The sequence below is a fragment of the Vicinamibacterales bacterium genome, assembly GCA_041659285.1.
Lineage (GTDB): Bacteria > Acidobacteriota > Vicinamibacteria > Vicinamibacterales > UBA2999 > 12-FULL-67-14b.
The window spans coordinates 345,675-403,345 of record JBAZYO010000001.1; the positions used below are offsets into that span (position 1 = coordinate 345,675).

At 67.1% G+C, this 57,671-nt stretch carries 49 protein-coding genes and 1 other RNA gene (2 of these 50 cut by a window edge); 34 read left to right on the top strand and 16 right to left on the bottom strand.

The features are described from left to right. A protein-coding gene (locus WC815_01580) for a hypothetical protein (protein MFA5907445.1) crosses the window boundary here: on the top strand, positions 1-227 show its end. The gene continues 529 nt to the left of window position 1, outside the view; the window shows 227 of its 756 coding nt (coding positions 530-756); its start codon lies beyond the left edge, outside the window; it ends in the stop codon at positions 225-227. Positions 228-302: 75 nt separating this feature from the next. Here the strand turns inward: WC815_01580 and WC815_01585 are convergent, their stop codons facing one another. The 3 genes from WC815_01585 to WC815_01595 form a co-directional block, all read right to left on the bottom strand. Next, positions 303-1,883, bottom strand: coding sequence for a glycosyltransferase family 39 protein (locus WC815_01585; protein ID MFA5907446.1), 1,581 nt, complete (start codon positions 1,881-1,883; stop codon positions 303-305). 32 nt (positions 1,884-1,915) lie between these two features. Continuing rightward, positions 1,916-3,106, bottom strand: a complete 1,191-nt coding sequence (locus tag WC815_01590) for a hypothetical protein (protein ID MFA5907447.1) — start codon at positions 3,104-3,106, stop codon at positions 1,916-1,918. An 89-nt stretch (positions 3,107-3,195) separates the two neighbouring features. Then, complete coding sequence (locus WC815_01595) at positions 3,196-4,128, bottom strand: lysylphosphatidylglycerol synthase transmembrane domain-containing protein (protein MFA5907448.1); 933 nt, start codon at positions 4,126-4,128, stop codon at positions 3,196-3,198. Between the two features lie 46 nt (positions 4,129-4,174). On the opposite strand from WC815_01595, the gene WC815_01600 reads away from it, so the two are divergent. The 10 genes from WC815_01600 to WC815_01645 are packed head-to-tail and all read left to right on the top strand — an operon-like array spanning position 4,175 to position 15,269. Further along, positions 4,175-5,416, top strand: a complete 1,242-nt coding sequence (locus WC815_01600) for a glycosyltransferase family 4 protein (GenBank protein ID MFA5907449.1) — start codon at positions 4,175-4,177, stop codon at positions 5,414-5,416. Continuing rightward, complete coding sequence (locus WC815_01605) at positions 5,413-6,405, top strand: NAD-dependent epimerase/dehydratase family protein (GenBank protein MFA5907450.1); 993 nt, start codon at positions 5,413-5,415, stop codon at positions 6,403-6,405. The genes WC815_01600 and WC815_01605 overlap by 4 nt, the downstream gene beginning before the upstream one ends. Further along, complete coding sequence (locus WC815_01610; GenBank protein MFA5907451.1) at positions 6,402-7,652, top strand: glycosyltransferase family 4 protein; 1,251 nt, start codon at positions 6,402-6,404, stop codon at positions 7,650-7,652. Before WC815_01605 ends, WC815_01610 begins: the two co-directional genes overlap by 4 nt. Positions 7,653-7,695: 43 nt before the next feature. Then, positions 7,696-9,627, top strand: a complete 1,932-nt coding sequence (locus tag WC815_01615) for a hypothetical protein (protein ID MFA5907452.1) — start codon at positions 7,696-7,698, stop codon at positions 9,625-9,627. Beyond that, the gene (locus tag WC815_01620) at positions 9,627-10,664 is read left to right on the top strand and encodes a glycosyltransferase family 4 protein (protein ID MFA5907453.1); all 1,038 of its coding nucleotides are present in this window, start codon (positions 9,627-9,629) and stop codon (positions 10,662-10,664) included. Before WC815_01615 ends, WC815_01620 begins: the two co-directional genes overlap by 1 nt. 42 nt (positions 10,665-10,706) lie before the next feature. Next, a complete protein-coding gene (gene ttcA, locus WC815_01625; GenBank protein ID MFA5907454.1) occupies positions 10,707-11,636 on the top strand; it encodes a tRNA 2-thiocytidine(32) synthetase TtcA in 930 nt (309 codons plus the stop codon). After that, positions 11,633-12,082, top strand: coding sequence for a D-aminoacyl-tRNA deacylase (gene dtd / locus WC815_01630; GenBank protein MFA5907455.1), 450 nt, complete (start codon positions 11,633-11,635; stop codon positions 12,080-12,082). Before ttcA ends, dtd begins: the two co-directional genes overlap by 4 nt. A gap of 4 nt (positions 12,083-12,086) precedes the next feature. Then, positions 12,087-12,932, top strand: a complete 846-nt coding sequence (locus WC815_01635; GenBank protein MFA5907456.1) for a hypothetical protein — start codon at positions 12,087-12,089, stop codon at positions 12,930-12,932. After that, positions 12,932-13,756, top strand: a complete 825-nt coding sequence (gene dapF / locus WC815_01640; GenBank protein ID MFA5907457.1) for a diaminopimelate epimerase — start codon at positions 12,932-12,934, stop codon at positions 13,754-13,756. Before WC815_01635 ends, dapF begins: the two co-directional genes overlap by 1 nt. Beyond that, positions 13,740-15,269: a DASS family sodium-coupled anion symporter gene (locus WC815_01645; GenBank protein MFA5907458.1), complete on the top strand. Its 1,530-nt coding sequence runs from the start codon at positions 13,740-13,742 to the stop codon at positions 15,267-15,269. Before dapF ends, WC815_01645 begins: the two co-directional genes overlap by 17 nt. Before the next feature lie 65 nt (positions 15,270-15,334). On the opposite strand, the gene WC815_01650 is transcribed toward WC815_01645, so the two are convergent. Then, a complete protein-coding gene (locus WC815_01650; GenBank protein MFA5907459.1) occupies positions 15,335-15,904 on the bottom strand; it encodes a DUF4398 domain-containing protein in 570 nt (189 codons plus the stop codon). Between the two features lie 91 nt (positions 15,905-15,995). Between WC815_01650 and radC the strand changes: the two genes are divergently transcribed. The 10 genes from radC (at position 15,996) to WC815_01700 (ending at position 28,496) form a co-directional block, all read left to right on the top strand. Next, positions 15,996-16,664, top strand: coding sequence for a DNA repair protein RadC (gene radC / locus WC815_01655; GenBank protein ID MFA5907460.1), 669 nt, complete (start codon positions 15,996-15,998; stop codon positions 16,662-16,664). Next, positions 16,661-18,034, top strand: coding sequence for a nickel pincer cofactor biosynthesis protein LarC (gene larC, locus WC815_01660; GenBank protein MFA5907461.1), 1,374 nt, complete (start codon positions 16,661-16,663; stop codon positions 18,032-18,034). Before radC ends, larC begins: the two co-directional genes overlap by 4 nt. Beyond that, on the top strand, positions 18,031-20,001 hold the full coding sequence (metG, locus tag WC815_01665) for a methionine--tRNA ligase (protein ID MFA5907462.1): 1,971 nt from the start codon (positions 18,031-18,033) through the stop codon (positions 19,999-20,001). The genes larC and metG overlap by 4 nt, the downstream gene beginning before the upstream one ends. Before the next feature lie 40 nt (positions 20,002-20,041). Then, positions 20,042-20,821: a TatD family hydrolase gene (locus tag WC815_01670; GenBank protein MFA5907463.1), complete on the top strand. Its 780-nt coding sequence runs from the start codon at positions 20,042-20,044 to the stop codon at positions 20,819-20,821. Between the two features lie 162 nt (positions 20,822-20,983). Next, positions 20,984-21,985 carry a polyprenyl synthetase family protein gene (locus WC815_01675; protein MFA5907464.1) on the top strand — a complete coding sequence of 334 codons (1,002 nt, stop codon included), beginning with the start codon at positions 20,984-20,986 and terminating at the stop codon, positions 21,983-21,985. Between the two features lie 116 nt (positions 21,986-22,101). Then, positions 22,102-24,117, top strand: a complete 2,016-nt coding sequence (ligA, locus tag WC815_01680; protein MFA5907465.1) for an NAD-dependent DNA ligase LigA — start codon at positions 22,102-22,104, stop codon at positions 24,115-24,117. Positions 24,118-24,142: 25 nt separating this feature from the next. Further along, positions 24,143-25,651 (top strand): trypsin-like peptidase domain-containing protein, encoded by a 1,509-nt coding sequence (locus tag WC815_01685; GenBank protein MFA5907466.1) that lies wholly within the window; start codon positions 24,143-24,145, stop codon positions 25,649-25,651. Next, positions 25,648-27,057 (top strand): sigma-54 dependent transcriptional regulator, encoded by a 1,410-nt coding sequence (locus WC815_01690; protein ID MFA5907467.1) that lies wholly within the window; start codon positions 25,648-25,650, stop codon positions 27,055-27,057. The genes WC815_01685 and WC815_01690 overlap by 4 nt, the downstream gene beginning before the upstream one ends. A gap of 15 nt (positions 27,058-27,072) precedes the next feature. Continuing rightward, positions 27,073-27,522: RNase P RNA component class A (gene rnpB, locus WC815_01695), an RNA gene on the top strand. Between the two features lie 29 nt (positions 27,523-27,551). Continuing rightward, on the top strand, positions 27,552-28,496 hold the full coding sequence (locus WC815_01700; GenBank protein ID MFA5907468.1) for an SDR family oxidoreductase: 945 nt from the start codon (positions 27,552-27,554) through the stop codon (positions 28,494-28,496). Here WC815_01700 and WC815_01705 read toward each other — a convergent pair. Further along, the gene (locus WC815_01705; protein MFA5907469.1) at positions 28,409-29,662 is read right to left on the bottom strand and encodes a metallophosphoesterase; all 1,254 of its coding nucleotides are present in this window, start codon (positions 29,660-29,662) and stop codon (positions 28,409-28,411) included. The two genes, WC815_01700 and WC815_01705, sit on opposite strands and share 88 nt — an antisense overlap. A gap of 2 nt (positions 29,663-29,664) precedes the next feature. Then, positions 29,665-30,477 carry a hypothetical protein gene (locus WC815_01710; protein MFA5907470.1) on the bottom strand — a complete coding sequence of 271 codons (813 nt, stop codon included), beginning with the start codon at positions 30,475-30,477 and terminating at the stop codon, positions 29,665-29,667. Between the two features lie 439 nt (positions 30,478-30,916). Between WC815_01710 and WC815_01715 the strand changes: the two genes are divergently transcribed. The 9 genes from WC815_01715 to gcvP all read left to right on the top strand — a co-directional run bounded on the left by WC815_01715 (position 30,917) and on the right by gcvP (position 39,303). Then, complete coding sequence (locus WC815_01715) at positions 30,917-31,243, top strand: helix-hairpin-helix domain-containing protein (protein ID MFA5907471.1); 327 nt, start codon at positions 30,917-30,919, stop codon at positions 31,241-31,243. Positions 31,244-31,253: 10 nt separating this feature from the next. Next, on the top strand, positions 31,254-31,820 hold the full coding sequence (locus WC815_01720; GenBank protein MFA5907472.1) for a GspH/FimT family pseudopilin: 567 nt from the start codon (positions 31,254-31,256) through the stop codon (positions 31,818-31,820). Continuing rightward, positions 31,808-32,140: a hypothetical protein gene (locus WC815_01725; protein MFA5907473.1), complete on the top strand. Its 333-nt coding sequence runs from the start codon at positions 31,808-31,810 to the stop codon at positions 32,138-32,140. Before WC815_01720 ends, WC815_01725 begins: the two co-directional genes overlap by 13 nt. Positions 32,141-32,316: 176 nt before the next feature. Next, positions 32,317-33,747: a sigma 54-interacting transcriptional regulator gene (locus WC815_01730; protein MFA5907474.1), complete on the top strand. Its 1,431-nt coding sequence runs from the start codon at positions 32,317-32,319 to the stop codon at positions 33,745-33,747. Positions 33,748-33,879: 132 nt separating this feature from the next. Continuing rightward, positions 33,880-34,611, top strand: a complete 732-nt coding sequence (locus WC815_01735) for a hypothetical protein (protein MFA5907475.1) — start codon at positions 33,880-33,882, stop codon at positions 34,609-34,611. Between the two features lie 30 nt (positions 34,612-34,641). Continuing rightward, positions 34,642-34,836, top strand: a complete 195-nt coding sequence (locus WC815_01740; GenBank protein MFA5907476.1) for a hypothetical protein — start codon at positions 34,642-34,644, stop codon at positions 34,834-34,836. Between the two features lie 73 nt (positions 34,837-34,909). Beyond that, positions 34,910-36,034 carry a glycine cleavage system aminomethyltransferase GcvT gene (gene gcvT / locus WC815_01745; GenBank protein MFA5907477.1) on the top strand — a complete coding sequence of 375 codons (1,125 nt, stop codon included), beginning with the start codon at positions 34,910-34,912 and terminating at the stop codon, positions 36,032-36,034. Positions 36,035-36,037: 3 nt separating this feature from the next. Further along, entirely contained in the window at positions 36,038-36,415 is a 378-nt protein-coding gene (gcvH, locus tag WC815_01750) for a glycine cleavage system protein GcvH (GenBank protein MFA5907478.1), read from the top strand. Next, complete coding sequence (gcvP, locus tag WC815_01755) at positions 36,412-39,303, top strand: aminomethyl-transferring glycine dehydrogenase (GenBank protein MFA5907479.1); 2,892 nt, start codon at positions 36,412-36,414, stop codon at positions 39,301-39,303. The genes gcvH and gcvP overlap by 4 nt, the downstream gene beginning before the upstream one ends. A 30-nt stretch (positions 39,304-39,333) precedes the next feature. Here gcvP and WC815_01760 read toward each other — a convergent pair whose 3' ends face one another. Continuing rightward, entirely contained in the window at positions 39,334-40,248 is a 915-nt protein-coding gene (locus WC815_01760; GenBank protein MFA5907480.1) for an aminotransferase class IV, read from the bottom strand. 53 nt (positions 40,249-40,301) lie between these two features. On the opposite strand from WC815_01760, the gene WC815_01765 reads away from it, so the two are divergent. The 3 genes from WC815_01765 to WC815_01775 are packed head-to-tail and all read left to right on the top strand — an operon-like array spanning position 40,302 to position 42,679. Then, on the top strand, positions 40,302-41,882 hold the full coding sequence (locus WC815_01765) for an NAD(P)H-hydrate dehydratase (protein ID MFA5907481.1): 1,581 nt from the start codon (positions 40,302-40,304) through the stop codon (positions 41,880-41,882). A gap of 24 nt (positions 41,883-41,906) precedes the next feature. Further along, positions 41,907-42,350 carry a tRNA (adenosine(37)-N6)-threonylcarbamoyltransferase complex ATPase subunit type 1 TsaE gene (gene tsaE / locus WC815_01770; GenBank protein ID MFA5907482.1) on the top strand — a complete coding sequence of 148 codons (444 nt, stop codon included), beginning with the start codon at positions 41,907-41,909 and terminating at the stop codon, positions 42,348-42,350. Between the two features lie 50 nt (positions 42,351-42,400). After that, on the top strand, positions 42,401-42,679 hold the full coding sequence (locus WC815_01775) for a type II toxin-antitoxin system prevent-host-death family antitoxin (protein MFA5907483.1): 279 nt from the start codon (positions 42,401-42,403) through the stop codon (positions 42,677-42,679). On the opposite strand, the gene WC815_01780 is transcribed toward WC815_01775, so the two are convergent. The 8 genes from WC815_01780 to WC815_01815 form a co-directional block, all read right to left on the bottom strand. Beyond that, entirely contained in the window at positions 42,665-45,328 is a 2,664-nt protein-coding gene (locus tag WC815_01780) for an ADOP family duplicated permease (GenBank protein MFA5907484.1), read from the bottom strand. The genes WC815_01775 and WC815_01780 overlap by 15 nt on opposite strands. 3 nt (positions 45,329-45,331) lie before the next feature. After that, positions 45,332-45,661: a PadR family transcriptional regulator gene (locus WC815_01785; GenBank protein ID MFA5907485.1), complete on the bottom strand. Its 330-nt coding sequence runs from the start codon at positions 45,659-45,661 to the stop codon at positions 45,332-45,334. Positions 45,662-45,800: 139 nt separating this feature from the next. Beyond that, positions 45,801-45,971, bottom strand: coding sequence for a hypothetical protein (locus WC815_01790; GenBank protein ID MFA5907486.1), 171 nt, complete (start codon positions 45,969-45,971; stop codon positions 45,801-45,803). A 296-nt stretch (positions 45,972-46,267) separates the two neighbouring features. Further along, positions 46,268-46,972 carry a carboxymuconolactone decarboxylase family protein gene (locus WC815_01795; protein MFA5907487.1) on the bottom strand — a complete coding sequence of 235 codons (705 nt, stop codon included), beginning with the start codon at positions 46,970-46,972 and terminating at the stop codon, positions 46,268-46,270. Between the two features lie 63 nt (positions 46,973-47,035). After that, a complete protein-coding gene (gene guaB, locus WC815_01800) occupies positions 47,036-48,574 on the bottom strand; it encodes an IMP dehydrogenase (GenBank protein MFA5907488.1) in 1,539 nt (512 codons plus the stop codon). 44 nt (positions 48,575-48,618) lie between these two features. Next, positions 48,619-51,549: a preprotein translocase subunit SecA gene (gene secA, locus WC815_01805; protein ID MFA5907489.1), complete on the bottom strand. Its 2,931-nt coding sequence runs from the start codon at positions 51,547-51,549 to the stop codon at positions 48,619-48,621. A gap of 140 nt (positions 51,550-51,689) precedes the next feature. After that, positions 51,690-52,607, bottom strand: coding sequence for a M23 family metallopeptidase (locus WC815_01810; protein ID MFA5907490.1), 918 nt, complete (start codon positions 52,605-52,607; stop codon positions 51,690-51,692). A 181-nt stretch (positions 52,608-52,788) separates the two neighbouring features. Further along, positions 52,789-54,327 (bottom strand): YifB family Mg chelatase-like AAA ATPase, encoded by a 1,539-nt coding sequence (locus WC815_01815; protein MFA5907491.1) that lies wholly within the window; start codon positions 54,325-54,327, stop codon positions 52,789-52,791. Between the two features lie 182 nt (positions 54,328-54,509). On the opposite strand from WC815_01815, the gene WC815_01820 reads away from it, so the two are divergent. After that, positions 54,510-57,215, top strand: a complete 2,706-nt coding sequence (locus WC815_01820) for a hypothetical protein (protein ID MFA5907492.1) — start codon at positions 54,510-54,512, stop codon at positions 57,213-57,215. Between the two features lie 38 nt (positions 57,216-57,253). Here WC815_01820 and WC815_01825 read toward each other — a convergent pair whose 3' ends face one another. Continuing rightward, positions 57,254-57,671: the end of a transglycosylase SLT domain-containing protein gene (locus tag WC815_01825; GenBank protein MFA5907493.1), read on the bottom strand. It continues 1,310 nt past the right edge of the window; only the last 418 of its 1,728 coding nucleotides appear in the window; its start codon lies off the right edge, out of view; its stop codon occupies positions 57,254-57,256.

A 57,671-nucleotide genomic window follows, 5' to 3' on the forward strand; every position in this document is an offset into this window, starting at 1 on the left:
AAGTTGTGACGGCGCCCACGATCGTGTCGCAGAAGCGCAGCGTGACCGGCTACAACGCCACGGCCGATGTGACCTACATCCTCTGGCAGAATGACCGCGTGCGGCTCGGCGCCGGCGGGTTCGTGCGCGTCACCGGTGCGACGACCGACGTCCGCCTGCTGGTGAGCGACATCGAAACCAAGGTGGGCGGCGTCCAGTTCGGCTTCGGCGCTCGCATCCGCTTCTAGGACCGGCAAGGACAAACCTTCAGGTTTGTCCACCGCGGCGACACCACAAGGGACAGGCTTTCGGGCCTGTCCCTTTTATTTTGCCCGCGGCTTCCGCAGGTCCACCGCCACCAGCCTGCCTTGCAGGCCAGCTGGCAACGGCACCCTTTCGAACCCCTCCAGGTAGAACCGCAGGTCGTCTCGCCCCTGGAGCAGCCCGTCGCCCATTGAACTGAAGAAGAACTGCGCGCCGTATCGTTTGCGCAGGTTCTCGATGACATCCGGCGAGATGCTGGCCTGGTCGAAGGTCCATCCCTGGCGCCGCGCGAAGTACACCAGCATGGGCGAATTGACGCCAAACCGGTCGTAGTCCACCGTGATGATGAGCGCGTCTGGCGGCACCACCGATTGAATGAAGTTGCCGTGAGCGATGAAATACGTCGTCAGGTAGTCTGGCCGATAGAGGCCTGCAATGACGTTCGACCCGCGGAACCCCTGCACCGCGGCGGCGGTCAGCACGACGCTCATGGCGGCCACCGCCAGGCCAATCGGCAGGAATCGTTTCAGGTAGGCGCCGTCGAACAGCGGTGCGGCCCCGACGCCGAACAGCAGGGCGAGTGCCGGCATCATGGGCAGTTGGTGAAACTCGTGGTTCCACTGGCCTTCGGCGCTGACCACGATGAGCGCGAATGCCCCGAGCACCCATAACAAGACCGGCAGCGCGCGGCCCGCGCGCCACGACAGGAACAAGCCGGCCAGGGCGCCGACGGCCCCCGGCCCCGTCAGGTGCAGTCCCCAGAACCGATCCATCATGCCCAGCCAGAACTCGGAGCTCACAAGACGCTTCGCGGTGGCAAAGTGAAAGGTCGTGTAGAAGAACGTATTCGGGGCGATGTCGGCTGGATACGTGCCTGACGGCCGGAACACGGCCTGCGTCAGCCCGGTCTCGAGGAAGATGCGATCGGCATACCAGTACCACGCCGCAATCAGGGCCACGGCGACCGCGCCGCCCGCCCACAGCGCCCGGTTCCGGAACGCCCCCCAGCCAAGCCACGACAGCGCCAGCCCGCCGATGGGCGCCAGCACCACGATGGCCGGCAGCTTCACGAGCGCGGCGAGCGCCGTGAGCGTGCTGGCGATCACCGCCCGGGACGGGTGTGGCTGCTCGAAGTGCCAGTCCCACGCGATTACCGCGGCGATCATGAAGGTGACCATTGGCGTGTCGGACATGAGGGCGCGCCCGAAGAACACCAGCGATGGCGACACCGCGAACAGGAACGCCGCACCGCGGCCGGCCGCAGTGCCGAACAGGCGGCGGCCCAGGATGAAGATGAGGATCACGGAGGCGATCGAGAAGGCCATCGAGACCAACCGCCCCGAGATGTGGCTTTCGCCGAAGACCCGCCAGACGATCGCCGTGAGGTAGTGGAGCAGCGGGAACTCCATCCCCACCACGCCGTTGAGCCCGCCCCACGACACCCGGGGCAGAAACGGGTTCATGACCCCTTCAGCGAAGTGGCGCGTGATGTCGGCGTTGGTGACCTGGCGCCAGCTGTGACCTTCAACGAAGGGAACGTCGAGGCGATACAGCCGGAAGGCGATGGCGAGGAGGACGATGAGCAAAACCGCGAGGTCGAACGACGGTCGTCGTCCGGCCTCGCGATTGGTGGTGGTCACGGCGGGGTACTTTATCACCCCGCTCGCAAGGGCTACGGCAGCGCCGAGCGCGGCGGTGGGAAGACGTTCTGGTTGCTCGGCAGGATGCCGATGGAGTCAACGTGGAACGAGTAGCCGTTCCCGCCGGCGCCGCCGATCAGGTCGTAGGCGTCACGCGTGTTGCACCGCACGATCACGTCGTCCGAGATGGGGCGGCCGCCGCCGGCGTCCTTGACGCACCAGTTCGAGTCGGGTCCCTTGTTGTTGAACCGCGAGTGGCCGTAATGCACGGTCGCCGCGGCGCGCATCAAGAAGCCGATCCGCTGGTCGCGCGTCGAGCTGGAGCCCAGGTTCCAACCTTCGGCATCGTGCACGCTCTTGATGATCTGCATCGCCTCGCTGGCTGAGATCGTGCGCGCACCGCCAATGGGGCCGGTTGACGTGGGTGGCGTCGTCGGACTGGGCGTGGGCGTGGGCGGTGGCGGCGGCGCCGGCGTCCGGAACGACATTGTCGTCGAGTAATTCGACTGCTTGGTGCCGTCGGTGGCATAGACGCGCCAGTAGAACGTGGTGCTGTACGGCAGCTCGCCGAGCGTCATCGTGGTCGAGCCGTTGGTGCCGGGCGCGGCGGTGACGAGGGCGGTGAGGTTGCCCAGGTCGGCCGAGGGCGAGATCTCGAAACGGTAGACCACTCCAGTGGTGCCGGAGATGGCGCCGTTGGTGACGCGGAACTCAGGCTTGTTGGTGGTCAGCGTGCCGTTTGGCGCGATCGGCGTCGGTGGGTCGATGACCACCGGGGGCACCACGCTGAAGCTCGACACGGCCGAGTAGGGCCCGGTGTTGGCGCCGTCGGCGGCGCGCGAGCGCCAGTAGTAGGTGTAGCCGGCTCCCAACGGCTCAGGCAACCGGTACGACGTGCGTCCGCCGTCACCCGGAGTGATGCGGTCGGCCTTGTGTACGACCTGCTGGAAGGCCGTGTCGGTGCCGACTTCCAACTCGAGCCAGAGGGCGCGGACGCCACTGGTGCCCGGGTTTTCAATCAGCAGGCTAGGCGGTTCCGCGCCGAAGGTCAGCGTGGAGCCGGCGCCGGGCTCGAGCGGCTTGGGCGCCGTAATCGAGACCCCGGGGATCGGCCCGGCGACCGAGGGGGCCGTCGGATTCGCGCTCTTGGCGGCTTCGCAGCCGCCAAGGCCAAGTGTGGCAACAAGGGCAATCAGCCCTCCGAAGGGGTGGAGTCTCGGCATTACAGGATTCCCTTAAACTTGAGATATCGGACACAACTTCCCACGGCTTTACACCACCGCATTTCCCGGCGTGTTCCGAAGGAGCCGGGCTACGCCCGGCGCCGCCTCAGGAACATGACGCCGCCGACCAGCGAAAGGCCCATGACCAGGCCCGTTGACACGAGGGAGAGTGCCACCGCGGCGTCGATCGGGAGCCCGAACCGGCGAAAGAAGAATGCGAACACGGCTTCACGGACGCCGAACCCGTTGATGGAGAGCGGCGCCATCTGGACAGCCAGGCTCACCGGTATCAGCACAGCCCCCAGGAAGATTGGCAGCGGAACGGCCAACCCTTGTGCAGTCAGCAAATAGAAGGCCACAATCGTGATCTGCACCACGAGCGCACCGCCAAACGCGCCGAGCAGCGCCGAAGGCGCTGCTCTGAAGCGAATCAGGGCATCTTCGAGCCGCTGGGTCCGTTCATCGACCCACGGCCGCTTCAGCGCGCGCAGCGGCGCCAGTGCGTGGGTCGACAGTTTTGGCATCCCGATTACAGGAATCGACAGCGCCGCTCCGGCCGCGGTGATGATGAAGAGCCACCTGGCGCCGGGGATGTGGACGCCGGCCAGCGATGCGGCGAAGGCGCCCGCGGCGGCGACGAGGACCAGCGCCGTGAGACCGAGCGCACGATCGACCAGGACCACGGTGGTGGCCAGCGTCTTCGAGCCGGCCGCGCCTGCGGTGTCGGCGATGCGGACGAAGTCACCGCCGATGTTGCTGGGCAGGAAGTTGTTGAAGAACAGGCTCACCCAGATCGATTCGGTGAGCGTGCGGGAGGCGACGTCGATGTGCTGGGCGCGCAGCAGGCGATGCCAGCGCCACACCGACACGGATTGCATGAACGTGAAAGCGGCAAGCGCCAGCAGGATCCATGCGGGGTTCATTCCCCGCACGCGCTCCCAGAGCGCAGCGAGGTCAATCGAACGCAGCACGAAATACAGGAGCGCTGCGCTCACGATGAGGCGGACGAGGATCTTCAGCATCCCTCTCCATCCTAACTGCATTAGGCTCAGTTAGATATAATGACTCGTGCGCATCCTGATGCTCGCGCCCGAGCCGTTTTTCGAGCCGCGCGGGACCCCGTTCAGCGAATACCATCGCATCAAGACCCTCGGCGAGCTTGGCCATCATGTTGACCTGGTGACCTACCCGATTGGCCGCGACGTCGAGCTGCCGAACCTGCGCATCTTTCGGTCGCTGCGTCCGCCCTTTGTCAGCAAGGTCCGCATCGGACCGTCGTTCACGAAGCTCGTGCTCGACGGGCTGATGCTGTTCACCGTGCTGCGGCGCGTGATGTCGGGGCGCTACGACGCCATTCATTCACACGAAGAGATGGGGCTGGTTGGGGTATGGCTTGCCCGGTGGCTGGGCATCCCGCATCTCTACGACATGCACTCCAGCCTGCCGCAGCAGCTCAGTAACTTCAAATACAGCCAGTCTGGCGCGCTGCATCGGCTGTTCACCTGGGCTGAAGACCAGATGGTGCACAAGTCGCAGGTCGTCATTACGATTTGCCAGGAACTGCAGGACACCGTCACCGAGATGGGTGTTGGCGAACGCGCGCTGCTGATCGAGAACGTGATGGGCGGCGATGTCGACGAGCGGCCGAGCACGTCGCCCGCCGAGGTGCGGGCCACCTGGGGGATTGCCGCGCAGGCGCCACTGGCGCTCTACACCGGAACGTTCGAGGCCTACCAGGGGGTGGACCTGCTGATCGACGCCGCGGCGATCATCGCCGGCCGGCGTCCCGATGCACGCGTGCTCGTGGTGGGCGGCGAGCCGGCGCAGGTCGAGGCCGCGCGGGCCGCGGCCGCCGCGCGAGGGGCGTCGGGCGTGATGGTCTTCACCGGCCAGCAGCCGGCCAGGGAGATTCCGGGATTCGTGCAGGCGTCGGACTTGCTGGTGTCGCCGCGCATCCGCGGCACCAACACGCCGCTCAAGATCTATTCGTACTTGCGATCCGGCAAGCCGATCGTGGCGACGAACCTGCTGACCCACACGCAAGTGCTGACCCCGGCCATCGCCAGGCTCGTGGCGCCCGAAGCGCAGCCGTTCGCGGACGCCGTCATCGAGCTGATCGACCAGCCCGAGCAACGCGCGCGGCTGTCGGCGGCGGCCCGCGTCGTCGCGCAGGAAAAGTACAGCCGCGAGTCGTACGTGCGCCGGACGGCGCAAGCGTATGAACGGCTGGTGTCCAAGTCTCAGTCGGCCAATCACCCATCGCAATCGGTCGACCGGCCATCGGTCGACCACAAGATGGCCCGCCCGTGAAAGTCCTGGTCACTGGCGCCACGGGCTTCACCGGCGGCTACCTCGCCTCCTTGCTGGTTTCGCGTGGCGACGAGGTGAGCGCCCTGGTGCGGCCGAAGAGCCGCGCGAAGTTTGATCGGTCGCTGCTGGCGGCTTCCGGCGTGAAGGCCGCCGAGGGCGACCTCACCAATGCGGCATCCATGCGGCGCGCCGTCGAAGGGGTCGAGGTCGTGTATCACATCGCCGCGACCTATCGCGAAGCCGGCCAGCCGGACGCGGCCTACCGCGCGACCAACGTCGAGGGCACGCGCAACGTGCTGGAAGCCGCGCGCGGCGCCGGCGCCGGCCGCGTGGTGCACTGCAGCACCGGTGGCGTGCACGGCCACATCGCGCGCCCGCCGGCCAATGAGGATGCGCCGTTCAACCCCGGCGACGTCTACCAGGAAACCAAGCTCGAAGCGGAAACCCTGGCCCGCGAGTTTGGCCGCTCGACCGGGTTCGACGTGGTCGTGGCCCGGCCGATTGGCATTTACGGCCCCGGTGACCTGCGGTTCTTGAAGATGTTTCGCGGCCTGGCGCGCGGCCGCTTCCCGATGATCGGTGACGGGCAGGTGTTCTATCACCTCACCTACGTCGAGGATCTCGTCGAAGGGTTCCGCCTATGCGGCACCGTGCCCGCCGCCGCCGGACGCACCTACATTCTCGCGGGGCCGCGCTACACCACGCTCGAGGCGCTGGTGGGCCTGGTCGCGAAAGAGCTGAACGTCGCGCCGCCGCGCCGGCACCTGCCGGTGTGGCCGTTCTGGACCGCGGGCCTGCTGTGCGAAATGGTGTGCGTGCCGCTGCGCCTCGAACCGCCGATCTTCCGCCGGCGCGTCGATTTCTACACGAAGAGCCGTGCCTTCGACACCACGCGCGCGAAGACCGAGCTGGGCTTCGCGCCGACAGTCGATCTCGAGGAGGGCATCCATCGCACGGCGGCCTGGTATCGGAGCGAGGGATTGCTGTGACGCCCACCTTCGCCAAGGCTTCCACCTCCGCCAAGGCTTCGGCGGACAGGTCGGCGGGCAAGCGCCTGAACATCGTTCACATTTGCGACCACCTCGGCTGGGAAGGCTCGCGCATGCACGGCGTCAAGCGCCTGTTTGCGTGGATGATCCCGCGGTTCGACGCGACCAGGTTCAACGTCTCGCTGATCAGCCTGCGCAAGAAGGACCTGTCGGCCGACACGCTCGAGGAATTCGGCATCGACGTGACCTACCTGGCGCGGCACAAGTTCGACCCCGCGACGTTCACGGCACTGCTGAAGGTGTTGCGCGAGAAGAAGGCCGACCTCGTGCACCTGCACGGCTACGGCGCCACGACGTTCGGCCGCCTGTGCGCGTGGCGCCTGGGCATTCCCGCGATCCTGCACGAGCACGCCAACCACGGTGACACGCCGTGGTTCCAGAAGGTGGCCGACCGGATCCTGGCGCCGCACACCGACCTGGCGATCGCGGTGTCGGAATCGACCGGCGAGTTCACGACGCGCGCGCGGCTGATGCCGGCCGAGCGCACCAAGGTGGTGTACCTCGGCGCGCCGCTCGACGAGTTTGCACGACCGCGCAGCGCCGGCGAGATCGGCGCGGCGAAGCAGGCCCTGGGGATCGCGCCCGGCACCGTCGCCCTCGGCACGATCACGCGGTTGATGCCGTCCAAGGGCAATCAGTATCTGATCGAGGCGGCGCCCATGGTGCTCGCCAAGCACCCGGACGTGCGGTTCTTTATCGTCGGCGAAGGTGAGCTGCAGCCTGAACTCGAAGCGCAGGCGAAGGCGCTCGGCCTGGGCGACAAGCTGGTGTTTGCCGGGTTCACCCGTGACGTCGGCGCGGCGCTGTCGGCCCTCGACATGGTGGTGTTTCCGTCGTTGTGGGAAGGCACGCCGCTGACCGTGTTCGAGGCGCTGGCGATGGGCAAGCCGATCGTGGCGACCGATGCCGACGGGCTGCTGGACGTGTTGACCGATCGCAAGGACGCGCTCATCGTGCCCAAGGCCAACGCCGGCCGGCTGGCCGATGCCATCTGCGAACTGCTGGAGCATCCCGAGGTGGCGGCCAGCCTCGCCGCCGAATCGCGCAAGACCGGCGCCCGCTATGACATTGCCGCGTTCGTCCGCAAGATGGAGCGGCTGTACGTGATCTTGCACGAAACCTCGCGCCGGACGCGCCGGGCGGGTATCCTGCAGGCGGACTTGAGCTTCCTTACCACCGAACGATGACCGCCTTCAATGTGGCGTCCGGCTTTAGCCGGACCGGCGACCGATGACACTCGACCACGGCGTCGCCGCGCGTTTGCAGGGACGGAGCCTGGCCTGGCGGCTGGGCGCCAGCAGCACGGCCGCGATCGCGGTCGTCCTGCTGACGTGGGCGCTCACGGTCGATTTCGTGAAGGCATCGAACGGCGGCTTCTTCGGCGATGCCGCGACTTACTACACCCTGGGCCACAGCCTCGCCACCGATCTCGACTTCGAGTACCGGCGCGACGATCTCGCGCGCGTCTGGAAAGAATACCGGACCGGACCCGAGGGCCTGTTTCTCAAGCGCGGCCAGGACGGCCGCTTGTTCTACGCCAAGGCCTACATCTATCCGTTGATTGCGGCCCCGTTCATCCGGGCCTTCGGGACCAATGGCTTCCTGGTCTTGCACGCGATCCTGATGACCCTGTGTTTCCTGTGCGCCTATTCGTTCTTGTGCGCGCGCAGTCATCCGGTGAGTGCGCTCGTGTTCGCGTGCGCCTTCTTGTTCGTGTCGCTGGTGCCCATCTACATGGTGCAGCTGGCCCCCGACTTCTTCATCTTCGCCATCGTCCTGCTGGGTTATTACTTCTGGTGCTACAAGGAAGTGGCCGGGCCGATCGCTGAGGTCCAGCTCGGCTCGTGGCGGACCCGCTGGCTGCTGGGGCCTCGGTCGGATGTGATCGCGGCCGTCCTGCTGGGAATTGGCGCGTTCGCGAAGCCGACCAACGTCCTGCTGATTGCGCCGTTGCTGGTCTCGGCCGCGCTTCGGGGCCAGTGGTCGCGGGCGATGAAGATCGCGGGCACCTTCGGCGTGGTGGTGGTCGCGTTGTTCGCGCTCAACACCGCGGTCACCGGTGAGTGGAATTACCAGGGTGGCGAACGCAAGACCTTTTACAGTCGCGACGGCGCGGACTTCAAGGGCGGCTTCCCGTACCAGGACGAGACGAAGGACTTCGCCACGGTGGGGCTCGGTCGGGTGGGCGGTGGTTCGTTTGACGTGCTCTTCACGCGCGACGCGCTGCTGGAAGTGTTCCGGCGCAATCTCGCCTACTTCGTGATCGGCCGTCACACCGGCTTTGCCATTTACTGCTTCCCGGGCCTGATGGCCATCCTCCTGTTCCTGGCGGCGACGCGGGATCGCGCCATGTGGCAGTGGCTGACCCTCGGCGCCGGCGTCGGCACCGCGGTCGCGTTGCTGTTGTACATGCCGTTCACCTGGTCGGGCGGCGGCGGACCGGTCGGCAATCGTTATTTCCTTGGCACCTACGGCGTGTTCCTGTTCCTGGTCCCGCCCCTGCAAACGGCGGTCGGCGGCCTGGTGACATTGGCGATCAGCGGGCTCTTTGTCATGCGGATTGTGTCCAATCCGTTTTACGCCTCGACGCATCCATCGGAGCACAGCAAGTCGGGACTGTTCCGCCGGCTGCCGACGGAACTGACGATGGTGAACGACTTGCCGGTGAACGTGCAGCCGGACCGGACCCGGCAACCACTCGGCGGCACCCCGCCCGTGTTGGCCTATTTCATCGACGACAGCATTTACAACCGCGAGGGCGACGCCTTTTGGGTGAAGGGCGAATCGAGCGCCGACATCCTGCTGCGCGCGCCGATTGCGCCAGAGACCCAGGCCGCCGGCGTTCAGGAGGCGCGCTCGCTGCGCATCGAGAAGCTGACTGTCATTCTCGAGAGCGGGCCGCGGCCGAACCGCGTGACGATCGATACCGGTACCGGCCGCCGTACCGTCGACATGGCCGCCAGCTCACAACAGGTGCTCGAAGTGGACATGCCCCGCGGCGTGCCCTACAAATATCACCCCGATTTCCCGACGAACTACGTCTATAGCGTCTCGATTGCATCGGCGTCCGGCTTCGTGCCGATGTTCGAATCCGGCTCGGGCGACAGCCGCTTCCTGGGCGTGATGGTCCGGCTCATTCCGACTTACGGGGACGCCCGGTAATGGCTACGATTGCGGTGGTCACGTCGAGCCCGCCGTTCGCCGAGGGAGGTCATCTCGTGATGGCGCGCGAGCTGGTGCGCGCGCTGCAGGAGGAAGGCCATCACGCCGGCCTGGTGGTGACGCCGCAAAACCGGTTCGGCCGCCAGGGCAGCGCCTATCTTGCGGCGTGGTGCACCGATGTCCAGCTGGCGCACGAGGAGCGCCCGGTCGATCAGGTGATCAGCCTGCGGTTCCCCGGCTATGCCGTGCGGCACCCCAATCACGTCCTGTGGCTCAACCACCGGATGCGCGAGTACTACGACCTGTGGGAGCAGTTCAGTTCGCGCCTGTCGTGGAAGGGCAAGATCAAGGAGCGGACGCGGCGGGCGATCATCCATCGCGTCGACCATCACTTGCTCGGCAAGATGAAGCGGCGGTTCGTGATCTCCGGCACGGTGCAGTCGCGCTTGCGCCGCTTCGGCGGCATCTCGTCCGACGTGCTGTACCCGCCGCCGCCGAAGCGTGACTACCGCCATGACCTCTACGGTGACTACCTGTTCGGCGTCTCGCGCCTGTCGCCGCTCAAGCGCTTCGACCTGGTCCTGCACGCGCTCGCCGAACCGATGGCGGCCAGCATCAAGTGCGTGATCGCCGGCGAGGGCGCCGAGATCGAGGCGCTCATGCGGCTGCGCAGCCACCTCGAACTGGAGCATCGCGTCCAGTTCGTCGGCCGGCTCGATGAAGCGGGCCTGATCCACCACCTGGCGCGATGCCGCGCGGTGATCTTTCCGCCCTATAACGAGGACTACGGGTTCGTGACCGTGGAGGCCTACATGTGCGGCAAGCCGGTGATCACCTGCACCGACAGCGGCGGCCCCGCGGAACTGGTGCGCGATGGCGAGACCGGCTACGTCACGCCACCCACGCCCGAGGCGCTGGCGCTGGCCATGCGGCGGGTCATGGATGACCGCAACCTCGCCGCCCGGATGGGCGAGGCGGGCCACGCCGTCGCGAAACAGATGACGTGGTCAGGGGCCATTCAGAAGCTGCTGCTCTGACCCAAGCCCCAAACCCCAAGCCTGTTAAGATCGACCACGTTCATGAGCTACCGGTCTCCACTCGAAACGCGCCTCGCCAAGAAGGCCACCAAGGCGATCACCGACTTCAACCTGGTTGAAGACGGCGACCGCATCATGGTCGGGCTCTCGGGCGGCAAGGACAGCTGGGCGCTCATCCAGATCCTGGACGTGTTGCGGGTGCGCGCGCCGATCACGTTTTCGATTGTCGCCGTGAACGTCGATTCGGGCTACGAGGGCTACCAGCACAAGCAGGTGGCCGAAGCCTGCCGCGAGCGCGGCTGGGAGTTCCACAGCGAGCACACCAACATCGGCGCCGTGATGGACGACAAGCTCGACAACGACGACACGCCGTGCTCGATGTGCTCGCGATTGCGCCGCGGCGTGCTCCATCGGCTGGCGGCGCAAACCGGCGCCACCAAGATTGCGCTCGGCCATCACCTGGACGACTTCGTCGAAACCGCGCTGCTGAACCTGTTCTTTGCCGGGGCGCTGAAGGCGATGCCGGTAAGGATGGCCTCCGACCGCGGCCCGCACGTGGTGATTCGCCCGCTGGTCTATGTGACCGAAGCCGAGGCGGGCGCGTACTGCAAGGAAAGCCAGCTGCCCATCATCGGCTGCTGTTGTCCGGCGTGCGGCGACCTGAGCCTGCAGCGCCAGCGCGTCAAGCGGCTGATCGCGGAACTCGAGCGCGAACACCCCGCCGTCAAGAATTCGATGATCAAGGCGCTGGCCAACGTCATGCCGCGCTACCTGCTCGATCGCCGCCTCAACCCGGCCGCCGAGATCCGGAAGGCCATCGCCACCGAGCTCGAGGAGTTCGACGACGTGCCCGCGGACGTGCCGCTGATTCCGCTGATGCTGTCGCGGCCCGCCTTCGCCAGGACTACGGTGGGCACGCCCTCCCCAAGCTCCACGCCACAGGCCCTCAGTCTCGAACCTGTCAAACCGTGAGGGCCGTCGTCCAGCGAGTGACCTCCGCGTCAGTCACCGTCGGTGAACGGGTGACCGGCGAGATCGGGCCGGGCCTGCTCGTGCTGCTGGGCGTGGAGCAGGGCGATGGACCGGCGGATCTGCACTACGTCGCGTCCAAGGTCCGGGACCTCCGCATTTTTTCTGACGACGCCGGCAAGATGAACAAGTCGGTGCTCGACATCCAGGGCGGCGTGCTGGTGGTGTCGCAGTTCACGCTGTCGGGCGACGCCCGCAACGGCCGGCGTCCGTCGTTTGCGTCGGCGGCGCCGCCGCAGATTGCCCGCGCGCTCTACGAAGATGTCGTGCGAGAATTGAAAACCAGTGGGCTGCGCGTGGAGACCGGCGAGTTCCAGGCCATGATGCAGGTGTCGCTGATCAACGACGGCCCCGTGACCATTCTTCTCGATAGCAGGAAGTCTTTCTGACCCGATGACACGCACATTCGCCGCCACCCTTACGGCGCTGGCCCTGTTCACGACCTCCGCCGCCGCGCAACAGCGTCCGCTGCAGACCGAAGATCCGGAAACCATCGGCGCCGGCCGCATCATGTTCGAGGCCGGCATCGACTACGAGCGCGACGTCTACCTGCCCGTCTCGGGCCTGCGCGGCAACATGTTCACCGTGCCGCCGATGGGAATCAGCATCGGTGTCAGCTCGATCGCCGAGATCCAGATCGACGCCGGGCTGTACCAAAAACTCGACATCACCGAGCAGGTGCCGAACGCGCCGTTCTCGGCCTTGCTCGCCCTTGATGGCGACAGCACGTCCGACGTCGAAGACATCAACATCGGCGCCAAGATCCGGTTCCTGGCGGAAGGCGCCGGCCGGCCGTCGATGGCGGTGCGGTTCTCGACGCGCCTGCCCAACGCCAGCAACGAGTCTGGGCTCGGCAAGGACATGCAGGATTTCACGGTCGGCGTGCTGGTGGGCAAGACCATCCAGTCGATCCGGGTCGTCACCAACTTCGGCCTGTTGATCCTGGGCAACCCGACGCGCCAGGCGGCGCAGGACGATCTGCTCGTCTACAGCCTGTCGGTGGCGCGCGCCATCAGCCAGAATGCGGAGGTGGTCGGCGAGTTCGCCGGCCGCGCCAACTTCGCCAACATCGTCACGCCCGGCGCCGAAGACCGCGGCCTGCTGCGGTTCGGCACGCGTTACACCAAGAGCGGCGTCCGCCTGGACGCCGGCATCGTGCTGGGCCTGACCTCGCGCGACCCCGAGGTTGGCTTCACCGGTGGCCTGACCTGGGTCTTCAACGCGTTCCGGGTGCCCTGATGCTGGCAATCGCCAAAGCACACGCCTACGGCAACGATTTTCTGTTCGTGCCGGCGGAGCAGGTTGAAGGCCTCCGGCTCGACGAGCTGACGCGCCGCCTCTGCCATCGCCATTCCGGTCTCGGCGGCGACGGCGTGATCTACTACACGATTGCGCCGGACGGCACCGCGCGCATGCGGTTGATCAACACCGACGGCAGCCCGTCGGAGCTGTCGGGCAACGGCCTGCGCTGCCTGGCGGCGCTGGTCCTCTACCAACGGGAGGCGGCGGGGCTCCCGCCCCTCACGGAAGTGCGGGTCGACACCGATGCGGGCTGGAAGGCGCTGTCGCTCATCAGCCGGTCCGGCGGCCGTTACACGTTCCGCGCGGCCATGGGCCAGCCGCAGCGCGTGGCTGAAGAGACCCTCGAGGTCGCCGGCGAAACGCTCAAGGTGACGACGCTGGCGATTGGGAATCCGCAGTGCGTCGCCCTGGTGAAGGAACTGCCGGACCTGGTGCGGTTTCACCGGATGGGACCGGCGCTGGCCACGCATCCGCGTTTCACCGAGGGCACCAACGTCGAGTTCGCGGTGATCGAAGCGCCCGACCGCGTGCGCATCCTGATTTGGGAACGCGGGGTCGGCCCCACGCACGCCTCGGGCACTGGCGCGTGCGCGTCGGCGATTGCCGCCATCTCGCACGGCGGCGCCGCCCGTGACATCCAGGTGATTGCCCCCGGCGGCACGCAGCGCGTCGAGTGGACCGACGCCGGCATCTTCCTGACCGGCTGGGCCGAGGTGGTGATCGACGGGCACTGGGTGCCTTCGTATGCAGACCTTTCATGAGGCCGTCGGCGCCGTAGAATCCTATTCGCCGGCCGAAGAACAGTTCAATCGCCGTCGCCGCACCGCTGGGTTGTTCCTGGCGCCCGCGGTGTTCCTGGTCCTGCTGTTCGCGCCGCTCGGTGACATTCCGGTGGCGGCGCATCGCATGGCCGCGATCATGGGCCTCGTCGTCACGCTCTGGCTGACCGAGGCGCTGCCGCTCGCGGTCACGGCCATGCTGGGCCCCTGCGTCGCCGTGATGCTCGGCGTGACCAGCGGCCGCGCGGCGCTGGCGCCGTTCGCCGACCCCATCATCTTCCTCTTCATCGGCGGCTTCATGCTGGCGCAGGCGATGTTCGTGCACGGGGTCGATCGCCGCATCGCCTATGGCGCGCTGGCGATCAAGGGCGTCGGCGGCAGCGCCTTTCGCATCCTCCTCGTCTACGGCGCGGTGTGCACCGCGATGTCGATGTGGATCAGCAACACCGCCACCACGGCGATGATGTTCCCGATCGGCCTGTCGATCATTGCCCACCTGCACCGCACCGCCACCGACCAGCAGGCCGCGGTCCGGCGCTTTGCGCTGGGCATGATGCTGATGACGTCGTTCGGGCCGTCGATTGGCGGCATGGGCACGCCGGTGGGGACGCCGCCGAACCTGATCGGCATCGGCATGCTGGAGAAGATCGTCGGCGCGAAGATCTCGTTCTTCGCCTGGATGGCGATCGGCGTCCCCATCGTCACGGTGCTGTTCGGGTACCTCGTGCTGCAGTTCTATTGGACCTCGGCGCGGGGGTTGCGGGTGACCACCGACAGCACCGACCTGGTCTACGAGGAGCTGGCGCGGCTGGGCCCGATGACGACCGGGCAGCGGAATGTGCTGGTGGCGTTTGCGGTGACGGTGGCGCTGTGGATCGCGCCCGGCCTGTTCGCGATCGTGGGCGTGGACCAGACGCCGTTTGCCCGCGCCTATGCGGCGTCGATGCCGGAAGGCGTGGCCGCCATGGTCGGCGCGTTCCTGCTGTTCATCCTGCCGGTGGACTGGCGCGAGCGGCGATTCACGCTGACGTGGGACGAGGCGGTGAAAATCGACTGGGGCATCACGCTGCTCTACGGTGGCGGGCTGGCGCTTGGGGAGTTGACGTTTTCCACCGGCCTGGCGCAGGCCATGGGCGAGGGCATCACGAGCTGGCTGCCGGCGCAGTCGGCGTTCGCGCTGACCGTGCTCTTCACGGCTTCGGCCATCATCGTGTCTGAAGCGGCGTCAAACACGGCGTCGGCGAACATGATCATCCCGATCGCGATCGCGGTGTCGCAGGCGGCCGGGGTGCGGCCGATTGAACCGGTGCTGGGCGCTACGCTGGGCGCCAGCATGGGCTTCATGATGCCGGTATCAACGGCGCCGAATGCGATCGTCTACGGTTCGGGGTTCGTGCCGATTGGCCAGATGATGCGCCACGGCGTGATGCTCGACATTGTCGCGTTCGTCGTGATCATCGCGACGGTGATGACGCTCGGTCCGATCCTGTTCTGATCGCAGAAATCGCAGCGGGATTGGCCGCCGGTCGTGGCGAAAACCGCGATCCCAGGGCAGGCGCCCTAGTGCTTGCGGCGGACCGGCGCTGGCGGCTGGGGCGCGTCGATTTGCGCCAAAGCGGCCTGAAGTTCCTCGGCCACACCGGCCAGGGCCTTGCCCACGGCCGGGTAGTCTTCCTTCCCCAGCGCTGAGCGCGCTTCTTGCAATTTCTTTCCCGCCGCGTCGATAGCGGCCTGCGGCGCCTTGAGCGCGCGGGCCGGCGGCGCTGCCGCCTTCAGCCGGGCTTCGGCCGTGGCGAGCAACGTCGCGACCCGGGTGATGTCGCGTTCCGCGTCGCCGCGGGCGTTGGCGCGGCCTTCCACGGCGAGCTTCGCGGCATTCTGGGCGCGCTCGAAGCTGTCGATGGCGTGGCTCAAGGCCTGGCGATAGTCGCCACCGGCCACGGCCTCGTCGGACCGCTTGAGGGCGTCGACGGCGGCGGTGAGTTCGGTGGCGGCAAATCGATCGGCGCCGGCGGCGCGTGCCGCTTCGATGGCGCCCTGGGCCTGGTTCATTTCCTTGCTTGGGGGGTCGGCGCAACCGGCGGAGAGGATGAGGATGACAAGCGCCAGGCGGCGGGCCACACGAACCATGTCTCACGAGTATACGACAGCGACGCCGCGGAACCCGCGTGGGCCGGCGGCAGAACGCGCGTCAATCAGCTACCATGAAGGGTCCGGAACCATGCGGGATGTGGCCGTCATGGACCGTCCGCGCGAGAAGCTGGCGCGGAGCGGCGCCGAGGCGCTCGGCGACAACGAGTTGCTGGCCCTGGTGCTGGGAGCGGGCACCCGCGACCGGGGCGCGCTGACCGTGGCGCAGGACGTGATCGCCGCGGCGGGCGGCCTGCCGGGCCTGGTCCGGCTTGGCCTGGATGATCTGGATCGGGTGTCGGGCATCGGGGAGTCCCGCGCCGCGCGCGTGCTGGCGGCCGTGGAACTGGGCCGCCGCACCCTGACGAGGGACGCGCCGGAGCGGCCGCGAATCCTGTCGCCGGTGGCCGCCGCGGAGTACCTGATGCCGCGGTTTTCCGGGTTTCACGTGGAGCGGTGCGGCGTGATGCTGCTGGACCAGAAGCAGCGGCTGATCCGGGCCACGGTGATCTCAACGGGGACGCTCGACAGCGTGGCGGCGCACCCGCGCGAGGTGTTCCGGGCCGCGGCGGTGGCGTCGGCGTGGAGCGTGGTGGTGTTCCATAACCACCCGTCGGGGGATCCGATGCCGAGCGCGATTGATCGCCTGGTGACGCGGCGCCTCGAGATGGCCGGCGAGGTGATGGGGATCGAGCTGGGCGATCACATCATCCTGGGAGACGGGACGTACTTCAGCTTCAAGGAAGAATCGAAACGGTGACCATCCTCTACTTCGACTGCTTTGCCGGCGCGGCCGGAGACATGATCCTCGGCGCGTTGCTCGACGCGGGGCTGCCGTTCGACGAGCTGAAGCGCGCGCTGGGCAGTCTCGCCGTCGATGGCTGGGAGGTCTCGGTGGACCGGGTGATCAAGACCGGCGTGACGGCGACCAAATTCCGCGTCCACCCGCTTTCGCTCGCGCAGCATTCATCGGCGAGCTTCAGCGAGGTCACGCCGAAGCGGCCTTCGGCCGCGAAGGCGGACGAGCATGCCAATGTGGCGTCCGGCTTCAGCCGGACCGACGGGCACGCTCACGACCACGGCCATCACCACCCGCCTTCGCCCGCGGGCCACACACACGGGGGCTCCGGCGCGGCAAGCCATGCCCACGGGCACCACTCGTTGAAGGAGATCGAGGCGGCGATCGGGCGGTCGGCATTGTCGGCGGCGGGGAAGGCCAGGGCCACTGCCATGTTTCATCGCCTGGCCGAGGCCGAGGCCGCCATCCATGGCATGTCCGTGGACGAGGTCCATCTCCACGAAGTGGGCGCCATCGACTCGATCATCGACATTGTCGGCGCGGTGTTCGCGCTCGAGTGGTTTGCCGCGGACCGCATCGTCGTGTCGCCCTTGAACGTCGGGGGGGGCATGGTGAAGTCGGCGCATGGCGTGTTCCCGGTGCCGGCACCGGCGACGGTGGCGCTGCTGAAGGACGCGCCGGTGTACTCGAGCGGCATCCAGGCGGAACTGCTCACGCCGACCGGCGCCCTCATCCTGACGGAATACGCGTCGTCGTTCGGGCCGGTCCCGGCCATGCGCGTGTCTCGCGTCGGCTACGGCGCCGGCGATCGCGAACTGGCCGAAACACCGAACGTCGTACGGGTCCTGGTTGGCGAGGGTGCGGCTCTCGAGCCCCAGGCCCCACGCCCCAGACCCCACGTCGTTGTCGTCCTCGAATGCGAGATCGACGACATGAACCCGCAAATCTTCGGCCCGCTGATGGACACGCTTTATGCCGCCGGCGCGCTGGAGGTGTTCTATTCGTCGGTGCAGATGAAGAAGAACCGCCCCGGCACGCTGATGACGATCGTGGGGAAGCCGGAGCACCGCGAGGCGCTGACCGAGATCGTGTTCCGCGAGTCCACGACCATCGGCGTGCGCTACCAGGAGATGTCCCGTGATTGTCTGGACCGCGAGATGGTCACGGTGGCCACGGCGGTCGGGCCCGTGCGCTTCAAGGTGGCGCGCCGCAACGGCCAGATCGTCAACGCGCAGCCCGAGTTCGACGACCTCGCGAAACTTGCGGCCGAGACGAGCATCCCAATCAAGGAGATTCAGGCGTTGGCACACAAGGCATGGTTGGAGCGATGAAGTTTTTCCTCACCACCGCAATCGACTTCGTCAACAGCCGGCCCCACCTGGGCACGGCCTACGAAAAGGTCACCGCCGACATCATCGCCCGCTATCGCCGTCTCGCGGGGTTCGACACCCACTTCCTGATGGGCAATGACGAGCACTCGCAGAACGTCTTCCGCAAGGCCGTGGAGCAGGGGAAGGATCCGCTCACCTACTGTGACGAGATGGAGGTGGTGTTTCGTGACGTGTGGAAGCGCCTCGACATCTCGTTCGACGACTTCATCCGCACCTCGGACCCCAAGCGCCACAAACCCGCGGTGCGGAAGATGGCGCAGGCGTGCCTCGACAACGGCGATATCTACGAAGGCTCGTACGAGGGCTTCTACTGTGTGGGCTGCGAGGCGTTCAAGCAGGAGAAGGACCTCGTTGACGGCAACTGTCCGCTCCACAACACCAAGCCCGACTGGATTCGCGAGAAGAACTGGTTCTTCCGTCTGTCCAAGTACCAGCAGCCGCTGCTGAAGCATTACACCGAGCATCCGGAGTTCATCGAGCCGGAAATCCGGCGCAACGAAATCCTGCGGTTGGTCGAGGGCGGGCTGGATGACATCTCGATGTCCCGCGCCGGCCAGTCGTGGGGCATCCCGCTGCCGTTTGATCCGGCGAGCGTCGTCTACGTGTGGTTCGACGCGTTGATCAATTACGCCGCCGCGGTGGGCTACGGCTGGGACGACGAGCGGTTCCGGCAGTGGTGGCCGGCGAACCTGCACATTGTCGGCAAGGACATCACGCGCTTCCACTGCGTGATCTGGCCGGCCATGTTGATGAGCGCCGGCCTGCCGCTGCCTGGCCAGGTGTTCGGCCACGGCTGGGTGTATTTCAAGGGCGAGCGCATGAGCAAGACGATGGGGAACATCGTCGATCCGCTGGATGCGGCGGAGCGCTTCGGGCCCGATCCGCTGAGGCTGTACCTCGCCAAGGAGATTCCCTACGGCGGCGACGGCGACTTCACGTGGGAGCGGTTCGAAGAGAAATACAACGCCGACCTGGCGAACAACCTCGGCAATCTGGTCAACCGCGTGGCCTCGATGAGCGAGCGTTACCAGAAGGGCGTCATTCGGCCGGCGGGCGGCGGATCGCTGGCGGCGATGGCCGCTGAGAACGTGGCGGCCTACAGGGCGGCGATGAACGTGCACGCCCTGCACGAGGGCGCGGCGGCGGCGTTCCGCCTGATCAGCGGCGCTAACAACTACATTGCCGAAACGCAACCGTGGGCCCTCGCCAAGGACCCCGCGAATGCGGATCGCCTGAACGGCGTGCTCGCCGACATTGCGGAGTCCGTTCGCATTGCGGCCGTCATGCTGTCGCCGATCATGCCCGCCTCGGCGACCGAGATCCTGCGGCGTTTGGGCGACACCGCGCCGGCCGCCGGCCGGCGGTTGGACGCCGACACCGCATGGCGGACGTCGGGCGAGAAACAGATTCTGAACGCCGGGGCCCTGTGGCCCCGCATTGAAGCCGACAAGGGAGTTGTGACCGTGACTGACGAGACGCCAAAGCCGACCGAGACCGCTGCCGTGCCACCACCAACTGTTGCGCCCGCCGCCGCCGCGGTCGCTGCGCCTGCTCCCGCTCCCGCCGTAGCTGAGGCGCCTGCGATCATCACGATTGATGATTTCATGAAGATTCAGCTGAAGGTCGCCAAGGTGCTCGAGGCTGAACGGATGCCGAAGTCGCAGAAGCTGCTCAAGCTGAAGGTTGACGCCGGTGAGGCGGAGCCGCGGACCATTCTCGCCGGCATCGCCGAGTCGTACGAGCCCGAAGCCATGGTCGGCAAGACGATTGTGATCGTGGCCAATCTGGCGCCGCGCAAGATGATGGGCCTGGAATCCAACGGCATGGTGCTCGCGGCGAGTCCCGAGGGCGGCGCTGCGTTCGTGCTGAACGCCGAGCCCGCCACGCCGGGCACGCGAGTCAGATAGCCCAGGAATTCAAGAAGGGCGCCTGACCCCAATCATCCCTATGACTGATTCACACTGTCATATCGCCGGCGAGGAGTTCATCGCCGACCTCGACGCCGTGGTTGAACGGGCGCGGGCGGCGGGCGTGCGGCGCGCGCTCGTCATTCTTGCCGCGGAAGACGACGCCGAGATCGCGCGGGTGGCGACGGTGTCGGCGGCGTGGCCGGAGTGCCGGTTTGCGGTAGGCATCCATCCGCACCACGCGCATTTGTTTGCCGCGAATCCGCAGGACGCGGCCGCCGCCGTGGCGGCCCGGCTCGACGCGCTGCCGCTGGCGCGCGCCGTGGGTGAGATCGGGCTCGACTACCACTACGACTTCTCGCCCCGCGACGTGCAGCAGGCCGTGTTCCGGGCCCAACTCCAACTCGCGCGCGGCCGCGACCTGCCCGTGGTCATCCACACCAGGGAAGCGGAAGACGACACGCTCCGGATCCTTGCCGAGGAGGGCGGTCCCCGGCTGCGCGGCGTCTTTCACTGCTTCACGGGCGACGCCGCCGCCGCCGGCCGCGCCCTGGCGACCGGTTTCTACCTGTCGATCCCCGGCGTGGTCAGCTTCCCGAAGGCCGAGCCGTTGCGGGAGGCGCTGCCGGGCGTGCCCGCCGACCGGTTGCTGGTGGAAACCGACAGCCCGTACCTGGCGCCGGTGCCGCATCGCGGCAAACGCAACGAGCCCGCGCACGTGGCGACCGTCGTCGCCCGGGTCGCGGCGGCGCGCGGAGTGCCGCCGGAAATGGTCGGCGCCGAAACCGATCACAACTTCGATGTGCTGTTCCGGCCCTAGGCCGCAGATGACGCAGCTGACACAGACGCACTCCTGGCCGGGCCCCGCGCGCGGCACCCGCGCGTGGGTGGCCTGACATCGCCGCAAAGTCCAGAGCTGCAAGCATTAACAGGCGGTCGCTTTCGTTGACACCGCCGCCTTCGTATGGTGAGATTAACGGACGTGTCTAACGCCGCACCACGGACCCAAGCGGACCTGCTTCAGCTGTTCGAACCCGTACGCGACGACCTCGAGGCCGTCGAACGGGAGTTCGCCCGGCAGGTACAGTCACAGATCCAGGTCATTCCCGAGATCGGCAACTACCTTCAGAAGAGCGGCGGCAAGCGCGTCCGCCCGGCCGTGCTGCTCATGGCGTCGCGCCTGTGCGGCTACACCGGCCCGCGCGCCATCCTGAACGCCGCGGTGGTCGAGTTCATCCATACCGCCACGCTCGTGCACGACGACATCATCGACGATGCCGACGTCAGGCGGGGGCGTAAGGCCGTGCATTCGCAGTGGGGCAATGACGTCACCGTGCTGGCCGGTGACTTCCTCTACATCAAGTCGATGGCGATGGCGCTCACCCAGGACACGCTCGACGTGGTCCGGTTGCTGTGCGACGTCACGCTGCGGATGATCGAAGGTGAGCTCTATCAGCTCACCAAGAACGGCGTGGTCGATCTGACCGAGAACGAACACTTCGACATCATTCACCGCAAGACCGCCTACTTGTTCGGCGGCTGCGCGCAGATCGGCGGCATCCTCGGCGAAGTTGGCGCCGAGAAGGAGCAGGCGCTGCGCGAGTATGGCTTCGGCCTGGGGACGATGTTCCAGCTGGTGGACGACCTGCTCGACTTCACGGGCGCGGCCGAGATCATCGGCAAGCCGGTTGGCGGCGACCTGCGCGAGGGCAAGATCACGCTGCCGATCATCCACCTCCTGGAGCACGGCGGCGCCGAGGCCGACGACCTGGTCCGCAACGCCGTGCGCGCCCGCGACGTGAGCGTCGAAGATTGGGCCCGCATCAAGGCCCTGCTCGCCGAGCATCGTTCGCTCGACTACGCCTACGATCGCGCGGTCGAGTTTGGCGAGACCGCCAAGCGACAATTGCGCCAGTTCGCGCCCAGCCGCGAACGCGAAGCGCTGATGGCGCTCGCCGACTACGTCTTGCTACGAGACCGGTAAGCCGGCCACAGAGACACCGAGTCACAGAGAAATTCCTAATCTTTGGGAGCACTAAGAACCGTGGCACTTAAGAAGAACTTGTCTTCTCTGTGTCGCTGTGTCTCTGTGGCAGACCTGTGACGCCTGCTCGCAGAATCGAAAAGCTCCGCCAGGAGATTCGCAGGCACGAAGAGCTCTACTACATGCATGCGGCGCCGGAGATCTCCGACGCCGAGTTCGACGCCCTGATGAACGAGCTCAAGGCCCTCGAAGCGGCGCACCCCGACCTGCTCACCCCTGACTCTCCGACGCAGCGCGTCGGCGGACGCCCCTCCGAAGGCTTCACCACGGTCGAGCACCTGCAGCCCATGCTCAGCCTCGACAACGCCTACAACGAAGAGGACCTGCGCGCCTTCGACGAGCGCGTGCGCAAGGGCCTGGCGATCGAGGCGTCGCCGTCATATGTGGCGGAGCTCAAGATCGACGGCCTCAGCATCGCGCTGACCTACCAGGACGGCCGGCTGGTGCGCGGGGCGACGCGCGGCGACGGCTCGCGCGGCGAAGAGGTGACCACCAACGTGCGCACCGTGCGCGCGATCCCGCTGTCGCTCAAGCACGGGCCCGGCGGGCTCGTCGAAATTCGCGGCGAGGTCTACCTGCCGAAGAAGGCCTTCGAGCGGATGAACCAGGAGCAGGAAGCGGCCGGCGAACCGCTCTACGCCAATCCGCGAAACACCGCGGCCGGGGCCATGCGTAACCTGGACCCGTCACTGGTGGCGAAGCGCGGCCTCGCGGCGTGGATGTATCAGGTGGTGAATTCAGGCCAGGCCACGGACGCGCCGTTACATGCGGTGGTGCTCCAGAACCTCAAGGCCTGGGGGCTGCCGGTGGAGCCGCACTGGAAGGAATGCGACGGCATCGAGGCCGTGCTGGCCTTCTGCGAGGAGTGGCGCGAGAAACGCGCGAACCTGGCCTTTGAAACCGACGGCGTGGTGATCAAGCTGAACGACGGCGGCCTGCGTGAGCGCCTCGGCTCGACGTCGAAGTTCCCGCGCTGGGCCACCGCCTTCAAGTTCCCGGCGGAGCGGAAGGTGGCGATGCTGCATGCCATCGAGGTCAACATCGGCCGCACCGGCGCCGCCACGCCGTACGCCGTGCTCGAACCGACGGTGGTGGCCGGGTCCACGATTTCCATGGCCACGCTGCACAACCCCGACGACATCATCCGCAAGGACATCCGTCCGGGCGAACCGGTGATCATCGAGAAGGCGGGCGACGTGATCCCGCGGGTGGTCGGGCCTGCCGACCCCGCCGCGGCCGATCGGCCGGCGCCGTGGGTGATGCCGACCGCGTGCCCGGTGTGCGGTAGCCCCCTGCACAAGCCGGACGACGAGGCCGTGTGGCGGTGCGAGAACAGCTCCTGCCCGGCGAAGCTCCGGCGCGGCCTCGAGCACTTCGCGTCGCGCGGCGCCATGAACATCGAAGGCATGGGGGAGTCGCTGATCGCCCAGCTGACGGAATCCGGCCTGGTGAAGAGCATCGCCGACATCTACCTCCTCACCGCCGAGGCACTCGAAGGTCTCGACCGGATGGGCCAGAAGTCGGCCGCCAATGTGATGCGGGAGATCGAAAAGTCGAAGGGCAACGAGGTGTGGCGGCTGCTCTACGGGCTGGGCATCCGCCACGTCGGCGAACGCGGCGCGCAAGTGCTGGCCGATCACTTCGGATCGATTGCCGACATCGAGCGCGCCTCGCTGGAGGAACTGCAGCAGGTGCGGGAGATTGGCCCGGTGCTGGCCGAGGCGGTGCGGACCTGGTGTGACGAGCCGCGCAACCGCGAGCTGCTCGAGCGCCTGCGCGCCGCCGGCCTGACGACGACGGGCGAGCGCAGGGTGGCGCCGGCCGGTCCGCAGCCGCTGGCGGGCCGGACGTTTGTGATTACCGGCGAGATTACCGGGATGACGCGCGACGAAGCGCAGGCCAAACTCGAGGCGCTCGGGGCCAAGGTCACCGGCTCGGTCAGCAAGAAGACCAGCGGCCTGATTGTCGGAGCCGAACCGGGTGCGAGCAAGCTCGAGAAGGCGACCAAGCTGGGCATCGTCACGCTGGACGAAGCAGGGTTCCTGGCCCTCCTGGACTCGTCGGCCTCCTGACCTCCTCCCTTATAATGAGGCCATCATGACGCGGCATTTTGCGTGGACCACCGCGATCCTCACCGGCATCATCGGCGTGCTGCTTGGCATGGTCGTGACCACGCCGCGCGGGTCGGTGACGGCCCCCGGCCAGGCCGTTGGCGCGGTCGCGGCGGCGCCGGCGGCGGCCATCACGCCGGCGGCCGAGGCGGCCCCCGTGGCGTCCGCCACGTCCATCAACTTCGCCGACATCGCCGCGCGGATTAATCCGGCCGTCGTCAACATCGACGCGACCGCCCGCAGCCGGCGCGCCCGCCGGCTGTTGGAAGCCGGGGCGCCGCGCAGCGAGGATCCCTTCGACCTGGGCCGGCGCGGCAGCGACGTCCCTCGCCGCGGCACCGGCACCGGGTTCCTGATCGACGCGGCCGGGCACATCCTCACCAACCATCACGTGATTGAGGGCGCGGAGCGCCTCACCGTGAAGCTGGCCGACGGCCGCAGCCTGCGCGCCGAGGTGGTGGGGTCGGACCCCGACACCGACATCGCCCTGATCAAGGTGGCGGGGACCACGCCGTTTCCCCACGCCACGCTGGGGGATTCCACCGCGTTGCGGGTCGGCGAGTGGGTGTGCGCCATCGGCAACCCGCTGGCCTACGAACACACCGTGACCGTGGGCGTGGTCAGCTTCATCGGCCGCAAGCTGTTCGACGCCAGCCTCGACAACTACATCCAGACCGACGCGGCGATCAGCTTCGGCAACAGCGGCGGGCCGCTGATCAACGCGCGCGGGCAGGTGATTGGGATCAACGCCGCGATCAGCCGGCAGGCCAGCAACATCGGCTTCGCCGTGCCGAGCAACCAGGCGCGGGACATCCTCCCGCAGTTGAAGGCGCTCGGCCGGGTTGAGCGGGGCTACATCGGCGTTACCCTGCGCGACGTCGATCCGGACGTGCAGGCGTCACTGAAGCTGTCGCGCGGGGATGGCGCGCTCGTGCAGGACGTCACCGCCGGTTCGCCCGGCGCCCGCGCCGGCCTGCAGCCGTACGACGTGATCGTGTCGGTGGACGGCGACCCGGTGCGCACCCACGACACGCTGATCCGGGAGATTGCCGCGCGCCTGCCCGGCACCAGCGCGCGGCTGCAATATGTGCGCGACGGCCGCGCGCGCGACGTCTCGGTCAAGCTGGCCGAGCGTCCGCAGCGGGCGACCGATCGCCCGGTGTCACCGGCCGAGCGCTCGGTGCAGCGCACCGGGCCGGGCGAGCTGGGGTTGAGCCTGGTCGAGATCGACGACAGCAACGCGCACCGCTTCGACATCCCGTCGGGCATGACCGGGCTGCTGGTGCAGCGGGTCGAGCCGCTGTCGGTGGCCTACGATGCCGGCATCACGCGCGGTGCCATCATCCTGGAAGTCAACCGCCAGCCGGTGAAATCGATCGCCGGCTTCCGCCGCGTGGTCGGCGCGTCGGAGCCCGGCGACGTGCTCGCGGTGTTCCTGTACGACCCCGACGCCGACGCCCGCGCCATCCGCACCGTTCGCACGGAGCAACGGTGAAGCCACGCATCCTCGTGATTGATGACGAGTCGGCGATTCGCGACTCGCTGAAGATGATCCTCGAGTACGAGGGCTATGAGGTGATGCAGGCGGCGACCGGCGAAGAGGGCGTCAAGCTGGTGGAACGCGAGGCGCCGGACCTGGTCTTCCTCGACATCAAGATGCCGGGCATGGACGGGCTCGAGGTGCTGCAGAAGCTCGAGCACATGGTCGAGACCACGCCGATCGTCGTGATCTCCGGCCACGGCGACATGGCCACGGCGGTCAAAGCGACCAAACTCGGCGCGTTCGATTACATCGACAAGCCGCTGGCCCAGGACCGCGTGCTGGTCACGGTGCGCAACGCCGTCGACACCCGGCGCATCAAGACCGAGAACAAGAGCTATCGCCGCGACGCCGAGAAGAAGCACCAGATCGTGGGCGACTCGCCGTCGCTGGCGGTGGTGCGCAATGCCATCCAGAAGGCCGCGCCGACCAACGCCACGGTGTTGATTTGGGGCGAGAGCGGTGTCGGCAAGGAACTGGTGGCGCGCGCCATCCATCGCGACAGCCTGCGGCGCGACGGCGCGTTCGTGCAGGTCAACTGCGCCGCCATTCCCGACGAGCTGATCGAGTCGGAGCTGTTCGGGCACGAGAAGGGCTCGTTCACCGGCGCCACCGACCGCCAGATCGGCAAGTTCGAGCAGGCCGACAAGGGCACCATCTTCCTCGACGAAGTCGGCGACATGAGCCTGAAGACGCAGGCCAAGGTGCTGCGCGTGCTGCAGGAGCAGGAGCTCGAGCGGCTGGGCAGCAACCGCATCATCAAGGTGGACGTGCGCGTGATTGCCGCCACCAACAAGAACCTCGAGGAAGAGATCGATCGCCACACCTTTCGCGAGGACCTCTTCTATCGCCTGAACGTGGTGCCGATCCACGTGCCGGCGTTGCGCGACCGGCGCGACGACATCCCGGCGCTGGTGCGCCACTTCGCCGACCTGTTCGCGCGCGACAACAACTTCCACCGCAAGACCTTCACCGCCGCCGCCATGGAGCGGTTGAGGCAGCAGCACTGGCGCGGCAACATCCGCGAGCTGCGCAACTTCGTCGAGCGCCTCGTGATCATGACCAGCGGCGAGGCCATTGACGCCCGCGACATCCCGGAAGGCGGCGCCATTCGCGGCGACGCGCCGATGCTGGCCGGTGGTGAGGTCGTGGCGGCGCCGGAGGCCCCGGCCTGGATGCAGGCCACCACCCTCCAGGAATTCAAGTCCGGTTCGGAACGTGCGTACCTGGTGGCCAAGCTGAGAGAGAATGGATGGAACATCTCGAAGACGGCCGAGGTGATCGATACGCCGCGCAGTAATCTGTATAAGAAGTTGGAGCAATACCAGATTTCGCAGGAACGGGACGGACAAGGCAGTTAGGCGTTTGCATACGCCGCAGTGAGCCGGGTAATCGCTGCCGCCGGTAACCCCGCCGGAGCTCGCGATCGAAAGGTCGAGAGCGAAGGCGGGAAGTGCCGGCGGGAGAGGAAAGTCCGAACTCCACAGGGCAGTGCGCCGGGTAATTCCCGGGCGGGGCGACCCGACGGACAGTGGCACAGAAAATATACCGCTCCGCCGGAGCCCGAGGCCGCAAGGCCGAGGGCAAAGGCGAGTAAGGGTGAAATGGTGGGGTAAGAGCCCACCGCGCTCCTGGTAACAGGAGTGGCAGGCCAAACCCCGCACGGAGCAAGACCAAATAGGGAAGCGCTTGATGGCGGCCCGCCTAAAGCTTCCGGGTAGGTTGCTCGATCCCGTCAGCAATGCCGGGACTAGAGGAATGATTACCCTCATGGCGCTCGCAAGGGCGTCATGGGACAGAATTCGGCTTACAGGCTCACTGCGGCACTTTTCAGGGAAGGGAACACCGCGACCGTATGGCCCATTATCTCGTTACGGGTGGAGCAGGCTTCATCGGCTCGCACTTGTCAGCGGCACTGCTCTCATCCGGGCACCGGGTTCGGGTCGTCGACAACCTGGTCACCGGCTACCGCCACAATCTGCAGGAGGGCGTCGAGTTCACCAACGCCGATCTCGCCGATCCGGCGGCGGCCGCCGCGGCGGTCGCGGGCGTTGACTTCGTGCTCCATCAGGCCGCCATTCCCTCGGTGCCGCGATCGGTGAAGAACCCGGCCGAATCGCATCGGGCGAACGTGGATGGCATGCTCAATGTCCTGATCGCCGCGCGGGATGCCGGCGTCAAGCGGGTGGTCTTCGCCGGGTCGTCCTCCGTCTACGGCGATCAAGCCGTCCTGCCGAAGCGCGAGGACATGCCCACCAAACCCATGACCCCCTACGCGCTGCAAAAGCTGGTCAGCGAGCAGTACGGGCAGATGTTCACGCGGCTCTACGGCCTCGAGGTGGTCACCACGCGCTACTTCAACGTGTTCGGGCCGCGGCAGGACCCGGGTTCGCCGTACTCCGGCGTGATCTCGCTGTTCATCAAGGCGCTGCTCGAAGGCACGCGGCCGGTGATCTACGGGGACGGCGGCCAGACGCGCGACTTCACGTTCGTGACCAACGTCGTTGATGGCGTGTTGCGCGCCGCCGCGACGCCTGGCGTCGGCGGGGAAGTGTTCAACGTCGCGACCGGGGGCCGGGTGTCGTTGAACGAGCTGCTCGCGACCTTGAAGAAAATCCTGGGGTCGAACGTCGAGCCGATTTACGAGGACCAGCGCATGGGCGACGTGCGCGACTCACAGGCCGACATTGCCAAGGCCGAGCGCCTCCTCGGCTACCGCCCGACGGTGACGCTCGAAGACGGGCTGCGCCAGACCGTGGCCTGGTTCGAAGCCAGTAGCGGCACGCGGCCGTCGGTGTAGATCGCCGTCAGCGTCTCGCCGTCGATCTCCAGCGCCGAGGCGCGGCCGTTGTAGGCGCTCGCCAGCATCCCCGTATCGATGAGCACCGCGCGGCCACCGAAGCGGACCGTGATCCGGCGGTCGGGCGTGGGGGTGTGGCCGGTGACGAACCGCTGGGCGCCATAGCGCTCCAGGAGGGGGGCGAACGGCCCGCCGGTGGGGTCGTCCGGCAGCGTCGCGAGGCCGCGGTACCAGAGCGCGCCTTCGGCGGCGACGGATGTCCAGGCGTCGATCTTCAGGATCTCCTGCGCCTCGATCAGTAACGACACGTTCAGCTTGGATCGATCCGGCTCCTTGCCCACCGCTTGCGCCGCCGCGATCAGCGCGTTGGCGACGCCAATCTCATGCGACGCAACCTGCAGCACCTCCTGGAGCGTGAAGAAGGGCAGCGCGAGTTTCAGGTCCACCAGGCGCTCGACGAACCGATCCATCCGCCGGATCTCGTCGCGCACGCGGACGTTGACCTCGTCGGCCGTCGCCGGCGCCGTCGCCGCGGCAAAGCCAGCGTGCATGAAGATCGATCCGGCGTATTGCAGGAGCATGGGCTTGTCGCGGAGCCAGGCGCCGTACTTGCCGCGCGGCCCCATCGCGTCGTGGTACTCGACCCACCCGGCGGGATGCGTCGTCAGCCACGCCTCGCGGGTTTGCGCATACACCGCCGGAACGGGTTCGCCCTTCGCGGCCCTGGCGGCGCCGAGCGCCGCGTACTGCGTCCACGCCTCTTCCCGGCGGGCGTCTGACTTGGCGTCGGCGAACGTGGCGAAGATCTCGCGGGTGACGTCGCGGGTGTCGCCGATGAGGTTCATTACCTCGTGATTGCCCAGCAGCGCGAGGGCGCGGCCGCCGGCGCTCTTGGCCTGCGGCGCGAGCGCCATCAGCAGGTCGAGCACCGCGCGGGTGTGCTCGCCCCGGTCCATGTAATCGCCGGTCTGGATGAGTTGTGCGCGCCCCCCGGACCACCGTCCGTCGGCGCCGATGAGGCCGGCGGTGGTGAGGATGCTCTTGAGGCTGTCGATGGCGCCGTGAATGTCACCGATGGCGACAATGCGCGGCGCGCCCTGCGCGGTGAGCGGCGGGGCGGGCCAGCACAGCAGTGCCCCCGCGAGGAGGGCGGCGAGAATCCGCATCCCTAATCGTAGAACACAGACTCGCCGCGCTTGGCGACCATTTGCTTGATCTGCTCGGCCATTCTGTCGCGCCGCAGCAGGATGGCCTTCTTTTCCTTATCGCCGACCCAGTTGTCGAGCGCCTGGTCGAGGTCCTCGAGCGTCAGCGCCGCCATCTTGGTCCACAACTGGCGATCGACGCGGCCGAGTGGCGCCATGCCCTTGAGGTCCTTCTTGTCGGTGAAGGCGCGCGAGTGGTCGATCAGGAACAGGTGCCAGTCGTCGTCGTAAATCAGGTTGCCCTGGTTACGATCGATGTTCGCGATCAGCTGGTCGAACATCTTCATGCGCGTGAGCTGCAGGCTCCACTTGGGTTCCGGTCCCTGCGGCGGCTTGGTGACGCTCCAGCCCTTGACGTTCTCGATCCACAACCCGGCGGCGCCGGTCCGGCCGTCGATCCTGCGTTCGACGATGGGCGGGACCATGTGGAGGTCGAGCCTGCGGTCGAACTTGTAGGCGGCGATCTCCGCCTTGTAGCTTTCCATGAAGCCCTTGCTGTAGCCGGGCGTGAGCGGCTTCCACACGAAGCGCGCGGCGGGTCCGCCGGGCGCGAGCACGGCGCGAAACGGTTTGGTGACGCCGATCGGCACCACCTCCATCTTGACGACCTCGCCGTCGAGCAGGAACTTCTCGATCACGTCTTCGTGCCCGGTCCACACCAGCGAGCACTGGACGATCCGCTCGGTGACCGGGTTCTGCGCCGAGGCCGTTGTGCTGAGCACGGCCGCGACCGCCAGTGCCATCACGCCGCCTGGGAGTAACACGAGTCTACGCATGCATCACCTGTGTGCCAGCCGGCGGTCGTTGGGAGGCCCGGTACGTTCGCGGCCCACACCGGCTGAATCGCACGGATTGTAACAGGCCTGCGGGAACCACGGTTGCAAACGAGGCAACGCCGGTTGTCGCGCGCGCGTCACGGAAACGGGCCGGAATTATCGAGTCGCGGCCGTGTCGATGATCCCGGGTTGGCATCGCGCAGTGCCCTGATGCCTCTGCCGGAATCCCCGGAATTCCACAACACCTGCGCCGTGAACCACTTGCGGCGAACGGTCCCGCCAGGTGCGCGGCTTGCTCCAGCAAGGGCCGACTGCGCGGGCCTTTTCGCTGTCAGCCGCCTGACCGCCAAGTTGTCGTCGAAACCGCTCGCTCAGTCATTGAAACGCAAATCACCAAATCACCAAATCACCAGATCACCAAATGAAGAGGAGACCCATCATGCGAACACCCCTTTCGACCGCCCTCGCGCTGTGCACGCTGCTCATGGCCGCATCCCCCGTCATCGCCGCACCGTCGCAGAACCCGGCGCCGGTGGCCGAGAAGGCCGCCCTCAACCTCAACGCGGCCACGCTCGACCAACTGGAGACGCTGCCGGGCATTGGCCGCAAGGTGGCCGAGCGCATTCTCGAATATCGCGCCAAGAGCGGCGGCTTCAAGAAGGTCGAGGAACTGATGAACGTGAAGGGCATCGGCGAGAAGAGTTTCCTGAAGATCAAGCCGCTCATCACCGTGCCGAAACCCGACAAGGCGAGCGGTGTGGACTAGCAGCCGCGGTGTGGCACTGGTCGATGTGCTGGCCGCCACCGGCCTGAGCCTGGTGATGGCTGCCGTGGCGGTGCCGGTGGTCGGTGGCACGCTCGATCGCGAGCACGTGATCGTGGGTGCCGAGTATCTGGCCGCGCACGTGCAGCGCGCCCGGCTCGAATCGCTCAAGCGCGCCACCTCGGTGGCGGTCCGCTTGACGGTGGTCAACGATCGCACGGCCGTCCAGCTGTTCGTTGACGGCAACGGCAACGGCGTCCTGCAGAAGGACATCGACCGCCGGGTCGATCCGGCGCTGACGGCTCTCGTCTGGCTGAACGATCACGCGCGCAACGTGTCGCTCCGGATCAACCAGGGCATCGACGCTGTGGGTGGCGGCGCGGCTCTGGCGCCCGGTGATGACCCGCTGCGGATTGGTAACACCGCGTTGGTGTCGTTCAGTCCGTCAGGGAGCTCGACCAGCGGCACGGTATACCTTGCCGCTCACCGCGGACCGCAGATGGCGATTCGAGTCTACGGCGCAACGGGCCGCGTCCGCGTGTTGATGTTCGATGCGCAGGCGCGGGAATGGCGGCCGTAGCCGTCGAGGTCATCGAACGGCGCCGCGAGCGCCGCATCGCGGGCGGAGGGCCGCGCTTCGGCGCCGGCGCGGTCCTCCGGCCCGGTCAAACCGTCGTGCTCGTCAACATCAGCAGCCGCGGCGCCCTCGTGGAATCGGAGTCGCGACTAAGGCCCGGCGCGCGCACCGAGCTCCAGCTCTGCGGCGGCGGCACGCGCGCGAGCGTGACGGGCCGCATCGAACGGTGCCAGGTGGTGCGTCTCGATCCGGTTCGGTATCACGGCGTGATCGTGTTCGAAGAGCGCGTCGACATCGGCGCGTCCATCGAGGGTAGCGAGTAGCGCGTCCCCGGGACGCGCAGCGCGGGGGACATCGTGATGGGGAACCGCATACCCGGACAGAGGCCAGGGAGTGACGAATGCCGGACAAGACGCGCCGAAATCTGACGACTCTTTGCCGAGACGACTTGGCATCGGCTTTGGTAGCCGTTCCATCACTCGTCACGGGGAGGGTCGCCATGAGGGCCGGGGTCAAAGTCACGACAGCAACAGCAACAGGCGCCATCGGCAGGCAGGCACGGTCGGCCGATCGGCGCAGCGGCATCCTCTCGCTCGTCCGGCATGTCGCCGCGGATCTCATCACGACCACGGAGCGGCGGAATTTGCCGCGGTTTCTAACCGCGCGGCTCAGCCAGCTCGCCGGCGTCCGCAGCATCCGGCTGAAGGAACTCTCGGCATCGATGCCGACCCGGTCGCTCCAGCCAGTGCGGGCGCGGGATTACGTGGCCTATGTCGTGCCGGTGAAGGAACCCGGCCGGCAGGTGATGCTCGAAGCCGCCTTCAGCCCGCACGGCGGCCCCGACGCGTGGACCTGCCAACTGATTGAGACCGCTGCGCACCTGGCCTCGGTGCTGATGGAGGCCGAGCGCCTGGCCAACACCCCGCCGCCGCTGACTGCCGCCGAGCGTGACGGGGCCGCGCCGCTGATTGGATCCAGCGAGGTGATGCGCGCGCTTCGGGATCGCGTGGAACGGGTCGCCAGCACGGACTTCACCGTCCTCATCGAAGGCGAGAGCGGAGTGGGTAAGGAACTGGTGGCCCGTCAAATCCACGAACTCGGCCGCCGCCGGCAGGGGCCGTTCGTGGCCATCAATTGCGCGGCGCTCGTGGAAACGCTGATCGAGGCGGAGTTGTTCGGCATCGAGGAACGCACCGCCACCGGCGTTCGTGGCCGCCGCGGCAAGTTCGAGCATGCTGACGGCGGCACCCTGTTCCTGGACGAGGTCTCCGACCTGTCGATGGCGGCGCAGGCGAAGTTGTTGCGGGCCATTCAAGACTTCACGGTGGAACGCGTTGGCGGCAACGGCGTGCGGCACATCAACACGCGGATTGTGGCGGCGACCAACCGGCCGCTGTCGGGGCTGGTCGAGCGCGGCCTGTTCAGGACGGACCTGTTCTATCGCTTGAGCGGCGTCGAGATCGCCGTGCCGCCGCTGCGCCGGCGGAAGGGCGACATCCTGGAGCTGACGCAGTACTTCCTCGCGCGCCACGAGGGCCGGGGCCGCCTGAGCATGACAGCCGCCGCCGTTGACGCGCTGATCGCGTACGACTGGCCCGGCAACGTCCGCGAGCTGGAGCGCATGCTCGAAGGCGCCATCGCCACCGCGGAGTCGCGGCAGATCAGCCTGGACGACCTGCCGGTCAGCCTGCGCGGCACCTACGGTGACGTGCTGGTGCCGGCGTTCCGGCTCGGCGACACCATGCGGGCCTGGGGCAGCCGCTACGCGCGCCTCGTGCTCGAGAAGAACGCGGGCAACAAGCGGCAGGCGTGCCGCATGCTCGACATCAGCTATCACACGCTCAACGCGTATCTCAGGTATCGCCCGGCGCCCGCCTTGCTGTCGTCAGAACCGGCGGGGCCGGCGGGCGACGTGGCGGCGCCGCGCTGATGGGGCCGGCGGAAGCCGGACGCCACATGTTCACTGGTTCGCCGGAAGCCTCCGGCAAGTGGAAGGCGGCGAGGCGGGGCGGAGGTGCCGTGCGGTCATGCGCCGATCTTCGGGACGTGGTCGGAGGAAGTCATGGGTCGAAGACTGTTGTTGGGAGTTGCTCTGCTCGCCGGGATCGTCACGCCCGGCGCGTGGCTCGAGGCGGCGCCGCGCAAGGCGGCCGTTGAGACGAAGTTCACGCTCGGCTGGGTGGGTGACGAGCCCACGCTGCGCGTCGAAGGGCGCGGCGTGAAGTTCTTCAAGCGGGTCGGACGCGACAAGGTGGCCATTCGCGTCGAAGTGCCGGGGGACGTCGTGGAGCTCGAGGCCGAGATGAACGGCGCCGTCCGGATTGGCCGCCAGGGCCGGTTCCTGCGGTTGCAGATGAAGGACCACTTCGAGGCGAGCATCGCCAAGGTGCAGAAGCTCACGGTGGGTTCCCGGGCGCTCGACGGCCTGGAGGGCCTGGTCGCCTCGCTCCAGGCCGACGGTCGGCAGGAAGCGCGCTCCGTGATGACTTCGTACGCACTCCTGCATGCGGTGCGAGGCAGCGCCGGGCCCATCGCCGCCGTGGCCGCCACCGTGAAGGCGGCGGCAACGGGCCGCAGCGTACGCGCCGCCTCGACCGCTCGGGAGGAAACTCCCTTCGCTTGCTGGGCCGAATACGCCGTCAACATGGTCGACTACGTCGTCGAGTTCAATTCCTGCGTCGACAGTTACTGGTGGATTCCAGGCTGGCCCGCGGTGTGCGCGTTCCAATTCACCGTGCAAGCCGAGCTCGCCTGGTTCTGGGTTCTGAGTTGCTCGGGAGGGATGCCGGTTTAGACTCAACGCAACTGACGAAGGAGGCGTTTCATGCTGCTCTGGATCCTCGGTGAGGTTGTCGTCGGTCTGTTGGTTTCAGGAATCGTGGCAGGTCTGGTGGTGGGTGCGGCCCGGCAGTCGGTCGATGGCGCGGGTGCGTGGGTCGCCGTCATCATCACCGTCGCCTCCATTCTCGCCAGCGTCATCGTGGGCGAGCGGATGCGCCGGCGCCGGCTGAGCCCGTGAGTCGCCTTGACCGTGACGGAGCGGCATAGTACCTTTCGGGGGTTCACTCCAATCGGGTGACCCCCCTCATTAAATGACTGATTCCGCTCACGCTCCTCTCAAAAGAACCCCGCTTCACGGCTCGCACGTCGCGCTCGGCGCCCGCATGGTCCCCTTCGGTGGCTGGGACATGCCGGTGGAGTATTCGGGCATCACCGCGGAGCACATGGCCGTGCGGACCGCCGCCGGCCTGTTCGACGTCTCCCACATGGGCGAGGTCGAAATCGCCGGCAAGGGCGCCCTCGAGGCCGTCCAGCACATCACCAGCAACGACGCGTCGAAGCTGCAGGTGGGGCAGATCCAGTATTCGGGCCTGACGTCGCCCGAAGGCACCTTCGTGGACGACCTGCTGGTCTACCGCTTCGGGCCGTCGCACTACCTGCTGGTGATCAACGCCGGCAACATCGACAAGGACTGGGCGTGGATTTCGGCCAAGGCCCACGAGGCCGTGCCCGGCGTGGCCACGGTGAACTCGAGCAGCCGCTACGCGCTGATCGCCATCCAGGGCCCCAAGGCGCAGGAGATCCTGCAGACCCAGACGGAAATCGACCTGCAGGCCATCAAGTATTACTGGTTTGCGCACGGCGAGGTCGCCGCCGTCCGCGGCACGGTGTCGCGCACCGGTTACACCGGCGAAGACGGCTTCGAAATCATGATCCCGCCCGCGATGGCGCCCACCGTGTGGGATGCGCTGCTGCAGGCCGGGAAGCCGCACGGGTTGATCCCGGCCGGCCTCGGCGCCCGCGACACGCTGCGCCTCGAGGCCTCGATGCGCCTGCACGGCAACGACATCGACCAAACCACCACCGTGGTTGAAGCGGACCTCGGGTGGATTGTCGGCTGGAACAAGCCGGAGTTCCTCGGCCGCGACGTGCTGCACGCGCAGAAGGCGAACGGCACGGCGAAGACGCTGGTCGGCTTCGAGATGACGGAGCGGGCCATCGCCCGTCACGGTCACTCGGTGTTCCACAACGGCCAGCCAGTCGGTGTCGTCACCAGCGGCACCCAGACGCCATTCCTCAAGAAGGCGATCGGCATGGCCTACGTGCCGCCCGCGCTCAAGGCTCCCGGCACTGAATTCGAGATCGACATCCGCGGCCGCCGCGCCAAGGCGGTAGTTGTTCCCATGCCCTTTTACAAACGTCCCAAGAAGAGCTGACCCATGTCCTATCCAGCCGACCTCAAGTACACGAAAGAGCACGAGTGGATTCGCATCGAAGGTGACACCGGCGCCGTCGGCATCACCGACTTCGCCCAGCAGCAGCTCGGCGACGTCGTCTACGTCGAACTGCCGGAGGTCGGCTCGACCCTCACCGCCGGCCAGGTGTTCGGGACCATCGAATCGGTGAAGGCGGTGTCGGAACTGTTCGCGCCGGTCACCGGCGAAGTGGTGGCCACCAACGGCGAGCTCAAGGATCGCCCCGACTTCGTGAACAGCAAGCCCCACGACACCTGGATGGTGAAGGTGAAGCTGGCCAACCCCGGTGAGGCGGCGGCGCTGATGGATTCGGCCGCGTACGAAAAGCTCATTCAAAAATGAAGCAGGTTCCTTTTCTCGAGCCCCTCGACACGTTCGCCCCCCGTCACATCGGCCCGCGCGGTAACGACGTGGCGGCGATGCTCGAGGCCGTCGGCGCCTCGTCATTGGATCAGCTCATCGACGAAGCCATCCCCGCCAGCATCCGCCTCACGGCGCCGCTGAACCTGCCGCCGGCGGAAAGCGAATCCACCTACCTCGCGCGCCTCAAGGGCATTGCGAAGAAGAACAAGGTGTTCCGCAGCTTCATCGGCCTCGGCTATTCCGATACGCTCACGCCCAGCGTGATTCGCCGGTGCCTGTTCGAGAACCCGGGCTGGTACACGCCCTACACGCCGTACCAGGCGGAAATCGCGCAAGGCCGCCTCGAGTCGCTCCTCAACTTCCAGACCATGGTCACCGACCTGACCGGGATGGCGGTGGCGAACGCCTCGCTGCTCGACGAAGGCACGGCGGCGGGCGAGGCCATGACGCTGCTGCACCGCGTGCAGGGCAAGAAGCTCGGCGCCGCCAACGGCACGTTCCTGGTGTCGGACCGCTGCTTCCCGCAGACCATCGCCGTGCTGCGCAGCCGCGCGGAACCGCTCGGCATCGCGCTCAAGATCGGCCCGGCCAACCAGATGAACCTGGACGAGCCGGCAGTGTTCGGCGCGCTCGTGCAGTACCCGGACGAGGCGGGACGCCTCGAAGACCTGAAGCCGTTCATCGACCGGGCCCACGCCGCGGGCGTGCGTGTCGCGGTGGCGACGGACCTGCTGGCGCTGGCGCTGGCGACCTCGCCGGGTGAAATGGGCGCCGACGTGGTGTTCGGTAACTCGCAACGCTTCGGCGTGCCGCTGGGATTCGGCGGGCCGCACGCGGCGTTCTTCGCCACCAGCCAGGAATACGTGCGCCACATGGCGGGCCGCGTGATCGGCGTGTCGGTTGACGCGCACGGTCATCGCGCCTACCGCATGGCGCTGCAGACGCGCGAGCAGCACATTCGCCGCGAGAAGGCGACCTCGAACATCTGCACCGCGCAGGCGCTGCTCGCCAACATGGCGGCGATGTACGCCGTGTATCACGGTCCCGAGGGGATCAAGGCGATTGCCTCGCGCGTGCACACCTTCGCGCGCTCGCTCGAGGGCGCGCTGGCGTCGCTCGGCTACCAGCAGTCGAACCTTCACTACTTCGACACGCTCCGGGTCAAGACCGATGCGGCGAAGGTGAAGGCGATCCGCATCGCGGCGGAACAGTACCAGCTCAACTTCCGCTACGTCGGCGACGCCGAAGTGGGCATCTCGCTCGATGAAACGGTGACGACCACGGACCTGGCCGCCATTCTCGAGGTGTTCGCGTCGGCGGCCGGCAAGCAGGGCGCGGCGGCGGTCGCCGACCTGAGCGCGGCGCAGACGCCGTCGTGGCCCGAGGCGCTGCAGCGCCAGAGCGCCTACCTCACGCACCCGGTGTTCAACACGCATCGCTCGGAATCCGAGATGATGCGCTACATCCGCAGCCTCGAGCGCAAGGACGTCGGCCTCGACACCTCGATGATCCCGCTCGGCTCCTGCACGATGAAGCTCAACGCGGCCACCGAGATGTATCCGGTGTCGTGGGAGGAGTTCTCGCGCATCCATCCGTTCGCGCCCGAGGATCAGACCGAGGGCTACCGGCAGATTTGCGACGAACTGGCGGCGGCGCTGTGCGTGATCACCGGCTTCGCGGCGGTGTCGCTGCAGCCCAATTCGGGCGCGCAGGGCGAGTTCGCCGGCTTGGCGGTGATGCGCGCGTATCACCAGTCGCGCGGTGATGGCGCTCGCGATGTGATCCTGATCCCCTCGTCCGCGCACGGCACCAATCCGGCCAGCGCGGTGATGGCCGGCTTCAAGGTGGTGGTGGTCGCCACCGACGCCAACGGCAACGTCGATGTGGCGGATCTGAAGAAGAAGGCCGAGGAGCACGCCGCGGATCTCGCCGGCCTGATGATCACCTATCCCTCGACGCACGGGGTGTTCGAGGATTCAATTCGCGACATCTGCGCCGCCATTCACCAGTTCGGCGGCCAGGTCTACATGGACGGCGCCAACATGAACGCGCAGGTGGGGCTGACCAGCCCCGCCACGATCGGCGCCGACGTGTGCCACCTCAACCTCCACAAGACCTTCGCCATTCCGCATGGCGGCGGCGGTCCGGGGATGGGGCCGATCGGCGTCGCCAAACACCTCGCGCCGTTCCTGCCGGGACATCCGCTCGCCAAGGTGGGCGGCGCGAACGCGATTCCGCCGGTCTCCGCCGCCCCGTGGGGCAGCGCCAGCATCCTGCTGATCTCGTATGCCTACATCCGCATGCTGGGCGCGGCCGGGGTGACGGATGCGACCCGCTTCGCCATCCTTAACGCCAACTACATCAAGTCGCGGCTCGAGCCGCACTACGACGTGCTCTACACCCGTGACAACGGCCGCGTCGCGCACGAGATGATCTTCGACCTGCGGGCGTTCAAGGCCAAGGGCGTGGAGGAAGGCGACGTCGCCAAGCGCCTGATGGACTACGGCTTCCACGCGCCGACGGTGTCGTTCCCCGTGCCGGGCACGCTGATGATCGAGCCGACGGAGAGCGAACCGAAGGCCGAGCTCGATCGCTTCTGCGACGCGCTGATCGCGATCCGCACGGAGATCGAGGACGTGATCACCGGCAAGGCGGACGCGAAAGACAACGTGTTGAAGCACGCGCCGCACACCGCGGCGGCGGTGACAGCCGACGCCTGGCCGCATGCCTACTCGCGCGAGACGGCGGCGTATCCGCTGCCGTGGGTGAAGGCCGGCAAGTTCTGGCCCAGCGTGGGCCGCATCGACAACCCCTACGGCGACAGAAACCTGATGTGCATCTGTCCGCCGATCGAGTCCTACCAGTAGTGCCAGGAGGGCGGCACTTCAGTGCCGCCCTCACTTCGCGACGGCCGTCAGGCGTTCCGCTTGCCGGCGATACTCCGCCAGCAACTGCCTGGTGATGGGCCCAACCCGCCCGTCACCAATCGTCTTGTCGTCCACCTGGACGATGGGCACGATCTCTTTGGTCGTGCTGGTGAAGAAGGCCTCATCGGCGCCGAACAGATCCGCGTCTGTCAGCGGCCTCTCCTCGCAGCCGATGCCGATGCCGGCGCCCACCTCGATCGTGAACGCGCGCGTGATGCCGGCCAGCAGGCCGGCGTCGAGCGGCGGCGTCTTCACCGCGCCCTTCGACACGATGAACAGGTTCGACTGCGCGCACTCGGCCAGCTCGCCACGATAGTTCCTGAAGATGGCCTCCGCCGCGCCGGCGCGGATCGCCTGCTGCATCCCCAGCGCGTTGTTCAGGAGGTTGTTGCTCTTGATCAGCGGCGACACCGATTCGGGGTGGTTGCGGATCACGTCGGTCACCATCACCACCTTGACGCCCTTCTCGTAGTGCGCGGCCGGTGCGGGCGGCAGCGGCTTCGCGATGATCACGAGGGACGGGGTCGGGCATGCCGCGGGGTCGTAGGTAATCTCGCCCACGCCGCGGGTCAGCAGGATGCGGACATAGGCGTCGTTGCTTGCCGCGCCGGAGCCTTGCGCGGAGGCGGGCCCCAATCCCGCTGCCGTCATGGTGTCCAGCGATCGTCGCTCGATCTCGGCATCTGAAAACGGGACATCCAGCCCGATGCGCGCCGCCGACGCGCGCAGGCGCGCCTGGTGGCGGTCGAACAGGAACGGCACGCCGTGATAGGTGCGGAAGACCTCGTAGACGCCCTCCCCATAGAGAAAGCCGTGGTCGTAGACCGGTATGACTGCGTGGGCGGCGTCGGTGATCACGCCGTTGACATTGACGTATGCGCTCATCTTCGACGAGCGTACCTCAAGCGCCGGGTTGGTGCTACATTGACAAGAATCCCATGAGAATCCTCAACGCCGACCAGATGCGGGAAGCCGATCGCCGGACGATCCAGGACATCGGCCTCGCCTCGCTGGTTCTCATGGAAAACGCCGGCCGGCAGGTCGTCGCGGCCATCGAATCCCTCTATCCCGACCTTGCCGACCGCAGCGTCGCCATCGTCTGCGGCAAGGGCAATAACGGCGGCGACGGGTTCGTGGCGGCCCGCGCGCTGCACCAGCGAGGCGTCGACGTCTCGGTGTTCGTGATCGGCAAGGTCGCCGAGATCAAGGGTGATGCCCGGATCAACCTCGACATCCTCGGGCGCATCGGGCAGGACGTGGTGGAAGTGGCCGACGAGACCGCGTGGGAACTGCATGGCAGCGAGATCACCGGCCACGACCTCATCATCGACGCCATGTTCGGCACCGGCCTGAAGACGCCGCTGACCGGGTTCTACGAAACGGTGGTCGCCGACCTCAACGAGGGCGGGGTGCCGATTGTCTCCATCGACATGCCGTCGGGGATGTCGGCCGACACCTGCGACCTGATTGGCGACGCGATTGACGCCACCGTCACCGTGACCCTGGGCGCGCCGAAGCTGCCGCTGGTGCTGCCGCCGGCGGAGGCCAAGTCCGGCGAAGTCGTGATTGCCGACATCGGCATCCCCGCCGGCGTGTTCGAGCTGCTCGAAGGCCCGCGCATCGAGCTGCTGACGCGCGAGCAGATGCGGCCGCTGGTGCCGCCCCGCGCGGTGGACTCGCACAAGGGGGACTTCGGGCGCGTCGTCGTGGTGGCCGGATCGATGGGGAAGGCCGGGGCCGCCGTGTTGTGCGCGCAGGGCGCGATGCGGTCCGGTGCCGGGCTGGTCACCGTGGCGTCGCCGCGCTCCTGCCAGCCGACCATCGCCGCGCATGCGGTCGAGTACATGACCGAGGGCCTCGACGAGACGCCCGACGGCACCGTGCACTTCTCGGCGGCCGATACGGTGCTGGGCATCGACGCGGACGTGATTGTCGCCGGTCCCGGGCTTGGCCGGGGCGAGGGCGTCACCACGTTCGTGCGCGAGCTGTTGGACAAGTACGACGGCCCGCTCGTGCTCGACGCCGACGCGCTCAACGCGTTCGCGGACGAGCCGTCGCTGCTGGTTGGGCGCGAGGGCCGCGATCTGATCATTACCCCGCATCCGGGCGAGATGGCGCGGCTGGTGGGTTGTTCCGTCGAGGATCTCCAGGCCGATCGCATCGGCATCGCCACCGACTTCGCCAAGCGCCACAAGCTTTACGTCGTCCTCAAGGGCTACCGCACCCTGGTGGTCACGCCGGATGAGAAGGTGTTCGTGAACCCGACAGGATGTCCCGGCATGGCCACCGGCGGCACCGGCGACGTGCTGGCCGGCATGCTGGCGGCATGGCTGGCGCAGTTGCTCGACGCGGAGGCGGCGTGCCGGCTGGCGGTGTACCTCCACGGCTCGGCCGGCGAACTGGCGGACGCCGACAGCGGGGAAGTGTCGATGACCGCCAGTGACCTCGTCGATCACATCGGCGACGCCGTGCTCGAGCTTACGGCCCGTCGCCGCGTGGCCAATAAGGCCACAGAGTGAAGACAGCCGCAGATTAGGCGCAGATTGGACGCAGATTCGTTTTCTTACGGGGTCTATGAATCCGGCTCGGAGGACGAGACCCGCCGGATTGCAGCGACATTGGCGGCGTCCCTGCAGCCAGGGGCCGTGTTGCTGCTGTCCGGTGATCTCGGCGCCGGCAAGACAGCCTTCGTTCGCGGACTCGCGGAAGGCCTCGGCATCGATCCCGCGGACGTCACCAGCCCCACGTTCACCCTCGTTCACGAGTACCGCCAGGGCCGGCTGCCGTTGGTGCATGTCGACCTGTATCGGCTGGACAAGGTGGATCTCGACGAACTGGGGATGGACACCGAGCTGGCCGAGCGCGGCGTCCTGGCGATTGAATGGGCCGAACGCCTCATGCGATGTCCGCCATGCGCCGTGACCGTGGCGATCGCTGCCACCGGCGAGAGTCTCCGCACGATCACGATCACCCCCCAGGCGCCGTAGCACGCGGGTCATAGTGGGCTGGTTAACAACTGGTTAATACTGGAGCCACCATGACCAAGGTCACCGCGTCAGAAGCCAAGACCCGTTTCGGCGAGCTGCTGGAGCGCGTCGCGAAGGGCGAGGAGGTCGTGATTACCCGGCACGACAAGCCGGTGGCCCGCCTGGTGCCGGAGGGCGCCCAGCGCGTCGACGACGTCTGTCGCGCGGTGGCCGGCTTGCAGGAGTTGCAGCAACGGATCCGCAAGCGGTCGCGGGCCAGGTTATCGAACCGCGATGTCCGGTCGGCGATCGATGAAGGGCGGCGTCGACCTCACTCAGTCGGCTCGTAATGCGATTGCCGGGTCCACCGAGGCGGCCTTCCGTGCCGGCATGATGCCCGCGAGCGTGCCCAATACTCCAAAGAGAATCGTCACGGTACCGAAGGTCAGGGCATCGCCTGCGGAGATGCCGAACAGTAACGATTGCATGGCGCGAGCGGCGACGTAGGCCGACGGAATGCCGACGCCGACGCCGATCACCGTGAGGACCAGTCCTTCGCGCATGACGGCGTTGGCCACCTGCGCCGGGACGGCTCCTATTGCCAGCCGGATGCCGATTTCGCGGCGGCGCCTCGCCACCGAATAGGCGAGGACGCCGTGCACGCCGAGCACCGACAGCAGGACCGCCAGGCCGCCGACCATGCTGGCGATGGCCGCGCTCATGCGCTCGCGGGCGGGCGCGCGCGCAAACAACTCGTCGAGCGTGGCGATATCGAAGGCATACTCGCGCCCATGTTGGAGGACGATCCGCCTCACCGCCGCAGCGATCGGGCCGGTATCGCCGCTGGTGGCGAAGATCAGGTTGGGGCCATTGAACGACGCGGATTGGAACGCTGGTGAGTAGATCACGTGCGGCGCCGTGTTCTTCAGGTCGCCGAGGGTCGCGTTGCTGACCACGCCGACGATCAGGATGTCCTGCATGTCGCGCAAGGTGCCAAACCTGACGCGTCGATCGACGACGTCGCCGTCAGCGGTGAGCGCGCGGGCGAGGCTGTCGCTGACGATCGCGACGCGCCGACTCTTCCTGGTGTCGGCCGCCGTGAACGGCCGGCCTGCCAGCAGGCGCATGCCGACCAAGTCAAAGAAGTTCGAGGACACGTTGTCGAGGGCAGTTCGGATGCCGGTGAACTGTTCGCCGACGAAGCCGACGTCACTGGCAACGTTGGACAAACGGCGGGGAAAAGCGCGGGCGAAGCCGACCGCCGCCACTCCAGGGATGGCGGTCAGCTTCTCGACCAGCGCCGGATAGTGCGACTCGGCGTCGAGTCCCCGCAAGCCGCCTGGTGAAGACATGAGTCGGGCGTTCAGCATGCCGGCGGTCCGCACGCCAGGATCGGCATGTTGGATGGCGTAGAGGGATTGAGCCAGCAGCGACGCGCCGACGAGCAGGATGACCGACAGCGCCACTTGCGCCACGAGCAGGCCGCGCGTCCAGCGGCTGGTGGCGCCCGTCACCGTGCGATCCCACGCGAACCGGACGCTGGCGTGTCTGCGCATCGCGAACCAGGTCGGCAACGCGGTGAGCAAGAGGCCCACGAGCAGGCCGGCGCCGGCCGTCACCAACAGCACGCGCAGGTTGGGCGCGAAGGACAGCTCCCAGCCCGCATATCCGGGATTGAGCAGCACGGAGACCGGTGCCACGAGCGCGAAGGCCAGCGGCACGGCGAGCAGCGTGCCGCCGAAGGCCAGCAGCAGGCTTTCCACCAGCATCTGCTGGGCGATCCGGCCATGGCTGCCGCCGAGCGCCAGGCGCACGCCCAGTTCGGTGCTTCTCGCGCTGAGGCGGGTCAGGAGCAGCCCGCCGAGGTTGATGCACGCGAGAACGAGCAACAGCGCGGTCAGGCCAAAGATCAGGCGGACGGGCCGGGCGTAATTGTCGCGTGCCGTTGAGAGTCCGCGGCCCATGGATTCGAGCCTGACCGTGGCGCCCAGCAGGTTCGAGCCCTCGTTCGCCTCGCGCGTGGCGTCGCGTGCCGCTTGCAGCAGCCCAGGCCACATCGTGTTCAGTTGGGCTGAGGCCTGTTCATGCGTGACACCGGGCTTCAGCCGCCCCAGCACTTCCTGAGCGACCGGCCTGCGCCCGGGTAGCGCCGGGATGATAGTGTCCGGCGGCGCGAAAATGTCGATGCCGGTATCGACGTGGATGCCGCGAAATCCCTGGGGCATGACCCCGACCACGGTCACTTCGGCGGCCTCCACCCGTAGCGGTTTCCCCAGCACGCCATGGTCGCGGTTGAAGGCGAGGCGCCACAGCCGGTCGCTGATCACCACCACCATCCGCCCCCGCGACATGATGGGCGCATCGGCATCGACCAGCTGCCGACCGAGCGAAGGCATGACGCCAAACGCGTCGAAGCAGCGGCCGGTGACGAAGGCAACCACGGCCTGCACCGGCACACCGCCGGCCTGCGCGGCGACGATGCCGCCTCCGTTGTAGCCGCAGGCGGCCTGAAATGGCCCCTCGCGATTGAGTTCGATCGCCGTCGGCATCGGGATGTAACGCTTGTCGCCGCGCTCGTTGTAGCTCGACAGGCTGAACAGGGCGTCTGGATCGGGAATGGGCAGCCGCTGAATCAGCAGGGTGTCGAGCACGCTGAACATGGCGGTGTTGACGCCAATCCCGAACGCCAGCGTGAGAATGGCGGCGGCGGAGAAACCCGGGGCGCGGCGGATGTGACGCCAGCCGTACCTGACGTCCTGGGACAGCGATTCAATGAAGCGGCCGCCCCGTTCATCACGCACCCGTTCCTTGATCGGCTCGATGCCGCCCAGCTCGATCATCGCGGCCCTCCGCGCTTCCCACTCCGGGAGCCCGGCGGCGATCTTCTCGTCGATGAGCAGTCCCAGCGCCGCGCCGAGTTCGTCGTCGAGGTCGCGCTCAATCGCGTCGCGATGGACCAGGTTGCGCCAGAGGCTGCGGAGGCGGGGCAGCAGCGGCATGACCTACGCCTCCAGGGCCAGGGCCATGGCCTGCGCAATGCGGTTCCATTGCGCCGTGGCTTCGCCCAGTTGGCGGCGGCCGGCCTTGGTCAGCGTGTAGAACTTCGCCCGGCGGTTGTTCTCGGAGGCCTGCCAGGTCGAGGTGAGGAACCCTTGCTCCTCGAGCCGGTGCAGGGCAGGGAAGAGGGACCCGGGCTGAGCCCGGAAAGCGCCGCACGTGATCTGCTCAACGCGTCGCGATACCCCGAGGCCGTGCAGCTCGCCGGAGGCGAGCGCCTTCAGGATCAGGAGGTCGAGTGTGCCTTGGAGGATGTTGGAACGCGACGAAGACATGGCGGCTGCTCCTATCGGGATTCGACATGAGAGTGCGTCAGCTCGTATCGGATGTCAATAGGAGAGGGGCTTAGACCGGCGGACGTCTGATGCGAACAGCCCTCCCGTGACCGGGGGGATCATCGTACGGAAGCGGGTGCTACCGAAGGCTGATCGGCCGGATGCCAGGCGCCGACAGCGCCCGCGCGCCGCCAGAGGCCTCGACCGCCTCGCTGGGCGGCGGGGCGTCGGCCTGGAAGAGCAGCATGAGCAGGAGCGTCAGCACCAGGGAGATGCCAGCGGCGGCGGCCAATCGGCTCACGAACGTCATGCCCAAGCCATTTTGCATATTGCATGCCGCTTATCGGCAGCGGCGTGACGGGGGATAGGGCGGCGTGGGCGTCTAGAGCGCCGGAGGATTCGACACGGTCGGCGTGTAAGTATTTCGAACGCCCTCGACGATCAGGATGGCGACGCCGGCCAGGATGCCGATGCCCCACCCAGGTGCGAGAAGTGGTAACGCGCGGCCACCACCATCGTGGCCAGCAGGAACAGTCCATTACCAAATTAGCAGCAGCCGGCACGGACTTGGGGCCGCCATCCGGCTGAGGTTCTTCAGGTTGCAGATCACTCTGGCAGCGGCCGGAGCACTGGCGCGCCGCTCTGGCTGGCAGGCGTGCGGGCCGTATTAAGCACCATCGCCAGCATCGTGTAGTAGCCGCTGATGCCGATGGCATCGACCACGGCCGGCTCCCCGAACTTCGCCACGGCTCTCGCATAGGTGGCGTCGCTCACGCCCTTGTCGCGGTGCAGTTCCTGGCAGAAGTCATACAGCACCGCCTCATCGTCCTGCATCGAGGCAGGCCGCCGGCCCTCCGCGATCGCCAACGCAGTGTCGGGACTCAGCCCGGCCTTCAAGGCAATCGGGTGGTGGGCGTTCCATTCGTACTGCTGCGTCCACGCCCGCGCTGTCATCAGGATCACGAACTCGCTGAGCCGCGGCGGCAGCGCGCTCTTGTAGCGCAGGTAGTCGCCCATCGCGCGCGTGCGGGTCATCAGTTCGGGGCTGCGCAGCAGCGGATGAAACGGGCCGGTCACTTCCGCGCCGCGAGCGGTCTTGAAGTCGGCGACCGCCTGCTTCTGTGCCGCAGTCATCTGATCAACTGGAACCGGCGGCAGCCGGTCCGGCGGGGCCGCCGACTCCTGCGGCCCGAGTGCCTCGACCACGGCCTTGGTCGCATTGGAACTGAGGACGACCAGTTGGTCGGATTGCGCGAACGTTGGAGAGCTGAGGAGGAGGCCGATGAGGGCGATGAGCGCACGGTTCCGCATGAGTGTCCTCCCCACCAGCGACCTGTCCGCCGAAGCGCGTGAACGCGAAGGTGGAAGCGAGTCCTATTCGACTCTGTAGTTCGGCGATTCCTTGGTAATCGTCACGTCGTGCACGTGGCTCTCGCGGAAGCCGGCGTTGGTGATGCGGATGATCTCCGCGTCCCGCTGCAGGTCGGCAATGGTCGCGGCGCCGCAATAGCCCATGCCGGCGCGCAGGCCGCCGATCAGCTGGTGCACCACCATCGACATGCTGCCCTTGTGCTGCACGCGGCCCTCGATGCCCTCGGGCACGAGCTTCTCCATGCTCGGCTTGCCGGCCTGGCTGGTGCCGCTTTCGAGCTCGAAGTCGTCCTGGAAGTAGCGGTCGCGGCTGCCCTTGCGCATGGCGCCAATCGACCCCATGCCGCGGTATTCCTTGAACGTGCGGCCCTGGAACAGGATCAGCTCGCCCGGGCTCTCGTCGGTGCCGGCGAACAGGTTGCCGGCCATCACGCAACTCGCGCCCACGGCCAGGGCCTTCACCACGTCGCCCGAGGTCCGGATGCCGCCGTCGGCAATCACCGGGATGTCGTGCCTGGCGGCCGCGGCCGCGCACTCGGCGATCGACGAGATCATCGGCATGCCGATGCCGGCGACGATGCGGGTGGTGCAGATCGAGCCGGCGCCGATGCCGACCTTCACGGCGTTCACGCCAATCCTGATCAGCGCCTCGGTGGCTTCCGCGGTAGCGACGTTGCCGGCAATCAGATCGAGGTCCGGGAACGCCTTGCGGATCTGCTGGACGATGTCCATCACGCCCTGCGAGTGGCCGTGGGCGGTGTCCACCACGAGCACGTCGACGTGGGCGTTGACCAGCGCGGTGGCGCGCTCGAGCGTGTCGCGGGCAATGCCGACCGCCGCGCCGGTGCGCAGCCGGCCCAGCGAGTCCTTGCACGCGTTGGGGTACTTGATCGCCTTCTGGATGTCCTTGACGGTGATCAGGCCCTTCAGCTTGAAGTGCTTGTCCACGACCAGGAGCTTCTCGACCTTGGCCTTGTGCAGGATCGCGCGGGCCTGGTCGAGCGTGGTGCCGACCGGCACGGTGATCAGCTTGTCCTTGGTCATCACCTCCGACACCGGCCGCGCGGTGTTGGTCTCGAAGCGGAGGTCGCGGTTGGTCAGGATGCCGACCAGCCGGCCTTCACGGCTGCCGCCTTCGGTAATCGGCACGCCGGAGATGCGGTACTTCTGCATCAGCTCGAGCGCTTCCCGGATCAGGGCGGTCGGACCCACGGTGATCGGGTTGACGATCATCCCACTCTCGGACCGCTTGACGCGGTCCACTTCGATCGCCTGGTCTTCGATGGAGAGGTTCTTGTGGATGATGCCCATGCCGCCCTGTTGCGCCATGGCGATGGCCATCTCCGACTCGGTGACGGTGTCCATCGCCGCGCTCAGCAGCGGCACGTTCAGATTGATGTTCCTGGTGAGGCGCGTGGTGACCTCGACCTGCGCCGGCAGCACCGTGGAGTGCCGGGGTACCAGCAGGATGTCGTCGAACGTGAGCGCGGTCCGCAGACCAGCCTCCAGGGAATTGCGAGTGACTTCTTTGATCTGCGTCATCTGTGTAATCTGCGGCCCTGGTGTTTGCTCTGCGTCATCTGCGGCTACGCTCCGTGGCACTTCTTGAACTTCTTGCCGCTGCCGCACCAGCACGGGTCGTTGCGGCCCACCTTCGGCTCGTCGCGCTTCACCGTCTTGATCGGCGCATCGTCGCCGCCGACGCGCGCGGGCGCGCGTTCCTGCGTCAGGTCGTCGGGCGCGCCGGCCGGCGCCGCGGCCTTCTGCGTGAACACCGACGGGCGTTCCTGCGCCGGGTTGTTGTAGTTCAGGGCCGGCTTGCGCGGGGCCGGCCGCGCCGGGACCGCGAGGGTCGGTTCGCCGCCTTCGCGCTCCACCACCGGCTTGAGCCACCACAAGTAGCGGACGATCTCTTCCTCGATGCGCCGCCGCATGTCCTGGAACAGCGCGAAGCTTTCTTTCTTGTACTCGACCAGCGGGTCGCGCTGGCCGTAGCCGCGCAGGCCGATGCCTTCCTTGAGGTGGTCGAGCGAGTAGAGGTGGTCCTTCCACTGCTGATCGACGATCTGCAGCATCAGGTCGCGCTCGACCCGCGTCAGGATCTCACGGGGGACGATGTTCTCCTTGTCCACGTAGCGCGCCACCACCTTGGCCCACAGCGCGTCGTGCACTTCGTCGCCGCTCATCTCGCCGTACTTGAGCGGGGCGAAGTCGTCGTCGCCAAGCGCGAACAGCTGCGACAGGTCACGCTGGAGGGCGGGGATGTCCCATTCGTCGGTGTCCTTCTCGGCGCCGATGAACTCTTCGAATTTCTCGTCGAACAGCTCCTCGGCGGTGGCCATCACGTAGCCGCGGATCTCGCTGACTTCGTCTTCACTGAGGTGAATCTTGCCCTCGAGAATCTCGCGGCGCAGCGTGTAGACGCTCTCGCGCTGCTTGTTCATCACGTCGTCGTATTCGAGCAGGTGCTTGCGGACGGCGAAGTTCTGCGCCTCGACCTGCTTCTGGGCGCGCTCGATGGCGCGGCTGACCATGCCGTGTTCGATCGGCACGCCTTCTTCCATGCCCAGGCGCTGCATCAGGCCGGAGATGCGGTCCGACCCGAAAATGCGCATCAGGTCGTCTTCGAGCGAGAGGTAGAAGCGGGATGAACCCGGGTCGCCCTGGCGGCCGGCGCGGCCGCGCAACTGGTTGTCGATGCGGCGGGCTTCATGGCGCTCGGTGCCGATGATGTGGAGGCCGCCGAGGTTGACGACCTGTTTGTGTTCCTCTTCGCACTGCAGCTTGAAGTGCGTGAAGATGCGGTCCCAGTCGGCGGTCTTGACGCGGTAGAAGCTGTCAACGTGGAAGAAGTTGACGAACTCGTCGTCGTCCACGTACTTCTCTTCGCCCTTGACGACCTTTTCGGCGACGCCCTCGTTGAGGCTCTGCTGGCGCGCCATGTACTCGGGGTTGCCGCCGAGCAGGATGTCGGTGCCGCGGCCCGCCATGTTGGTGGCGATGGTGACGGCGTCCTTGCGGCCGGCCTGCGCCACGATCTCCGCTTCCTGCGCGTGGTACTTGGCGTTGAGCACGATGTGCTTCGTGCCCTTCTTCTTGAGCATGCTCGAGAGTCGTTCCGACTTCTCGATCGAAACCGTGCCGACCAGCGCCGGGCGGCCTTCTTCCTGGCGCTTGATGATGTCGTCGACGATGGCGCTCCACTTTTCGCCTTCGGTGCGATAGACCAGGTCGGGTTCTTCGATGCGCTGCATCGACCGGTTGGTCGGGATCACCATCACGTCGAGCTTGTAAATCTTGGCGAACTCGGGGGCCTCGGTCTCGGCCGTGCCGGTCATGCCGGAGAGCTTCTTGTACTTGCGGAAGTAGTTCTGGAAGGTGATGGTGGCGAGCGTCTGGTTCTCGCGCTCGATCTTCACGCCTTCCTTCGCCTCAACCGCCTGGTGCAGGCCATCGCTCCAGCGCCGGCCCGGCATCAGGCGGCCGGTGAACTCGTCGACGATCACGACGCCGCCGTCCTTGATCATGTACTGCACGTCGAGCTTGTAGTGGACGTGGGCGCGCAGCGCCTGCTGCACGTGGTGGAGCAGCGGCATGTTGGCCGGGTCGTAGAGGCCGCCGGGCTGCATGCGATGCGAGAGCAGCTGCTCGGCCTTGGCCATGCCGCTCTCGGTCAGCGTCGCCGTCTTGTTCTTCTCGTCGACGATGTAGTCGCCCGAGGCTTCGAGGCGCTCGCGATCCTCGCCCTTGGTCTGGCCCTGGTGCACTTCGCCGCGCGTCAGCTTCGGAATGATGCGATCGACTTCGTAGTAGAGGTCCGTGGACTCTTCCGCGGGACCCGAGATGATCAGCGGGGTGCGCGCCTCGTCGATCAGGATGCTGTCCACTTCGTCCACGATCGCGAAGTGATGGCCCCGCTGCACCATGGCCGAGAGGTCGAACTTCATGTTGTCGCGGAGGTAGTCGAAGCCGAACTCGTTGTTGGTGCCGTAGGTGATGTCGCAGCCGTAGGCGACCTGGCGCTGCTGGTCGTTGAGGTCGTGCTGAATGACGCCGACCGTCATGCCCAGGAAGCGGTAGAGGCGGCCCATCCACTCGGAGTCGCGGCGGGCGAGGTAGTCGTTGACCGTGACGACGTGGACGCCCTGGCCTTCGAGGGCGTTGAGGTAGGCCGGCAGGGTCGCGACCAGCGTCTTGCCTTCGCCGGTCTTCATCTCGGCAATCGTGCCGTTGTGCAGCACGATGCCGCCGATCAACTGCACGTCGTAGTGACGCATCTGCAGCACGCGGCGGCCGCCTTCGCGGACCACGGCAAACGCCTCGGCGAGCAGGTCTTCGATGGTCTCGCCCTTGGCCAGACGGGCGCGGAATTCCGCGGTCTTGGCCTTGAGCTGTTCGTCGCTCAGGGTCTTGATGCGGGCTTCGAATTCGTTGACCTCGGCCACGCGCGGGCGCAGCTTCTTCAGGTCACGATCGTTTTGACTGCCGAGGACTTTAGTAAGGAGCTGACCAAACATGATGGGAAAAAGGCAGGATGCCTATCTCCCGATTATACCTTGGGACTCGCGGCGTGCCGTCGCTCGTTGGGGGTCGGCGCTTCCGCGCCTCCTGGGGCTCGCTGCGCTCGTAGGGCTCGGGCCGCACGGCCCTCGTGGGGTCAGTTGCCGTTGCGGCGGGGGTTGAGCAAGAGCTGGAGCGGGTTGAGAATGCGGCCGTTGGCGCGCACCTCGTAGTGCAGGTGCGAACCGGTCGTGCGGCCGGTGGCACCGACCAGGCCGATCAGGTCGCCGCGCTTGACGTCCTGGCCGGCGTGAACCTTGAAGGCCGACATGTGGCCGTAGCGCGTTTCGATGCCGTAGCCGTGATCGATCACGACCAGGTTGCCGTAGTTGCCGGACATGGCGGCCGTGGTGACCTTGCCGTCGGCGGTGGCGTAGATCGGGTCACCCTTGTCGGCGGAGATGTCGAGGCCGGGGTGGAAGTCTTTCTCGCCGGTCAACGGGTCGGCGCGGTTGCCCATGCTCGACGACAGCCAGCCGTGCGTCGGCCAGATGGACGGCGTGGCCGCGGCCAGCGAGTTGCGCTTGTCCACATCGGAGCGCACGGTCTGCAGGCGGCTCTCGAGGCCCTGCAGCAGGTCCTTGAGCAAGCCGAAGGTGTTTTCGGGAGAGCCGAGCCCGGGCGTGACGGTAGTCAGCGCGGCACCGGCCGTGGGGCCGCCCATCGCGCGGTTCTTGACCACGGTCGGCAGCTTATCCATCGAGGCCTGCAGCGAGGGATCGAGCGCCGCCTTCGCGCCGAGGTCCGACATGGTCGTCTGCAGGGCGAGGATCTGGCCGGCGAGCGTTTCGGTGGCGGCGCGGTAGTTGGCGTTCTCGAGTTCGAGCGTGTCGTGCGACGCGTACAACTGTGCAACGTCGTAACGCGCCTTCGATGCGGCGCCCAGGCCGATCAGGATCGGCATACCCACGGCAAGGCAGACCACCGTGAGGGCGGCCTTCACGCTGATGGTGAAACGGCGCACCACCCCGGTGGTGCGATCAGCGAGCACGATCGTGTAGCGTTTGGAGAGCATCAAGTACCTGTGTTGATTCGGGTTCCGGGCCTTTTCGGCACGAATTTGTAAGGCTAACATGCCCCTCCATGATCCCGAAGCGGAAACTGCCGGAGTGCGCAGATGTTCGCCTGTTGTTCGCCTGGGCCCGCTTTGGAGACCCAGAATTACAGAAGGTCAGGAGATCAGAAGAAACGGCGGCCTACTTCTCCACGAACCGGTACTGCAGCGCCTCTGCCAGATGCTCGGTGGCGATGTGTTCGGCCGAGGCCAGGTCCGCGATGGTTCGCGCGACGCGGATGATGCGGTGGAAGCCGCGCGCCGACAGGTTCAGGCGTTCGGCTGAGCGCTCGAGGAGCTTGCGACCCGCGAGGTTGAGCGACGCGTGCTTCTTCAACTCCGTCCCCGCCAGGTTGGCGTTGACGCGGGCGCGGGTGCCGCGCGCGAGTTGTCGCTCACGCGCGGCCAGAACGCGGGCGCGTACCGCGGCGGAGGATTCGCCCGCTGGCCCGTCGGTCAGCGCCGTGATCGGCACCGCCTCCACTTCCACAATCAGATCGAGCCGATCCCGCAGCGGACCTGACAGCCGGTTGCGATAGCGCGCTGTCTGCTGCGGCGTGCACTTGCACGCCCGTTTCGGGTCGCCGTGATAGCCACACGGACACGGGTTCATCGCCGCCACCAGCACGAAGCGCGCGGGAAACATCACCGACCGCAGCGCGCGCGACACCGTGATGCGGCCTTCTTCGATCGGCTGGCGCAACGCCTCGAGCACGCGGCGATCGAACTCCGGCATCTCGTCGAGGAACAGCACGCCGTGATGGGCGAGGCTCACCTCGCCAGGACGAGGCGTGGCGCCGCCGCCGACCAGGGCGACGTCGGAGATGGTGTGATGCGGCGCGCGAAATGGCCGCTCCGTGAGCAGCCCGACGCCAGGACGCAGTTGCCCGGCCACCGAGTGGATCGTCGTGGCCTCAATGGCCTCATCGAACGAGAGCGGTGGCAGTATCCCCGGCAGTCTCCTGGCCAGCATGGTCTTGCCGGCGCCCGGCGGGCCGATCATCAGCAGGTTGTGGCCGCCGGCGGCGGCCACCTCGAGGGCGCGCCGCGCAAAGGCCTGCCCATGCAGGTCGGCCAGATCGGGGTCTAGGGTGCCTAGGGTGCCTAAGGTGCCTGGGGGGCTGGAGGTGCCTGGGGGGCTGGAGGTTGAATCGACGGGCCAGTCGTCTGGCGATTGGTTGAGCCGGGATACGGCTTCCACCAAAGAACGGACGGGCAGCAGCCTGAGTCCGGTAACGACGGCCGCTTCAGCCAGGTTGTCGTGGGGGAGCAGCAGGGCCCGGGCGCCGTGTCGACGGGCCTCGACGGCAATTGCCAGCATGCCGCGCGCCGGCTGGATCGCACCGTCCAGCGATAGCTCGCCGACGTGCACGATGCCGGCCAGGCTTGACGGCTGCACCTTTCCGGTTGCCGCCAGCATGCCGAGGGCGATGGGCAAGTCGAAGGCGGGCCCGGCCTTGCGGACGTCGCCCGGGGCGAGGTTGATGGTGATGCGGTGGGCCGGGAACTCATAACCCGAGTTGCGAATTGCCGCCCGCACCCGGTCGCGGCTCTCGCGGACGCTCGCGTCCGGGAGGCCGACGAGCTGGAAGTGGGGGAGGCCGAAGCTGACGTCGATCTCGACGTGCACCCGGCAGGCCTCGATTCCGATGACGGTCGCGCTTTCGACGGTGGCCAGCATGCGCACCACAGTGCAATCGCACTGCCGGAGGCCGCCATTGCGATTCAGGCGGAAACGGAGGGATCGCGTCAGGACCGGGCGCAGGCGTCGCAGAATCCGCCACGCCGGCGCCGCCGGGATACCGCAGTTTTTGCGCCCGCCGGCTGTTCCTTCACCAGGGCCGGCGCTATATACTCTCGGGCATGCTCGACGCACTCTTTGGCGGCAACAGCGGCAACAAGAAACAGCAGCAGGACGAGCTGCAAGCCCTGGTCAATCAGGCGCGTGAAGAGCGCGCCGCGCTGAGTGCCATGCTCACGCAAATGGCCGGTGGCACCTCCAAGCTCGCGCAAACCAGCAAGGCGCTGGACCAGGTGGGGCAGAAGGCCGACCTGACCCTGAAGAAGCTCGAGGAGCTGGGGACCAGGGTGACCGGCTACGACGAGCGCGCCAAGGGCCTCGAGCAGATCGAGAAGCGTATTGGCGGCGTGCTCGACCAGGTCACCGAAGCGCACCGAATCTCGGAGAAGATCACCGCGCCCGATGGTGAGCTGCAAAAGCATCGCCTCGCGGTCAACCAACTCGCGTCACAGGCGCTCGAGAACCAGGCCACGATTGAAACGCTCCGCAAGGAACGGTCGTCGTTCGAGGACCTGCGCGGGCAGCTCAAGGTCTCCACCGCCGAGGTCGTCCGGTCGGTGGAAAGCGTGGCCACGCTCAAGGGCGAGCTCGACACCGTCCGCTCCGTCGGCGCCCAGTTGACGCAGGAATTCGCCCGCATCCGCGAGGCCTCGCGCGAGGCCAAAGACGACTCGGTCTCGGCCACCGAGGCGGTGAAGGAAATCGAGAAGAAGCTCGGGCCGCTCGTGCAGCTGCAGGAGTTGAGCAAGAACACCGAAGAGCGCCTCAACTCCCTGAACTCGCTCGCCGAGCACGTCTCGCAGAAGGCCAAGGCCCTCGAGGCGCAGAAGCACGCCGTGGAGCGCGCCGTGGTCGAAGCCAACCGTCTCAACGAGATGGTGTGGGCCATGGACGTCCAGATTGCCAAGCTGAACGAAGGTGCCAAGCAGGTGGCGCGGGCCGAAGATACCGTGGCCCGCATGGAGAAGCTGGCCCAGGAAACGTCGGCACAGCTGTCGGCGGCGACCACCGCGCGCGAAGAGTTCTCGCGCGAGTTCGGCCGCCTCGACAAGGAGAGCCGCGGCCTGTCGGAGTACCTCAAGACCACCGTCGAGCGGCTGTCGGTGGACAAGAAGGAATTCGACGCTTTCGACCACCGGCTGCGCGCCCTGTCGGCCGCCGTCGGCGAGTCGGAAACGCGCATGGACGGCGTGCTCGCCAAAGACAAGTCGCTGTCGGCCATGAACCAGCGCGCCGACGAGTTGAGCAAGGACTTCCAGACCCTGATGGCGCAGGCCGACGAGATGGCCCGCAAGCAGGGCGCCCTCGAAGCGCTCGGCGAGCGGCTCGCGCAGGTGGACGAACTGGGCCGCCGCACCATGGCGCAGCACGACAGCCTGCTGCAGTCGCGGCAGGACCTCGACGTGCTGCGATCGGAGATCGCGGACTTCCACAAGTCGTACGCCGAAGCCTCGGTGCTGCGCGACAAGCTGTCGGTGGATCGCGCCTCGCTCGAGGCGTTCGGCGAGCGCGCCACCACGCTGCTCAGCCGCACGCCGGAGCTCGAGTCGAAGATGGACGCCGTGCTCAGCAAGATGGCCACCGTGGACGAAGGCACCAAGTCGGCGACCCGGCTCGGCGAGCTGGCGGCCGAGCTCGACGCCCAGCTGACGCGCGTCGGCGCCCGGCTGCAGTTCATCGAGAAGCTCGAAAGCCGCATCAACAACCTCCACGTCGTCACCTCCGACGTGGATCGCAAGCTGGCCGAACAGCTCGCGCGCCGCAACGAAGTGGAGAGCCTCAAGGGCCTGTGCGACACGCTCGGCACGCAGGTGGTCGATGCGCAGCAGAAACTCGACGGCGTTGCCGCGCTGCAGGCGCGCCTGCTGCCGCTCACCGCGCAGGTGGCCACCCTCGGTCAGTCCATCGAACGTTCGCAGCAGCTCGTCCAGACCGTGAAGCAGGAAGAAGCGACGGTGCACGAGCAGAAGGCGCGGCTCACCGAGCTGGTCGAGCAGAGCAAGAACCTGGCCTCGGAAACCGCCGAGCGCCTCAAGCAGGTGCAGACGGTCGGCGACGAGCTGGGCCGCGCCGCCGGCATCAAGGAAGAGCTGTTCACCGAGCTGGCCCGGGTGCAGGCCCGCCAGCGCGACGCGGTGACGCAGACCGAGGCGGCCGAGGATCAGCTGAAGCGCGCCGAGACCATGGTCAAGCAGCTCGAGCAGCGCCGCACGCAACTGGCGTTCTCCGAGAAGAAGATCACCACCTTCGAGCAGCGGCTTACCGACCTCACGCGCGCTACCGAAGGCGTCGAGCAGAAGATCAAGCTGATCGGCGAGAAAGAATCACTGGTCCAGGCCGTGAAGGCCGAAGTGGAGAGCGTCCACAAGATCAGCAGCCGCAGCAAGGCCGACCTGCAGTTCGTGACCGATCATCGCGCCGAGGTCACCGACCTGCGCGGCAAGGTCGAAGACCTGCTCGGCCGGGTCAGCGACACCGACGCCAAGATCGCCGACATCGAGTCGCGCCGCAAGATGGTGGAGGAGGTGCAGACGCGCGCCAACGCCATCACCAACCTGCTCGACGACATCAACGTCAACCTGGAGATGCTCGGCGAGCAGCGCGCCGTGATCGATCACGTGGGCGAGAAGCTGGCCCGGCTCGACTTCATGGTGCAGGAAGCGCAGAACACGCTCCGGGCCTTGCAGCGCGAGCGCGAAGTGGCCGAGCGCATCGAACAGGGCATCAAGTCGCTGCGCGCGCGCAGCGGCGAAACCAAGAGCGCGTAGAAGGGGAACGGCGGCACTGAAGTGCCGCCCTACTGGCACTACTGCTGGGTGTTGGCGACGGCGCCCGGCGAGCGGACGACCAGGCGGTCGCCGACATTCAGCTTGGTGCCGCGCATCTTGTTCCAGTTCCGGAGTTGCGCCACGGTGGCGCCGGTCTTGCGGGCAATCGCCGACAGCGTATCGCCGGCCCGCACGCGGTAGGTCCGGGCCGTCGGCTCGTCCGCCACCGCGAGGGTCTCCGCCAGCACATCCTCGACCGCCGCTTCGGCCGCCTTTTCCAGATCGCCTGACGCCACCCGCGCCAGCAGGCTGGACGAAGGCATGCGCGGAATCACCAGCTTGGCGCCGGTGGCGACGCGCGAAGTCACGCGCAGGTAATTCGCTTCCGCCAGGTCGGTGCGGTTCACGCGCAGCTTCTTGGCAATCAACGCCAGCGTCTCGCCCTTCTTCACCGTA

Excerpts from the sequence above, each read along its gene's own strand:
- WC815_01590 (MFA5907447.1), bottom strand. The coding sequence starts at position 3,106 with ATGCCGAGACTCCACCCCTTCGGAGGGCTGATTGCCCTTGTTGCCACA.
- WC815_01595 (MFA5907448.1), bottom strand. The coding sequence starts at position 4,128 with ATGCTGAAGATCCTCGTCCGCCTCATCGTGAGCGCAGCGCTCCTGTAT.
- WC815_01615 (MFA5907452.1), top strand. The coding sequence starts at position 7,696 with ATGACACTCGACCACGGCGTCGCCGCGCGTTTGCAGGGACGGAGCCTG.
- WC815_01620 (MFA5907453.1), top strand. The coding sequence starts at position 9,627 with ATGGCTACGATTGCGGTGGTCACGTCGAGCCCGCCGTTCGCCGAGGGA.
- ttcA (MFA5907454.1), top strand. The coding sequence starts at position 10,707 with ATGAGCTACCGGTCTCCACTCGAAACGCGCCTCGCCAAGAAGGCCACC.
- WC815_01635 (MFA5907456.1), top strand. The coding sequence starts at position 12,087 with ATGACACGCACATTCGCCGCCACCCTTACGGCGCTGGCCCTGTTCACG.
- dapF (MFA5907457.1), top strand. The coding sequence starts at position 12,932 with ATGCTGGCAATCGCCAAAGCACACGCCTACGGCAACGATTTTCTGTTC.
- WC815_01645 (MFA5907458.1), top strand. The coding sequence starts at position 13,740 with ATGCAGACCTTTCATGAGGCCGTCGGCGCCGTAGAATCCTATTCGCCG.
- WC815_01650 (MFA5907459.1), bottom strand. The coding sequence starts at position 15,904 with ATGGTTCGTGTGGCCCGCCGCCTGGCGCTTGTCATCCTCATCCTCTCC.
- radC (MFA5907460.1), top strand. The coding sequence starts at position 15,996 with ATGCGGGATGTGGCCGTCATGGACCGTCCGCGCGAGAAGCTGGCGCGG.
- metG (MFA5907462.1), top strand. The coding sequence starts at position 18,031 with ATGAAGTTTTTCCTCACCACCGCAATCGACTTCGTCAACAGCCGGCCC.
- WC815_01670 (MFA5907463.1), top strand. The coding sequence starts at position 20,042 with ATGACTGATTCACACTGTCATATCGCCGGCGAGGAGTTCATCGCCGAC.
- WC815_01685 (MFA5907466.1), top strand. The coding sequence starts at position 24,143 with ATGACGCGGCATTTTGCGTGGACCACCGCGATCCTCACCGGCATCATC.
- WC815_01700 (MFA5907468.1), top strand. The coding sequence starts at position 27,552 with ATGGCCCATTATCTCGTTACGGGTGGAGCAGGCTTCATCGGCTCGCAC.
- WC815_01705 (MFA5907469.1), bottom strand. The coding sequence starts at position 29,662 with ATGCGGATTCTCGCCGCCCTCCTCGCGGGGGCACTGCTGTGCTGGCCC.
- WC815_01710 (MFA5907470.1), bottom strand. The coding sequence starts at position 30,477 with ATGCGTAGACTCGTGTTACTCCCAGGCGGCGTGATGGCACTGGCGGTC.
- WC815_01715 (MFA5907471.1), top strand. The coding sequence starts at position 30,917 with ATGCGAACACCCCTTTCGACCGCCCTCGCGCTGTGCACGCTGCTCATG.
- WC815_01725 (MFA5907473.1), top strand. The coding sequence starts at position 31,808 with ATGGCGGCCGTAGCCGTCGAGGTCATCGAACGGCGCCGCGAGCGCCGC.
- WC815_01730 (MFA5907474.1), top strand. The coding sequence starts at position 32,317 with ATGAGGGCCGGGGTCAAAGTCACGACAGCAACAGCAACAGGCGCCATC.
- WC815_01735 (MFA5907475.1), top strand. The coding sequence starts at position 33,880 with ATGGGTCGAAGACTGTTGTTGGGAGTTGCTCTGCTCGCCGGGATCGTC.
- WC815_01740 (MFA5907476.1), top strand. The coding sequence starts at position 34,642 with ATGCTGCTCTGGATCCTCGGTGAGGTTGTCGTCGGTCTGTTGGTTTCA.
- gcvT (MFA5907477.1), top strand. The coding sequence starts at position 34,910 with ATGACTGATTCCGCTCACGCTCCTCTCAAAAGAACCCCGCTTCACGGC.
- gcvH (MFA5907478.1), top strand. The coding sequence starts at position 36,038 with ATGTCCTATCCAGCCGACCTCAAGTACACGAAAGAGCACGAGTGGATT.
- gcvP (MFA5907479.1), top strand. The coding sequence starts at position 36,412 with ATGAAGCAGGTTCCTTTTCTCGAGCCCCTCGACACGTTCGCCCCCCGT.
- WC815_01760 (MFA5907480.1), bottom strand. The coding sequence starts at position 40,248 with ATGAGCGCATACGTCAATGTCAACGGCGTGATCACCGACGCCGCCCAC.
- WC815_01765 (MFA5907481.1), top strand. The coding sequence starts at position 40,302 with ATGAGAATCCTCAACGCCGACCAGATGCGGGAAGCCGATCGCCGGACG.
- WC815_01775 (MFA5907483.1), top strand. The coding sequence starts at position 42,401 with ATGACCAAGGTCACCGCGTCAGAAGCCAAGACCCGTTTCGGCGAGCTG.
- WC815_01780 (MFA5907484.1), bottom strand. The coding sequence starts at position 45,328 with ATGCCGCTGCTGCCCCGCCTCCGCAGCCTCTGGCGCAACCTGGTCCAT.
- WC815_01785 (MFA5907485.1), bottom strand. The coding sequence starts at position 45,661 with ATGTCTTCGTCGCGTTCCAACATCCTCCAAGGCACACTCGACCTCCTG.
- WC815_01790 (MFA5907486.1), bottom strand. The coding sequence starts at position 45,971 with ATGACGTTCGTGAGCCGATTGGCCGCCGCCGCTGGCATCTCCCTGGTG.
- WC815_01795 (MFA5907487.1), bottom strand. The coding sequence starts at position 46,972 with ATGCGGAACCGTGCGCTCATCGCCCTCATCGGCCTCCTCCTCAGCTCT.
- guaB (MFA5907488.1), bottom strand. The coding sequence starts at position 48,574 with ATGACGCAGATCAAAGAAGTCACTCGCAATTCCCTGGAGGCTGGTCTG.
- secA (MFA5907489.1), bottom strand. The coding sequence starts at position 51,549 with ATGTTTGGTCAGCTCCTTACTAAAGTCCTCGGCAGTCAAAACGATCGT.
- WC815_01810 (MFA5907490.1), bottom strand. The coding sequence starts at position 52,607 with ATGCTCTCCAAACGCTACACGATCGTGCTCGCTGATCGCACCACCGGG.
- WC815_01815 (MFA5907491.1), bottom strand. The coding sequence starts at position 54,327 with ATGCTGGCCACCGTCGAAAGCGCGACCGTCATCGGAATCGAGGCCTGC.
- WC815_01820 (MFA5907492.1), top strand. The coding sequence starts at position 54,510 with ATGCTCGACGCACTCTTTGGCGGCAACAGCGGCAACAAGAAACAGCAG.